General features: G+C 36.2%; 53 protein-coding genes, 2 pseudogenes and 1 riboswitch. Of the genes and pseudogenes, 11 read left to right on the top strand and 44 right to left on the bottom strand.

All coding sequences use genetic code 11. From position 1 onward, the window contains the following. Positions 1-338: 338 nt before the first annotated feature. The 5 genes and pseudogenes from Q1A47_RS05295 to Q1A47_RS05275 form a co-directional block, all read right to left on the bottom strand. Positions 339-737, bottom strand: a pseudogene (locus Q1A47_RS05295) (hypothetical protein). Between the two features lie 549 nt (positions 738-1,286). Next, positions 1,287-2,648: a PTS ascorbate transporter subunit IIC gene (locus Q1A47_RS05290; protein ID WP_026681730.1), complete on the bottom strand. Its 1,362-nt coding sequence runs from the start codon at positions 2,646-2,648 to the stop codon at positions 1,287-1,289. Between the two features lie 36 nt (positions 2,649-2,684). Next, the gene (locus Q1A47_RS05285) at positions 2,685-2,951 is read right to left on the bottom strand and encodes a PTS sugar transporter subunit IIB (protein ID WP_026681729.1); all 267 of its coding nucleotides are present in this window, start codon (positions 2,949-2,951) and stop codon (positions 2,685-2,687) included. Positions 2,952-2,962: 11 nt separating this feature from the next. After that, positions 2,963-5,074, bottom strand: a complete 2,112-nt coding sequence (locus tag Q1A47_RS05280) for a BglG family transcription antiterminator (protein WP_166530334.1) — start codon at positions 5,072-5,074, stop codon at positions 2,963-2,965. 623 nt (positions 5,075-5,697) lie between these two features. After that, positions 5,698-6,330: a DUF1232 domain-containing protein gene (locus tag Q1A47_RS05275; protein ID WP_026681727.1), complete on the bottom strand. Its 633-nt coding sequence runs from the start codon at positions 6,328-6,330 to the stop codon at positions 5,698-5,700. Between the two features lie 343 nt (positions 6,331-6,673). Between Q1A47_RS05275 and Q1A47_RS05270 the strand changes: the two genes are divergently transcribed. Then, positions 6,674-7,633 (top strand): LCP family protein, encoded by a 960-nt coding sequence (locus Q1A47_RS05270; RefSeq protein ID WP_166530343.1) that lies wholly within the window; start codon positions 6,674-6,676, stop codon positions 7,631-7,633. 319 nt (positions 7,634-7,952) lie between these two features. On the opposite strand, the gene Q1A47_RS05265 is transcribed toward Q1A47_RS05270, so the two are convergent. The 24 genes from Q1A47_RS05265 to hpaB form a co-directional block, all read right to left on the bottom strand. Then, positions 7,953-8,144, bottom strand: a complete 192-nt coding sequence (locus tag Q1A47_RS05265) for a hypothetical protein (protein ID WP_026681725.1) — start codon at positions 8,142-8,144, stop codon at positions 7,953-7,955. Positions 8,145-8,172: 28 nt separating this feature from the next. Then, positions 8,173-8,976: a carbon-nitrogen family hydrolase gene (locus Q1A47_RS05260; RefSeq protein ID WP_308035987.1), complete on the bottom strand. Its 804-nt coding sequence runs from the start codon at positions 8,974-8,976 to the stop codon at positions 8,173-8,175. 137 nt (positions 8,977-9,113) lie between these two features. After that, on the bottom strand, positions 9,114-9,269 hold the full coding sequence (locus tag Q1A47_RS05255) for a hypothetical protein (protein WP_161629274.1): 156 nt from the start codon (positions 9,267-9,269) through the stop codon (positions 9,114-9,116). A 308-nt stretch (positions 9,270-9,577) separates the two neighbouring features. Continuing rightward, positions 9,578-10,522: a ring-cleaving dioxygenase gene (locus Q1A47_RS05250; RefSeq protein WP_034679204.1), complete on the bottom strand. Its 945-nt coding sequence runs from the start codon at positions 10,520-10,522 to the stop codon at positions 9,578-9,580. A 611-nt stretch (positions 10,523-11,133) separates the two neighbouring features. Then, positions 11,134-12,825: a peptide ABC transporter substrate-binding protein gene (locus Q1A47_RS05245; protein ID WP_026681721.1), complete on the bottom strand. Its 1,692-nt coding sequence runs from the start codon at positions 12,823-12,825 to the stop codon at positions 11,134-11,136. A 686-nt stretch (positions 12,826-13,511) separates the two neighbouring features. Next, positions 13,512-14,690, bottom strand: a complete 1,179-nt coding sequence (locus tag Q1A47_RS05240) for a hydroxymethylglutaryl-CoA synthase (protein WP_026681720.1) — start codon at positions 14,688-14,690, stop codon at positions 13,512-13,514. Between the two features lie 132 nt (positions 14,691-14,822). Next, positions 14,823-15,938 (bottom strand): putative lipid II flippase FtsW, encoded by a 1,116-nt coding sequence (gene ftsW / locus Q1A47_RS05235; protein WP_026681719.1) that lies wholly within the window; start codon positions 15,936-15,938, stop codon positions 14,823-14,825. Further along, on the bottom strand, positions 15,939-17,111 hold the full coding sequence (gene rodA / locus Q1A47_RS05230; protein WP_026681718.1) for a rod shape-determining protein RodA: 1,173 nt from the start codon (positions 17,109-17,111) through the stop codon (positions 15,939-15,941). A gap of 8 nt (positions 17,112-17,119) precedes the next feature. Then, positions 17,120-17,314, bottom strand: coding sequence for a hypothetical protein (locus Q1A47_RS05225; protein WP_026681717.1), 195 nt, complete (start codon positions 17,312-17,314; stop codon positions 17,120-17,122). A gap of 275 nt (positions 17,315-17,589) precedes the next feature. Continuing rightward, the gene (gene queE, locus Q1A47_RS05220; protein ID WP_026681716.1) at positions 17,590-18,312 is read right to left on the bottom strand and encodes a 7-carboxy-7-deazaguanine synthase QueE; all 723 of its coding nucleotides are present in this window, start codon (positions 18,310-18,312) and stop codon (positions 17,590-17,592) included. After that, positions 18,293-18,742, bottom strand: coding sequence for a 6-carboxytetrahydropterin synthase QueD (gene queD, locus Q1A47_RS05215; RefSeq protein WP_026681715.1), 450 nt, complete (start codon positions 18,740-18,742; stop codon positions 18,293-18,295). The genes queE and queD overlap by 20 nt, the downstream gene beginning before the upstream one ends. Continuing rightward, entirely contained in the window at positions 18,739-19,404 is a 666-nt protein-coding gene (gene queC / locus Q1A47_RS05210; protein ID WP_026681714.1) for a 7-cyano-7-deazaguanine synthase QueC, read from the bottom strand. The genes queD and queC overlap by 4 nt, the downstream gene beginning before the upstream one ends. Before the next feature lie 86 nt (positions 19,405-19,490). Further along, a riboswitch (PreQ1 riboswitch) is annotated at positions 19,491-19,537 on the bottom strand. A 264-nt stretch (positions 19,538-19,801) separates the two neighbouring features. Beyond that, the gene (locus Q1A47_RS05205; protein WP_166530335.1) at positions 19,802-21,106 is read right to left on the bottom strand and encodes a TRAP transporter large permease; all 1,305 of its coding nucleotides are present in this window, start codon (positions 21,104-21,106) and stop codon (positions 19,802-19,804) included. Then, entirely contained in the window at positions 21,096-21,584 is a 489-nt protein-coding gene (locus Q1A47_RS05200; RefSeq protein WP_026681712.1) for a TRAP transporter small permease, read from the bottom strand. The genes Q1A47_RS05205 and Q1A47_RS05200 overlap by 11 nt, the downstream gene beginning before the upstream one ends. A 15-nt stretch (positions 21,585-21,599) precedes the next feature. Then, a complete protein-coding gene (locus Q1A47_RS05195; RefSeq protein ID WP_246484698.1) occupies positions 21,600-22,634 on the bottom strand; it encodes a TRAP transporter substrate-binding protein in 1,035 nt (344 codons plus the stop codon). 484 nt (positions 22,635-23,118) lie between these two features. Further along, complete coding sequence (locus Q1A47_RS05190) at positions 23,119-23,796, bottom strand: GntR family transcriptional regulator (protein WP_026681710.1); 678 nt, start codon at positions 23,794-23,796, stop codon at positions 23,119-23,121. 169 nt (positions 23,797-23,965) lie between these two features. Beyond that, a complete protein-coding gene (locus tag Q1A47_RS05185; RefSeq protein ID WP_026681709.1) occupies positions 23,966-24,346 on the bottom strand; it encodes a 5-carboxymethyl-2-hydroxymuconate Delta-isomerase in 381 nt (126 codons plus the stop codon). Between the two features lie 22 nt (positions 24,347-24,368). Next, positions 24,369-25,130 (bottom strand): fumarylacetoacetate hydrolase family protein, encoded by a 762-nt coding sequence (locus tag Q1A47_RS05180; RefSeq protein WP_026681708.1) that lies wholly within the window; start codon positions 25,128-25,130, stop codon positions 24,369-24,371. After that, on the bottom strand, positions 25,127-25,915 hold the full coding sequence (locus Q1A47_RS05175) for a fumarylacetoacetate hydrolase family protein (RefSeq protein ID WP_026681707.1): 789 nt from the start codon (positions 25,913-25,915) through the stop codon (positions 25,127-25,129). The genes Q1A47_RS05180 and Q1A47_RS05175 overlap by 4 nt, the downstream gene beginning before the upstream one ends. Positions 25,916-26,072: 157 nt before the next feature. After that, positions 26,073-26,993 (bottom strand): 2,4-dihydroxyhept-2-ene-1,7-dioic acid aldolase, encoded by a 921-nt coding sequence (gene hpaI / locus Q1A47_RS05170; protein WP_121604938.1) that lies wholly within the window; start codon positions 26,991-26,993, stop codon positions 26,073-26,075. 40 nt (positions 26,994-27,033) lie between these two features. Further along, positions 27,034-28,014, bottom strand: coding sequence for a 3,4-dihydroxyphenylacetate 2,3-dioxygenase (gene hpaD / locus Q1A47_RS05165; protein WP_026681705.1), 981 nt, complete (start codon positions 28,012-28,014; stop codon positions 27,034-27,036). A 38-nt stretch (positions 28,015-28,052) separates the two neighbouring features. Next, positions 28,053-29,555: a 5-carboxymethyl-2-hydroxymuconate semialdehyde dehydrogenase gene (gene hpaE, locus Q1A47_RS05160; RefSeq protein ID WP_211911267.1), complete on the bottom strand. Its 1,503-nt coding sequence runs from the start codon at positions 29,553-29,555 to the stop codon at positions 28,053-28,055. Between the two features lie 60 nt (positions 29,556-29,615). Beyond that, positions 29,616-30,089 carry a flavin reductase family protein gene (locus Q1A47_RS05155; protein WP_026681703.1) on the bottom strand — a complete coding sequence of 158 codons (474 nt, stop codon included), beginning with the start codon at positions 30,087-30,089 and terminating at the stop codon, positions 29,616-29,618. A gap of 347 nt (positions 30,090-30,436) precedes the next feature. Beyond that, positions 30,437-31,903 (bottom strand): 4-hydroxyphenylacetate 3-monooxygenase, oxygenase component, encoded by a 1,467-nt coding sequence (hpaB, locus tag Q1A47_RS05150; RefSeq protein WP_166530336.1) that lies wholly within the window; start codon positions 31,901-31,903, stop codon positions 30,437-30,439. A gap of 244 nt (positions 31,904-32,147) precedes the next feature. Between hpaB and Q1A47_RS05145 the strand changes: the two genes are divergently transcribed. Further along, entirely contained in the window at positions 32,148-33,053 is a 906-nt protein-coding gene (locus Q1A47_RS05145) for a LysR family transcriptional regulator (protein ID WP_026681701.1), read from the top strand. 41 nt (positions 33,054-33,094) lie between these two features. On the opposite strand, the gene cdaS is transcribed toward Q1A47_RS05145, so the two are convergent. From cdaS to Q1A47_RS05130, 3 genes are all read right to left on the bottom strand, one after another. Beyond that, entirely contained in the window at positions 33,095-33,718 is a 624-nt protein-coding gene (cdaS, locus tag Q1A47_RS05140; RefSeq protein WP_026681700.1) for a sporulation-specific diadenylate cyclase CdaS, read from the bottom strand. Positions 33,719-33,822: 104 nt separating this feature from the next. After that, positions 33,823-34,287 (bottom strand): NUDIX domain-containing protein, encoded by a 465-nt coding sequence (locus Q1A47_RS05135; RefSeq protein WP_121604935.1) that lies wholly within the window; start codon positions 34,285-34,287, stop codon positions 33,823-33,825. A 261-nt stretch (positions 34,288-34,548) separates the two neighbouring features. Beyond that, complete coding sequence (locus tag Q1A47_RS05130; protein WP_026681698.1) at positions 34,549-35,142, bottom strand: 1-acyl-sn-glycerol-3-phosphate acyltransferase; 594 nt, start codon at positions 35,140-35,142, stop codon at positions 34,549-34,551. 296 nt (positions 35,143-35,438) lie between these two features. Here Q1A47_RS05130 and Q1A47_RS05125 point away from each other — a divergent pair, with 296 nt between their 5' ends. From Q1A47_RS05125 to Q1A47_RS05115, 3 genes are all read left to right on the top strand, one after another. Further along, a complete protein-coding gene (locus tag Q1A47_RS05125) occupies positions 35,439-36,332 on the top strand; it encodes a TetR/AcrR family transcriptional regulator (protein ID WP_026681697.1) in 894 nt (297 codons plus the stop codon). A 241-nt stretch (positions 36,333-36,573) separates the two neighbouring features. After that, positions 36,574-37,200, top strand: a complete 627-nt coding sequence (locus tag Q1A47_RS05120; RefSeq protein WP_026681696.1) for a metal-dependent hydrolase — start codon at positions 36,574-36,576, stop codon at positions 37,198-37,200. Between the two features lie 422 nt (positions 37,201-37,622). Next, entirely contained in the window at positions 37,623-39,023 is a 1,401-nt protein-coding gene (locus Q1A47_RS05115; protein WP_026681695.1) for a right-handed parallel beta-helix repeat-containing protein, read from the top strand. A gap of 115 nt (positions 39,024-39,138) precedes the next feature. On the opposite strand, the gene Q1A47_RS05110 is transcribed toward Q1A47_RS05115, so the two are convergent. Both Q1A47_RS05110 and Q1A47_RS05105 read right to left on the bottom strand, forming a co-directional pair. Further along, the gene (locus tag Q1A47_RS05110) at positions 39,139-39,684 is read right to left on the bottom strand and encodes an NADPH-dependent FMN reductase (RefSeq protein WP_026681694.1); all 546 of its coding nucleotides are present in this window, start codon (positions 39,682-39,684) and stop codon (positions 39,139-39,141) included. 77 nt (positions 39,685-39,761) lie between these two features. Beyond that, a complete protein-coding gene (locus tag Q1A47_RS05105) occupies positions 39,762-40,382 on the bottom strand; it encodes a superoxide dismutase (protein ID WP_026681693.1) in 621 nt (206 codons plus the stop codon). Between the two features lie 289 nt (positions 40,383-40,671). Here Q1A47_RS05105 and Q1A47_RS05100 point away from each other — a divergent pair, with 289 nt between their 5' ends. Next, positions 40,672-41,292, top strand: coding sequence for a metalloregulator ArsR/SmtB family transcription factor (locus Q1A47_RS05100; RefSeq protein WP_026681692.1), 621 nt, complete (start codon positions 40,672-40,674; stop codon positions 41,290-41,292). A gap of 160 nt (positions 41,293-41,452) precedes the next feature. Here Q1A47_RS05100 and Q1A47_RS05095 read toward each other — a convergent pair whose 3' ends face one another. From Q1A47_RS05095 to Q1A47_RS05060, 8 genes are all read right to left on the bottom strand, one after another. After that, entirely contained in the window at positions 41,453-42,454 is a 1,002-nt protein-coding gene (locus Q1A47_RS05095; RefSeq protein WP_026681691.1) for a 2-hydroxyacid dehydrogenase, read from the bottom strand. 28 nt (positions 42,455-42,482) lie between these two features. Then, complete coding sequence (locus tag Q1A47_RS05090; RefSeq protein ID WP_026681690.1) at positions 42,483-43,241, bottom strand: 3-oxoacyl-ACP reductase family protein; 759 nt, start codon at positions 43,239-43,241, stop codon at positions 42,483-42,485. 5 nt (positions 43,242-43,246) lie between these two features. Beyond that, entirely contained in the window at positions 43,247-44,764 is a 1,518-nt protein-coding gene (locus Q1A47_RS05085) for an FGGY-family carbohydrate kinase (protein WP_205601731.1), read from the bottom strand. Positions 44,765-44,779: 15 nt separating this feature from the next. Next, a complete protein-coding gene (locus Q1A47_RS05080) occupies positions 44,780-46,042 on the bottom strand; it encodes a PTS galactitol transporter subunit IIC (protein ID WP_026681688.1) in 1,263 nt (420 codons plus the stop codon). A 114-nt stretch (positions 46,043-46,156) separates the two neighbouring features. Then, positions 46,157-46,702 (bottom strand): glycerol-3-phosphate responsive antiterminator, encoded by a 546-nt coding sequence (locus Q1A47_RS05075; RefSeq protein ID WP_026681687.1) that lies wholly within the window; start codon positions 46,700-46,702, stop codon positions 46,157-46,159. Positions 46,703-46,789: 87 nt separating this feature from the next. Beyond that, a complete protein-coding gene (locus Q1A47_RS05070) occupies positions 46,790-47,581 on the bottom strand; it encodes a class I fructose-bisphosphate aldolase (RefSeq protein ID WP_166530337.1) in 792 nt (263 codons plus the stop codon). A 261-nt stretch (positions 47,582-47,842) separates the two neighbouring features. Then, positions 47,843-48,409 (bottom strand): NADPH-dependent FMN reductase, encoded by a 567-nt coding sequence (locus Q1A47_RS05065; RefSeq protein WP_121604927.1) that lies wholly within the window; start codon positions 48,407-48,409, stop codon positions 47,843-47,845. Positions 48,410-48,418: 9 nt separating this feature from the next. Next, positions 48,419-49,477 (bottom strand): LLM class flavin-dependent oxidoreductase, encoded by a 1,059-nt coding sequence (locus Q1A47_RS05060; protein ID WP_026681684.1) that lies wholly within the window; start codon positions 49,475-49,477, stop codon positions 48,419-48,421. Between the two features lie 117 nt (positions 49,478-49,594). On the opposite strand from Q1A47_RS05060, the gene Q1A47_RS05055 reads away from it, so the two are divergent. Continuing rightward, positions 49,595-49,942: a helix-turn-helix domain-containing protein gene (locus tag Q1A47_RS05055; RefSeq protein ID WP_166530338.1), complete on the top strand. Its 348-nt coding sequence runs from the start codon at positions 49,595-49,597 to the stop codon at positions 49,940-49,942. Between the two features lie 498 nt (positions 49,943-50,440). Here Q1A47_RS05055 and Q1A47_RS05050 read toward each other — a convergent pair whose 3' ends face one another. Both Q1A47_RS05050 and rpsN read right to left on the bottom strand, forming a co-directional pair. Then, entirely contained in the window at positions 50,441-51,541 is a 1,101-nt protein-coding gene (locus Q1A47_RS05050; protein ID WP_166530339.1) for a metal ABC transporter solute-binding protein, Zn/Mn family, read from the bottom strand. Between the two features lie 97 nt (positions 51,542-51,638). Continuing rightward, positions 51,639-51,908: a 30S ribosomal protein S14 gene (gene rpsN, locus Q1A47_RS05045; RefSeq protein ID WP_026681681.1), complete on the bottom strand. Its 270-nt coding sequence runs from the start codon at positions 51,906-51,908 to the stop codon at positions 51,639-51,641. Between the two features lie 201 nt (positions 51,909-52,109). On the opposite strand from rpsN, the gene Q1A47_RS05040 reads away from it, so the two are divergent. From Q1A47_RS05040 to Q1A47_RS05025, 4 genes and pseudogenes are all read left to right on the top strand, one after another. Beyond that, the gene (locus Q1A47_RS05040; protein ID WP_026681680.1) at positions 52,110-52,952 is read left to right on the top strand and encodes an aldo/keto reductase; all 843 of its coding nucleotides are present in this window, start codon (positions 52,110-52,112) and stop codon (positions 52,950-52,952) included. A 915-nt stretch (positions 52,953-53,867) separates the two neighbouring features. Next, a complete protein-coding gene (nhaC, locus tag Q1A47_RS05035) occupies positions 53,868-55,325 on the top strand; it encodes a Na+/H+ antiporter NhaC (protein WP_166530340.1) in 1,458 nt (485 codons plus the stop codon). Positions 55,326-55,424: 99 nt separating this feature from the next. Then, a pseudogene (locus tag Q1A47_RS05030) lies at positions 55,425-55,906 on the top strand (enolase C-terminal domain-like protein); the annotation flags it as partial. Between the two features lie 72 nt (positions 55,907-55,978). Then, complete coding sequence (locus Q1A47_RS05025; RefSeq protein ID WP_166530341.1) at positions 55,979-56,674, top strand: GNAT family N-acetyltransferase; 696 nt, start codon at positions 55,979-55,981, stop codon at positions 56,672-56,674. Positions 56,675-56,848: the final 174 nt, after the last annotated feature.

Raw genomic sequence — 56,848 nt, 5'->3', positions numbered from 1 at the left:
CCAAGAGGGCTTTTTTTATGCATCCGGACTCTGCTTCGATATCCCCTCAAATTTCTCCCTTACAGGAATGCTCCTAAAACACTAACTCTTTTTTACTTACTTCTTCGGTACTCTCCTATACTAAGAACAATTAAAATAATAATTAAGCGTAAGTACGCTTCCGATAAAGATAACGCTTTCAAAATGTTTTGCACAAGAGTCTCTCTCTGGAGCATTCTCCTGCTGTATATGTAAATAGAGCCGCTCTCCCATACATAATGATTGGTAACCGCCTCCATTAATTCCATCCTACATTGACTGGCTATAATAATGAGTGGAATTACTGACAATGATGCCAATCATGATAAGAAATATATCACCATATTAGAAATAGCTACAATTGCCAATACATTATCTAAGCTCATGATTAAATCAGCAACAATTATAAGTACAATAGATTCCCACATGGAACTTCCTATTCTTATAATTTACTCCCCCTGTTTGTCCTCTAGTAGCTTATAGGCTACTATGAGTAAAAGAATGCCACCAATCAAATGAATGAAAGGTAATTTTAAGAGATATAGAACGATAAAAACAAACAGCATTCGGACAATTGCTCTTAAAATCTCCCATATCACGGCAACCTTTTTTAAATGATCGGAAAGACGTCTGCTTGCCAACGTTATTACAACAGCATTATCACCACTTAGAATCAAGTTCACTAACAATATTTTAATTATAGACTCAATTAATCCCATGATACTACTTTCTCTCTCGTTTTTATAAACGTGAGATTTTATTAATCTATGTGCTAGGAAATAGTATCAGACCTAAACAGTCAAAGCTATTATAATTTTTACAAAGGAACTGTTCAAAAACAAAGGCAGCACGAAGATTTTTGAATTCATATCATTAGCGAAGGCTTCAAATTTAAAAAGTATGCTTATCCTTTCCTTTTGTTAATAGTATGCTAATGTTAAATTATAACCCCTAAAGACAATCATCGTATCATATTTTTATTTACATATCCCCCGTAAATAAATTTATTATTTTCTTATGGTTTAGAAACTCCTCAGAACTATCGACATACTTTTCACTCTCAGCACTCAATAATACGTAGTTATCCAAAAACATATTTCGTTATTTATTACCCAGTTCTCAACACTTTCTATGCTATGGTTACTTAAATTCCTAAGTATTATTTCATACATAATAAGCAAGCCAATTACTTCATTATCAGCATGATCTAATCTATAGAAATAAAAACCTGGCATTCCAAAGATTCAAATACCAGGTAGTATAAATAATCATGCCACGTCTTTCTTCTCTACATTCTTTACCGTCTTCCAGCCGACGGCGTAAATTACGACTAAGCCTACAAAAATAACGATGATAAATAATAAATTAGATTGAATAAACTGAATCAAATTCCCTAGTATGATCCCAACTATGCCAAAATCAGCATCACCGAATGTCGTACCCTCAAATCCAAGTGTTCCTAATACAGGGAGTAATAATGCTGGAAGGAAGCTAATAATAAACCCGTTAGCCATTGCTCCAATAACAGCACCTCTACGTCCACCAGTAGCATTTCCAAACACCCCAGCGGCTGCCCCAGTAAAGAAATGTGGTACCAATCCTGGAACAATTACTTTCAAATCAAATAAAGGAAGAAGAAGCATACTCATTAATCCTGCAATAAAACTAAATAAAAAACCGATAATAACAGCGTTTCCAGCGAAAGGAAAGATAGCAGGACAATCTAAAGCCGGTTTGGCATTAGGAACAAATTTATCTGCCACTCCCTTAAAGGCCGGTACTATTTCTCCTAAAAGCATTCGAACACCAGCTAAAATAATATATACACCTGCAGCAAATGTTAACCCCTGTAAGAAAGCAAATACTAGAAAGTTTTGTCCGTTACTTAATTCCGATTCAATAAATGTAGGACCAGCACAAGCAGCTACGATAAAGAACAAAATCACCATCGTTAATGATACAGAAACGGAAGTATCACGAAGGAATCCAAGAGACTTAGGCACCTTTAATTCTTCTGTTGATTTCGAATTTTTCCCAATTAATTTACCAACTAACGCAGATACAACGTAACCCATTGATCCAAAATGACCTATCGCAAAATCATCTGAACCAGTAATTTTACGTGTGAATGGCTGCAGCATAGCTGGTGAAAGAACCATCAATGAACCTAATATAATTGATCCCACCACAATTAGGATTACACCTGTAAGTCCACCTGTTGTTAGGATTACACCAATCATACATGCCATAAACATCGTATGATGTCCAGTTAAAAAGATGTATTTATATGGTGTAAGTCGTGCTAATATAATATTTACTACCATACCAAACAACATAATCATTGCCGTTTCCGTTCCAAAACTTTGCTGAGCAACCGCCACTATTGCTTCATTATTTGGAATAACACCGTCTACGCTAAAAGCTTCATTAAACATACTAGAAAATTGCCCAAGTGCCAATACAATAACATTTGCTCCTGCATCTAAAATCACAAAGCCCATAATTGTTTTGAGTGTTCCAGAAACCACTTCGGCAACATTCTTTCTTTGAGCTATTAATCCGATTAAGGCAAATAACCCAACAAGGATTGCTGGTGTTCCTAGCACATCATTCATTATTAAATCAATCATTTATACGTCTCCCCCTTCTTTAAATGTATAGTAAAGTTAGATGTTTTGCTCAATCGCGTCTCGAAGTTCTCCTTTATCCATTAGATTTTTAAGCTTAATAACATTTTTCTTACCATCCTCTAAACTATTAACAATATCTTCTGACCCTAAGAACACATCGGCTTGTTCAGATTTTGCTGTAGCTAAATCTGTATGAGATACATCAGCCTCTTTACCAAGCTCCTTCAAGATTGCTTTCACGTTCATTTCAACAATCATGCTACTTCCTAACCCATTTCCACAAACAACTAGTATTTTTTTCATGTTATTTCCTCCTAAATAAGATTAATTTGGTTAATGATATTCTGTACATCTTGTATATTTTCTGATGCAATTAACTGCTGTACATTTTCTTCTACCGACAGAAGGTCTGTCAATTGAGAAAGCGCAGTTAAATGAGTTTCATTATCAATAGCTGCTAGCACAATGATTAACTGTGCACGGTGCTTTTCCTTTGCTGAAAAATATACTGGTTCCTTTAATCGCAAAAAGCTCATACCTAATCTCTCTACTCCAGTTTCTGGTCTTGCATGTGGCAGAGCTATGTTTGGTGCTAATACGATGTATGGGCCCATCTCCTTCACATTATCGATCATCTCCTTAACATAAGTTGGTTTAATTGCTCTTTGCAAAACTAAAGGCTCTGCTGCTACTTTAATAGCCTCTTGCCAATTAGACACATGATCTCTGAACTGTATCGTTTTCTCTGTTAACAACTCATTAAGCATTGGTTTTCGTATCTCCTTTACATGATGAGTTCGATCCTGCAGCATTTTTTTTAAAGTCTCTTGTAAGCCAATTGGATCTCTAATCGAAGCGAACCTCGCAATTATCTCCATAAATGCATTCGTTTCATCATGAGTTACGGTTTCTATGTTAAACATATCATTCACTTGCATTAAAATACGTTCCTTATCATGATTGGATAAAATCGGTGCTACATGAATAACTGGGATATCCTTCTCTTTAAGATAATTCGTTGAAAAAATAACATCTACCTGATGGTGTTGCTGATTAAATTCACGGATGGATTGAACAGCAACTACATCAAGTCCAACGATTAAGCTTTCCAGTTGGGTTTTTAGCATATTTGATGTCCCTATCCCATTTTCACATACAATAATAGCCCGATAATTTACATTCACCTGTTTTTTTTCTTTCTTTAACCATCCGCCAAAATGTAAAGAAATATATGCAATCTCATCCTCTGGTATCTGTTTGCCGACATAGTACTCCAAATGAACGATAACTTGCTTTGTAAAATGGTAAATTTCTTCATAATTTTTTCGAATGCTCTCTGTTAAATGATTGGAATATTTTACGTCATACTTCAAACGATAATATGTTGGTTTAATATGTGAAATAAGATTCCTCTCTAGACCATCTCGATCATCAAAAATGACACATGCATTATTTTGGAATTCTGATACCATACGATGAACCACACGTTGAAGACCACGTAATTCTCGTTCTGTATAATTTCGAAAATCATCATGATGGACCTTTAAGCCTAGTAAGCTCATTGTTAAAAAACATATTTCATCATCTGGGATTTCCAATTGATATTTAGTAGTTAATCTATTAGATATGAACTGAGCTGCGTGAAAGTATACAGATTGACGTAATACATTCTTTTCTTCTATATCAATTGCTACAATTTGTTCTGCCTTTACTCGCTTCACTACTACCAATAACTGTATTAACAGCATTTCTACCATTTCATCTGTTAACGTTAAACCAAGTTCGCATTCCGCTTCATGAATGATAGCTAGAATAGCTTCCCTAGCATGGTCGGCTTGATGGTACAGCTTAGAAAACGGATTGAGAATTTGATAGATTTTTTTCTGAAATATATCTGATTCTTTCTGTAATAATGTATAGGATAAAATATGAGCAACTAGTCTCCTTTTCTGCTCTTCCGAACCGTCAACTTGATAGCCGATTGGTCTTGTATAATGCAGACGAAGATAATGCTTGGACAAATAAGCTTTAACATGCTTTATATCCTTTATTACAGAACTACGACTCATGTTAGTCATATCCATAAAGCCTCTCATAGTAGAAGGCTCATTATCAGTCAATAGCCTGATTGTAAGGAGTAACTTTCTTTCTTGCTCTGAAAATTGATATGCATAGTCATCCGTCACAATAATCCCTTGATGAATTAATTCTTTTCTAGTCTTATCTACTAAATAAACTCCTTTTCCATAGCAATTTTGGATTGGTTCTAAGCATTGCTCTGTCAGCCAATTATTAAGTTGGTCTAAATCGTAGTAAATGGTACGCTGAGAAACTCCCAATAATTCAGATAATCTTCTTGTGTGAATTGGTTTACATTCTTTCATAACTATAGATAATAAGTACGCGCGCCTTTTATCTAATACCATTTTGAAATACCTTTCTAGAAAGTAATTTTGCAAAAATAAAAAGCTGATTTATTTTTGCATCGCTTTACACCGTAATTATAACCCTATTATTACGTTTGTGTAAGAGGTTTCACAGACCATAAAATGTAAGATTATGATTTTGCAATAATAAACAGTAGAGCAACATCACAGACAGCCTATATCCATGAAAAAGCGAAGATAGTTCAAGTAATATCAACTATCTTCGCTTTATATAATCTTTCATTTATATAGGTCTTTTCAATAATATAACGACTGCTGTTTAACCTAGTATCATAGAATACTCTAAATTACATACAAATCGTACTTTATATTTCTGCTACTCCAAGCACCGTGTTTTGTTCACTTTCTATTATCATTAATTCAGCTCTTTCAATTTCTTTGGTTTAAAGCGATTTGGCTGGATTCATTTAATTTTACTACTGTATACGCATCGTCATCGGCTGCTGTGAAGATACTTCAACAGACAATTTCAAGGAAGCTCTTTTCCCCAGGACTTCAAAATCAAACATATACCAAAATACTTGGTTTACACAATAGAAATAAATACCCTGAAATGATTTGAAAAAGTACCTACACGCTTCATTTTATATGCATCGCTCCTATTATTTTTGCGATAAAAGCTGGGTTGCAGTTTGAACAGCAATCGCATCATCAATAAAGCCGATTGGAAATAGGTAATCAGGCACTAAGTCCATCGTTAAGATAAAATAGATTAACACACCACCCATTACAGCTAGTTCCTTTGCGTTCCCCTTACGTAATGTAAATTTCGTAAATATATCCTGAAGCTGTTGGATGTATGGTCCAACACCTGCTACCTTTTTCACTTTTTCTTTAAATTCCTTACGTATGATTTCTTCCCCTTCATCCGTTCTAGAGTATTGTTGATAAGAAGATAACCGTTGCTCTAACAAATCAAGGGTAAATTCCTCTTGATGGATATCCGATTTTTCTATAACTTTTTGCATTTGTCGTATCGTTTCATTAGCATCATCAGTTACATTCTTTTCGATTTCATAACCAGCAGCTCGCATCAAATTTACAATCGGAACGTCCAATACTTGAGCAAATACTTGTAAATGATTTAAGTTAGCACGTCGCTTTCCATTAACAATTCGCGATATCGTCGCTACATCGATGGAAGTCAATTTACTGAATTTACGCATAGATAATGATTTTTTATGCAAGAGTTCCTTTACTAAAGAACCTAACGTATCATTTTCATTTAGAGACATTGTCACTACTCCTCATCTATAAAACTCTTTTTTACTTTATACCTTCATTATAATTTTGTCAAAAACGTTGTATTTAAGTCAACATATTATGATATGTTATTTATCAAAAATACAATCCATTTCTTAATAACACTTAATATAGTTCAATTACATTCTATCTCCAAGACATCTCCACCTATAAAAAACGTTGACAAAAAATCAACACATCTGTATATTGGAAAATAATTATATCATATTTAATTCCATATAAAGGGAGTAAGTTGTAAAAGAAGCTTTTAGTAATATCAACTTATACTATCAAGAGAGGAAAGCATAAGTACGTTTTACTAGTACAATACAGATGATGAAGGTGAGAAATTTGGGTAAAGTAGCCAATAACCAAGTTAAAAGAAAAAAATTACGGAAGAAACGAAATCGAAAACTGATTTTATCGATAACATTATTAACTACAATGATCATTATTTACTGTGTATATCAATATAATCAGGGGTTATCAATGAATAAAGGAGTAGCCAATACGACTGTTGAGCCATTTGAAGGAGAGGAAGTACAATTTGGAGAAATAAAAGTACTTTTAATAGGAACCGATGCTCGAGAAGAAGAAAAAGGTAGATCCGATACATTGATGATTGGTTATTACAACCAGCATACACATCAAATAAAAATTGTATCCTTAATGCGTGATACATACGTTGAAATTCCTGGTTATGGAATGCAAAAATTAAATGCAGCTTACTCTTTCGGGGGTCCAGAGTTATTAAGAAAAACCATTAAACATAATTTTGATATTAATATTAACTACTATGCAACCGTCGATTTTAATGGTTTTCCTAAAATTATAGATTTAGTTGCACCTGATGGGATAAAAGTAAATATTGAAAAAGAAATGTCTAAAGGTATCGGCATGACACTGCATCCTGGCGAACAAATTTTGCATGGTGATCAATTATTAGGCTATGTTCGCTTTCGAAAAGATAGTCAAAATGACTTCGGTCGAGTAGAGCGTCAGCAAGAAGTATTGTCAAAATTAAAAGATCAAGCATTGAGGATCAATCAATTAGTTAAACTTCCAAAAATATTAGGAGCTACCAACGCTTATATAGATACGAATGTAAATACACAAATTTTATATTCGATAGGTAAAGGTTTACTTACACATTCCAACGAAGGAGTAGAAACCTTACGCATCCCTACCGAAAATTCTTATACAAATTTACATGTAGATGCTGGAGCGGTGTTAAACATCGATCTTGAAAAAAATAAGCAAGCTTTAAAAGCGTTTTTAGAAAGCGATTATAAATAAGTCCGAGCTAATTTACGATAATATAGACTAGACACGGGACTGTGTAAGTGAGAGAGCTACACAGTTCCGTTTTTAAAACGGGCTCTATCATCGCTCATCAAGAAAACACTCATTTTTCCGGGCACGACTTCAGCATCCATATTTTCAGAAAACCCTTTCATTTTTTACTCGTATTTTCCACCCCTTAGTAAATTGAATAGGACGTAACGACAAAAATTATTGTTGCTTAATACAGGAATATTCAACACTCAACCTTACCTAGGCTTGCTTCTTAATCTGTTTTACTATTCATACATAATCTATTAAGACAAAAAATAAATCATATGTAATCACTTACAATTTCGTTGATTGCAGATTCATTATATAATAGATCTGCGATTACTAAGTAAACGAATGTTCCAACCACTATAAACAGCATGAGTACAATAAGTATTAGAACGATATTTCCAATCACCTGTATCACCTTAGAATTCATCCATTTTTTCAACGGATCTTTCATCTTTTGAAACATTTCCACCCTCCCCTTTTAATTTTCCGTGCTAAAACAACTTTTTATACAAGTGTGGTACTCTACTTTCAAAAACAGGTATATCTTTTCTAACTTGAGGAACTGTTGATGCATCAATTTGTGTGCAGAATGAGTCCTCGGAATACCTTGAACCCTCCACTACTATTTCTCCCCAAGGATCGATTACCATCGACTTACCACAAAATAGAATATTATTATATTCTCCTACTCTGTTTGCAGAAACAACGTACATCTGATTTTCAATAGCTCTCGCCAATTGGAGGATTCTCCAATGAGCAGCCCTAGCCTCTGGCCACTCTGCAACGACATGAAGAATTTCGACTCCCTCAAGCGCTAAAGAACGAATGACCTCCGGAAAACGCAAGTCATAACATATAATTACACCCATCTTTACTCCTTCAAGTTCAAACACTGTTGGGGGCTTTTGACCACCTGTTAAGTACTTATGCTCATCTAGCATAGGAACTAAGTGGACCTTATTGTATTGATACACAACAACTCCATTACGATCAATAATGAAGGACGTATTATAGAAGCAATCATTCACTTTATTTGCAACTGAGCCCCCAATGATGTTTACATTTAGCGATAGCGCTAAGTTTTGTAAGAAACCTTTTGTTGGCTCACCACCTATATCTGCTTGTTCATCTAATGATGGTAGTGTATAAGCAGTTGTCCACATTTCTGGTAACACAACAACATCTGGTTTATTTTTAGCTACTTCTCTTTTCATCCACTCTTTTACTTTAGCTCGATTTTTGGACGGGTTACCAGGGACAATATCCATCTGATAGATAGCATATTTCAATATCATTCTTATCCCTCCAACATCGTTTTTTACTTCTAGCCCTTTATGCTTTTCACCACTACGTATCATACATCACAATTATCATAATTATCAATATTCAAATTATTGAAAAGCGAAAGCAGTTTCTATAATACTACCTTCACTTAATTACATTCTATTGTGGCAGATATCGAAAAACGATTACCTAACTTAGTGATGGAACCAGCAAAGCGACTTACTACCCCTAATGCTACTACCCCTAATGCTGTATGGTTAATTCTTCCTTGCTTATAGTTGTCTCCATCTTCATGATAACACATAATCCTGCCGATAGATGACCACCCTATGTTCTAGTCTACTTGACATTTGTTCATTTACGATATGAACTACAAATGCTTTGGATTGTAAAATATTTCTAACATTATCCTTTTGTATTCTATCCTCTTTGCGCTGAAAAGACCGTGGAATGGTTGGAGGATGTTACGATACGATATTAAAAAAGCTGATGGTGCTCCATGAATAGTACTGTCTTCAGTCTCAAATGCCATCGATCGCGATACCACACTACCAATTAAATGTATTGGATTCAAAGAAAGCACTCCTACGCTACCCCCCTCCAAATTTATTATTATTGATCCAATCCCCTAATTTTAATAGGAAATAATGTTTTTTCTAATTTCCCACGATAAATCTCATATTGCTCTGGTAATTTTAACGCTGCCCCTAACGTCGCTAATGATTCATCATGGGAAAATCCAGGAGGGTCTGTAGCAATTTCAAATAATATATTACCATGTTCTTTAAAGTATATTGCGTTAAAATAATTTCGATCTTTAACTGCTGTTACACTATAACCACTCTCCCTAACATATGTTTGCCAATCTAATTGGTCGGCATCATTTTCAGCACGCCAAGCTATATGATGAACTGTTCCAACTCCCATTTGTCCACGCCCAGCAGATGTAGTTTTTAAATCAATCATATTTCCAATATCCCCAAAAGACCGAAAACGAATAAGGTCCTCTTCTTCTTCCATTCGCTCTAATCCCATTATTTCTTCTAGTACCTGCGCTGTTTTTTCAGGTTGCGAAGAAAATAACGTTGCTCCAGCAAAACCTTTAATTGCCGCTTCAGGAGTTATGTTACCAAAAGTCCAATTATTCCGGTCACCGTTTTCTCGCTCTACAAGCTCTAATTGTAGACCATGGGGGTCTTTAAAACGTAAATACGTTTCTCTAAAACGCTTTTCCATTGTGAACTGGATGCCAAAACCTCTAAATCGTTCCTGCCAAAAATCCATCGCCCCCAGTGGAATAGCATACGAGGTGACACCAACTTGACCATCACCAATTTTACCTGGAAAGGCATTGGTCCATGGAAAAAAAGTAATGATTGTTCCTGGCTTTCCCTCTTTATTTCCAAAGTAAAGATGATACGTACCCGGATCATCAAAGTTGATCGTTTTCTTCACAAGTCGCAACCCCAATATACTTGCATAAAAATCTACATTCTCCTGCGGATGGCCAACAATTGCTGAAATATGGTGAATTCCCGCTGTTCTTTTCACAACTATACACTTCCTTTGATGAATTATCTTTAATTAAAGTATTATTAATTAAAGATAATAATAGCGATTTATGCTTAGTTTGTCAACCTAACACTATATTATTCAAGTAATTGACTAGCTAAACATTTACAGGAATCAAATCCTATTATGTAATAGGCTCAATGAAGCAATAATTGGTCTGCTTAAAAGCACCGCAGCACAAGGTAAGGCAATTTAGAACTCCAAACTTAGTCACTTAACGGTTATACTGTATGGGCTGAGTGAAAATGCTATGGGTGGGAGGGGTATTCTTCTATATTTTAAATTCTTTATCACAAAAAAATGAAGAAACAGTAAAAAACGAACGATAATTATCATAAATTAATTATCGTTCGTTTTTTGATTAAAGTCATTCATTTAGCACCTGAAATAAGCGAGACTCCGGCGGGAACAGCACGAGTCCGAAGATCCACGTGGTAACGTGTTTTTCTTTACCAAGTTAGCTGAAGCCGTGCCCGCGGAAAGAGCGTATATTTTCACGGTGCGGCGATGATACTGATATTGATAACATGATTATTCGTATTTTGAGTAAAAAAGTTGTGTTTTGTCCCAGACTCTCCTAATACATGTACATTAAATTATTCAGCGGATCCTACATCAGCCCATTTGTATTCATATGTTGCTCCAAACGGATTCACAAAAACACCTTTTACTTTCGGAGAAACAAGCTGTGCTCTCGAAGCCTGATAAATCGGCGCAATAGCTGCGTCCTCAAAAAGGATTTTCTCAGCCTCTAAAAAGTTCTCATAACGAGCTACATTATCTGTAGCTAAGGAGGAAGTAGTTGCATTCACTAAGTTATCGTATTCTTCATTAGAATACCCCATCATATTATTGCCACTATCTGTTGTCCAAAGATTCATATACGTGAATGGATCAAGGAAATCTGGACCCCATCTAGAAACTTGAATTTCATAATTCATGCTTGTATCCAGATCAAGCCGCTGCTCTTTAGGTACTTGCTTTAACGTAACGTTAAGACCTGGTAAGTTTGTAGAAAGCTGATTAGCAATATACTCAACCATTAACTTTGTTGTTTCATCATCGTCTGTTAACAGTTCAAGTTCAACAGAATCTTTACCAATCTCTTCTAAACCTTTTTCCCATAATTTCTTCGCTTCTTCAATATCATACGTCACAAGGTCTCCATTAACTTTTCTGAAGTCTTCACCAGTTTCAGGCATTGGCGTGAAATCAGCTGGAACCAGACCATTAGCAACAATGGATCCATTATTTAAAATTTCGTCAACAAGCGCTTGTTTGTTGAATGCTTTACTGATTGCCTTTCGAATATTTACATTTGCAGTAACATCCGTTGTCGTTTGATTAAATTTAATGAAGTAAACGAATGTATCAGGAGTAATGACATAATCATCATTTGTACTATATTGATCAACTAAATCTGAAGTTAAATCAACACGATCAATCTTTCCTGATTCATATAAATCAACAGACGTTTGAGGATCTTTTACCACTTCAAAGTTAATATTATCCATTTTCACAGTATCGGCATCCCAATAATCTTCATTTTTTTCAAGCTCCCAAGAACTACTAGTACTTTTCCAATTCGTTATTTTATATGGTCCATTAGCTAGAAGTGTATCGGAACTAGTAGCAAAATTATCACCTTGCTCTTCAACAAACTTCTGGTTTAATGGCAAAAAGGTACCGAATGTTGTTAAAGATTCAAAGTATGCTGTAGGATTCTCTAGTTCTACTACTAGTGTATAATCTCCATCAGCTTTAACACCCAACTCTTCAATAGGCTTGTCTCCAGAACTAATTGCAGTTGCATTTTTTATGACACCATTCATCATATATGGACCATATTCTGATCCGGTTTCTGGATTAACAGCCCGCTGCCATGAATAAACAAAATCATGGGCAGTAACAGGGTCTCCATTTTCCCAAACTGCATCCTCTCGTAAAGTAAACGTCCAGGTAAGTCCATCGTCACTTACTTCATGGTCAGTTGCGATCCCTTCTACGGGTTGCGCATTCTCATCTAATCGATAAAGCCCCTCCGTCGTGGCTGCTAAATATATAAAAGATGATTCATCAGTTGCAAGTGAAGGGTCCATTGACGGGATTGCTTCGGGGTTAATAAAATTTAATACCTTTTCTCCTTCTTTTTCTTCATTCGTATCTGCTGTTGCCTCATCTGTTTCCTCTTCAGATGTCGATGCGTCCTCACTCTCACCGGAGCAGGCAACAATTACGCTGATTAATAGACCAAATACGAGGAATAATATCCAGCTTCTTAGCCTCATAATAAAGCCCCCTTTTATTTTTCTAGTGATGCAGAAGCTAGTAAAACTTACTAAGAATTATACCTTTAACTTAAGAAAGTTGTAAAGTATTTTTTAGAAAATTAATTTATTTATGATAATTAATAATAAACTATCAAAACACAAAATTACATTAATTCAGCTGGTAGAATTTCTAAACAACTTATAATAATGTTTGAGAATTTTCACCAAGAGTAACGAAAAAAAGACGTAACATGATGTGGAATTAGAAGAGCTCGTAGCATATGAAAATGACCACTTACTTCGTTCTCGACCAATTTTTTAATTGGGAAAGAAAAATAGAATTGCTACCAAAATAACTGAACAGGTTTCTCTATTGTCACTTGTGTAAAAGCGAAGTGGGAGTCGAACAAACAGAGACATACAGAACAAAAGTGCAAGCGCCCAAAAGAAACGTTGCGACTGGAGTCAGTCAACGGAGATGAAGGAATCACGGTGTGCTTGCGGGGCGATCATGACTTTTCGTAGGACGATTCGTGAAGTCACCTCGTTTCTGGGTGCTGGAGCTGGGCGCGACTCAGCACGCCCCTATTTATCCAGATGGGACAATTTCATCATTTCCTAGACTATAAAAAAGCTTGCAAAGAAACAAAAAAGTTTCTCTACAAGCTTCTGATTTCTTATAGTAATCCGATTTATCATTATATTCACTTGTGATTCGTTTTGTTTACGTAATGACGAATATGCTTGTTTATACCAGCTAAAGTGATATTGGCAGGGTCGGCAGTGATGTCTAATTCTAAACTAGAACCATCTGTCGGTAACGTATTGTTAAAAACTTCTTCGTATGCTTCAACAGATAGTTCTTTTCTTGATGATAGTAGATGATCATGTTGATCTATTAGTAAATGTTCACGAAAATTCGGCTGTATTATCCCTGTAAAGAATTCACCAACAGCTCCTGATCCATAACTAAACAATCCGATTCTCGAACCTGCTTCTAAGCCTTTATTCTGCTCAAGCAGTGAAAGGAAACTTAAATACAAAGAACCGGTATAAATATTACCAACATGCTTATTATACAGCTTACTGTATTCCAGGTTTTCTAAAAGACGTTCTTTATCTTCTGTTGTTCCTTCCTCATATATCGTACGTAATGCTTTTAAACCCATCTTTGTATATGGTAAATGGAAGCAAATGGCTGCAAAGTCAGCTAACGTCAATAATGATTTTTTCTTATAATCTTCCCATACTTCTTCGAAGAAAGAAATATATTTTTCATTAGAAAGCTTTCCATCTACCATAGCTGTATCCGAATATACTGGGCGCCAAAAGTCCATTACTTCAGATGTTAAATATGCGCTTTTGTCCTCTAACGCAAGAATCGCCGGATCAGCACTAACCACTATTGCAACTGCACCTGCACCCTGGGTAGCCTCACCACCAGTATTCAATCCATATCTAGCAATATCAGATGCCAACACTAACACCTTACTATCTGGATTTAAGGCGATATGACCTTTTGCTAACTGTATTCCAGCAGTAGCTCCGTAACAGGCTTGCTTTACCTCAATTGTTCGTGCATGTTGGTTTAATCCGAGTAATTCGTGAATATACACACCTGCTGCTTTTGAATTATCAATTCCAGATTCTGTACCGAATATAATAAAATCGATGTTTTCCTTATCTTTATCATCTAGTATATTCCAAGCTGCATTAGCAGCCATTGTCACTGAATCTTGTGTAATTGGAGCAACAGCCATCTTTTCCTGACCAATTCCAATCGTAAATTTTTCTGGCTCCACGTCTCTAGCCACAGCTAATTTATTCATATCTACATATAAATGTGGTGTGTAAAACCCAATTTTGTCTATACCTATCTTCAATGTTCTACTCCTTTACTAACTAATGTCATTTTTATAACCATCGTATTCGTTACATTAGTGATTCTCTTCACAATCGTTTCCTTTATTATTACCAACACCATAAATGATAATATAATCTAACTACAAAAACAATCATCGTGTATTAACGGTTTCGTATTTTAATGTAGATATATTAATTAATATTCCAACAGAAATTAGCATAAACAGCAAAGAAGAACCCCCATAACTAATAAAAGGAAGCGTAATCCCTGTAACTGGTAACATTCCAGAAACTGCTCCAAGATTTAATATAGCTTGAATAATTATTTGAAATGTCAAGCCCAGAGCTAATAATTTGGGAAACATATGTCTCTGTTGAAAAGCTATATGAATGCCTCTATAGAAAATCATTAAATAAGCCGCTAGCACTATAATTAAACCTACTATGCCGAGCTCTTCCACTATAATTGCCATAATAAAATCCGTGTGAGCTTCAGGTAGATAACCTAATTTTTGAACACTATTCCCTAGTCCATTACCAGTTATTCCTCCTGCTGCTATTGCGATATAGGAGTTTATGAGTTGATACCCATCAGTAGCAGCGGTTTCAAATGGCTGTTGAAAAGATGTTAAGCGTTGCAACCGATACGGTGATGTGTATGCAAAATAACTTACACCTAAGATCGCAATAGTACCTAGCGCGACTAAATGTATAAATCTAACTCTAGAACAGAATACAATAATTCCACAGGAAAATAGAATTAGAGAGGCTGTTCCAAGATCTGGCTGTAATAAGATAAGCATAAATACAGTTGCTAATAGCAGAAGAGGTGGAAGAACACCTTTGCCAAACTTGTGAATATACGATTGTTTTCTCGCATATATATAGGCAAAATATATAACCATTGAAACTTTGATAGCTTCTGTTGGTTGAAAGACAAATCTACCTATTGAAATCCATCTTTGTGCATAATTCCTTTCTATTCCAATACTAGGAATTAATACAAGAACTAAAAAAAATATAGATGATATAACTAGCAATGGAACCATTCTATTTATCCGATGCAGTGGTATAAGTACGGTGACTATCAAGAATAAGAAACCAATTAACACCCAAAGAAACTGTCTAACAAAAAAATGAGTACTATTATGATAAACTTCATACCCAATCGGATAACTAGCACTATATACCATTACTAAACCAAATGCCGATAACAAAAGAACAGTTATTAATAAGAGATAATCCATTTGCTGTATTTTTTCTTTCATTTAATCACCTTGTGTCAATACATTTTTTCCAAATACATAGCGACGATTAGATCTGATTCGGATACTAGCTATTATTCCTAATGCAATTAAATTAGTTAATAAAGCACTACCACCATAGCTGAGAAAAGGAAGTGCAATACCCGTTATTGGCATCAAACCAACTGTCATAGCAATATTTTGGAAAATTTGAAATGCCATTAACCCACTAATACCAATACAAAGATAAACACCAAACAAGCTACCTGAATGAAATGAAGTCCTCATAATTTGGTAAATTAGTAGAAAATACAATAATAGCAATATACTTGCACCTATAAATCCAAATTCCTCACCGATAACCGTAAAGATAAAATCAGTGTGCGCTTCTGGAATTTGCCCATTTTGGACTTGCACACCCTGGTTAAACCCGTTTCCTGTTAATTGCCCAGAACCAATACCTAGGATAGCCTGCTTTAATTGATAACCATAATCGGATGCAAATTCATTCGGATTCAACCAACCATAAATTCTAGATAATTGATGATCTTGAAAAAAACGAGAAAACAACTCAAAATTCAAATAGTATAAGGTTATTAGTAGAATAATTAAAGCAATTAAGCTAACGGTTAACAATAAAAGCATAGCTGTAGAAATATGGGAGACAAATAAAAACGTCAATGTAGAGGCTACGATCATTAAGCCCGAACCTAAATCTGGTTGCATTAATACGAAAAATAATGGTATTACCGTTGCGATGGAAACCTTTAATACAACTGGAATACTAGCAATGAATGATAGACGTTTACTACCAGCCTTCTTTAAAAGAACAGCAATATAAAGAATTAAAAATAGTTTCATAAACTCAGAGGGTTGTAACTGAAAGATCCCCAAATCTATCCATCGCTGAGAACCATTTTTTACTGTACCGAACAATTGGACATAGACTAACATCAAAACCCCAATAAGGTACATTGGAAAAGCCCATTTTTCTAGTAATTCATAGTCAAACCAAGCAACCATGATCAACATAAGAAATCCAACTATATACCAAAACAATTGTCGTTTTACAAAGTAAAACTCATCTGCCACTGCATACTGACCAGACCCACTATACACAGCCACCAGACTAAATAAAAATAAACAGATTAAGATAATAATTAAAAAACGTATACGGCTAAACGTAGTGTCCTTCATGAATTTAGTTACCTTTCATAGATAATAGAGTTTATGTATTCTCCTAAACACCAGTAAATGATTGATGCTCCCTGTCGCTTCCCATTCAAAATAGTTAACATAGTAACCTTATCCATTGTTGACACTTTACTAAATGGGCTAACTGATAGAAATTGATCATGAAAATAATGACCATGCCGAAAATTGCAATTGTCCGCTGCCATGAATTTATTCCTCCCAAGCGTATCTTCATTTAGCTTATCTTCATGATGACATAATGTCAACAAAAAATGACAATAAGTCATCAATATAGAATTTGAGATAAGAATTTAGCCAAAGAGAAAGCCGAACTAGATTCGAAACGTTTTACCCGCTCTCATTTGAATCTAGTTCGGCTTTTTGGTTGTAAAAATATTTTACATATTTATAATTTTTCCCTATCATTTTTCTTTAAAAGTGAAGACTTTAGGATAAGATATATCTCATCTCCATCGTGTTCTTATACACCGCGTTTATTCCCCCAGAGAAAGGTATGTAATTGAGGGAGCACCCGCACATCTTTTAAGATGTTGTTTGTCATTACACGTTCAATAAGCGCTTCGTATTTCTGAAGTAAGTGCTCCATCAATTTATCTGAACTTTCCATACCAATTTCATCATTTCCTACTTGAAGAAATAATTTAGCCTGAGGATACCTTTTATGAATCTGTTCAGCGTATGTTAAGTCACCCTCATCAAATATCACAATTTTTAAGCTATATTCTCCTTTTTGTCGATGTTGTAACGAATCAATTATAAAATCTAACGTTTGATAATTGGTTTTCATCCCTGAGCTAGGAGGCTTTGGTGATAACGTTAGATCATCAATTTTAGTAAACCACGATTGCCATCTACTTCCCTGTGTCTCAATAGCAACTTTTATTTGTTCGTGATGGAGTAAATCAATCAAGCGACTCAATTGGCTAAGTAACGCTGGGTTGCCACCTGAAATCGTTACATGGCCGAATTGATCTCCACCCTTTTGATATAAGGTTTGCATTATTTCCTCTGCTTCCATCATTTTAATGAGATGTTTCTCTGATCCGTCCCATGTAAATGTTGAATCACACCATGAACAGGAATAATCGCAACCAGCAGTTCGTATAAACATGGTCTTTCTTCCAATAACCATTCCTTCCCCTTGAATGGTCGGTCCAAATATTTCAATTACTGGTATTTTCATCTATATTCTCCTTTGGACGATAAACACAATAACTAGAAGGCGTTTCCCGTAAATACACTTGGATACAACGCGGAGAATGCGAAAAACCATCTAAATATTCCTGTACTAATTCATAAATCGTCCGAGCAACAATTTCTGTTGTTGGAAAGGTATTAGGACACACATTTGAAAAAGCAATATCTTCATTCATAACACCATGATCAAAGCGTTTATGAATCAAATCCTTTATTTCTTTAAAATCAACTAAAAATCCTGTGTGGTTAAGCGTTTCACCAACAATCGTAATATTTGTAAAATATGTATGTCCGTGCATGGACTGACATCTCCCAGTGTCTTGATGTGGAATATAATGTGCTGCTGCAAAATGAAAGTCTTTGTTAATTTCATAGGAATAGTTATGATGTGGAACAGGATAGATTTGTTGTATCATTTTGCTTGCTCCCTCTTCCGATTAGTTTCATATTTTTCTAACCCATTTTTTCTTAATTTACATGCCGGACATTCCCCACATCCACTGCCTTTGATTCCGTTATAGCAGGTCAACGTATTATTTTTCACAAATGAAAAAGCCGCTAGCTGGTCACTTAACTCCCACACCCCTGCTTTATCCAACCACATAAGCGGTGTATGCAAAACAAATTGTTCATCCATTGCTAAATTTATTGTTACATTCAGTGATTTAATAAAAATATCCCGACAATCTGGGTAACCACTAAAATCCGTTTCACAGACACCAGTTACTAAATGTTTGGCATCTATTTGCTTAGCTAAAATTGCTGCGAACGATAAAAACATAAGGTTTCTTCCAGGGACAAAGGTAGATGGTAGCTCTCCCTCATTTTCTGTTATCTCGATATCTTTTCGAGTTAACGCATTTGGTGCTAACTGATTTAACAAACTCATATCCAACAGATGATGTGTAACTTCCAAGTGTTCACAAATATTTCTCGCAACTTGTAATTCTTCGATATGGCGCTGACCATATTGAAATGTTACTGCTTCTACATGTTCAAACTTTCTCAGCGCCCAAAACAAACAAGTAGTACTGTCCTGGCCTCCACTGAATACAACTATCGCTTTTTGGTCGTTCATCGACGCTTCTCCTCCTCGACAAAGAAGAGTGTTCGTTAACTAGCATTTCCCATCAAAAAAACAACACTAAGAAGGGTGTTGTTTTGGTCTCCTTAGTTTTTTATAGAGGGATGGAATTGCGAACCTCTCCTGTATTTTTACAGATTTCTTAATTAAGTTGCAGCTCTAGTTTACCATTCATAAACTAATTATGAAAGATACTTCTTTCTTTCACTATAAATGTAGCTTGAATAGGTTCATTACTATTTGTATAAGTCACAGAAGTTCGGCTATAAAGCAATGCCCACTTCTGAAGAATTTAGAGCTTTTAATTTTCCGTAAGCAATGATCGGTTATTTTCAACGAAGGGATATATGTATAGCAATACTTTTGCATTTTAGAAGATCTTTAATATATTTTATTTCATTAAGCTAGGTAATATCGTTACTATTTGCGGAAATACGATTAACAATACGATGCAAATGATCATCCCAATGATCATTTGCACAGCTCCTCGGAAAATTGTCTGTACTGGAATATTAGTCGCGACTCCTTTAATAACAAAGATACTAATTCCTAACGGGGGTGTTAATGATCCTATATTGATTGCCATCACCATAATAATTCCAAACCAGACACCATCAAATCCAAGTTCCATAATAATCGGATAAATAATTGGAAGCGTTAAAACGATTAAGGATAAGCCTTCGATAAAACATCCTAATATAAATAATACAATTAATATTAAGATCAGAATTACATATGCGTTAAGTTCTAACCCACTCACAAAGGAAGTAAGCTTCACAGGTAGTCTGCTAATTGTGAGAAACTGACTAAATAATGTAGCTCCGATAAGTATTAAAAAGATATAGGCAGTTAACCGTAACGATTCATTAAATGATTGCTTTAGTTTATTCCAGTCAAGTCTTCTAGATAAAAAAGCGAAAATAATTGCACCCATTGCTCCTACACCCGCAGCTTCGGTTGGTGTAAAAACACCTAAGTAGATTCCACCAATACTAATTAAGAATAAGCCTAAAAATGGCCAAACATTTTTTAATGTAAGTAATTTCTCACGAATTGTTGCTTGTTCAGATCTCGCAGGTGCTAATGTTGAATTACGCCGAACAAGAATTGCAATAATAATCATAAAGATAATGACCTGAATGACACCAGGAATAATACCTGCTATTAATAATGCCCCAATTGCTTCCCTTGTTTGAATTCCATATAAAATTAAGATCACACTTGGCGGAATTAATATTCCAAGTGTACCACCTGCTGCTACACAAGCTGTCGATAGACTCGGTTGATATTTAAATTTTTCCATTTCAGGAAGTGAAATTTTAGAAACGGTTGCAGTTGTCGCATTAAGTGAACCAGAAATGGAAGAAAAAATGGCTGCAGTACCAATGGTGGCCATTGCTAATCCTCCCCGAAGATGACCAACCCAACTGTCTACAGCTTTGTATAAATCCTTTCCCAATCCCGTGTATGAAAGAATCATGCCCATCAAAATAAATAATGGAATAACACTTAACGAATAGGAACTCGCCGTGTCAAATGGAGTCCTACCGAGCTGAGCAAATGCCACATCCCAACCTCTTATTAATGTTGTACCTGTCAAGCCTACAAATAAAAGAGAAATACCTACGGGAACCTTTAGTAATAACAAGACAATCAATGCAATAATACTAATAAAACCGATTATTTCAGGACTCATTTGAATGAACCACCTTTTGCAAATAATGAATAGCATGCAGAAATGCGGTTAGCGCGAATAACATTGTCCCTATAACTGCTAACATGGCGATCGGAAAAAGTGGAATACGTAAATCACCTGTTACCGTATGAGCGTAAAAGAGACGAATTGCATATTCACAGGTACTCCATGCTACAAGTAGCATTAAACCCGTGATTAACAAATTAATGACAGATTCAAATATCCACTGTATACGAGTTGAGAATCGCTCAATTACAAAGTCAATTGTAATATGTCCCTCTCTGACATGTGTGTAAGCTAGGCTTAAGAAGATGACAAGTGATAGACCTAGCTCCGTAAAGTCGACCGTACCCGTGATAGGAGCTTTAAGAATCCATCTACTGAGTACATCTAATGTAATCAAGATCGCCATCAATAATAGAATGACTTGAGCAATATAATGAATGACTCTACTTAATTGCTTCATTATGCTGTCCATCTAATCACCTTCTTTCTACTTCTTTAGCTCCGCTTTTAATTGAAATGCTCGATCATAAATATGTTGACCGGGATAGCCCCTATTTTCCATGTCATTTATCCATGCTTGAACAATTGGGTCCAATGCCTTTCTCCATGGAATTAATTGCTCCTCTGTTAAATCAATTACCTCTGCTCCATTTTCTTTTGCTAATTTCCTTCCTGTCTGACCGTCTACATCAAAAACACTTCCACTTTCTATAGACGCTTCTATTCCTGTAGCTTCATTTATGACCTGTTTTTCCGAATCTGTAAAACGATAATATGCTTCCTTATTCATTACCGAAAAGAAAGGAGTTGCAGAGAAGTTGCCAATTGTGATATAAGCCGCTATTTCATGTAGACGATAATTATAAAGCGCTTCCAAAGGAACCATCGCTCCATCGATAACACCTCGCTCTAGTGACTCATAAACATCTCCCATTGGCATAGATACAGGTACAGCTCCTAATGCTTCCAAAATATCATTAGCTAACGGAGATGGAGATCGAACACGTAAACCTTTTACATCTTCAGGTGATTCAATACGGTGATTTTTCGTAATTAACTGAGCAGGTTCTGCGGTAAATAAAAATAATGGTATCGTATCAGCATGCTCCTCCTGAATACTTGGAAATTCTTCATAGAGATTTGCTATTATTTCCGAACCATGGACAGCTGTTTCCGCCAAAAAAGGTAGTTCCATAACAGACATCAATGGAAACCTCCCAGGAGAATATCCATGAACGCTTAATGCAATATCTGCTTCTCCCGTAACAGCCATATCATATTGTGATCCTGCCACTCCCAATGCATTGGAGGGATATAATTCATAGGTTATGTCTCCATCTGTCTTTTTTTCTATTTCATTACCTATACCTTGTAACACCTGAGTCTGAACCGGATGACTCCCGGGTAAAAAATGAGAAATAATTAAATTATGTTGTGATCCAGTGGAAGCTATTCCTTCAGAACAAGCTGTTAGTAAAAGCAATACAATAATCCCAATAAAATATCCAAGCTTATCAAACATCATTTTCCCTCCAAGGAATAAATTCAGCCATCATCCTTTTGATAACGCTTCCATTTGGTATACAAAATTATATATAAGATCATATATAATGTCAATTGTGAATTATCAGAATTTTTTCTCTTTCGATTAGAAACGTAACGACTGGCGAGGCAACGGAGATAAGGAATCACGGTGTGCTTACGAACCGATGATGACTTATTGTAGAGCAATTCATGAAGTCACCTCGTTTCTGAGCGCTGAACCTGGACCCGGCTTGACACGCCCATATTTATCGACATGGGCTAATTTTTTAATTTCCTAGACTATGTAAAAGGAGCTGTCTGTATTCGTCAGCTCCCTACTTACATAACAGGAATATGAGCCTTTTTTACAAGCACGGTTTTCATCTTGTGAACAAGTACATACTCCACCTTATCTGTTCCCATAAGCATTGCCATCGTGTATAATTACCAGCAAAAAAATCGATCCAATAACACCTTGCATATTATATAAAGGCATCTCCATGGATTTGGTTACGTTGATGTTTAAATGCTTCCTTTGTATTTAATTTATGCATACGAGCTACCTTTTCAACCGTTTCAAAATCAGCTTTTCTACGAAGTAAATCTATGAGTTGTTGATGCTCTTGAATAGAAGCAAAAGCACGTTTAGGATGAAATGCAGAACCTGTTCTCCGTATTGAGTCTAACTTTCTCCAAGATTTGCGAATTTCCTCAACCAAAAATCTATTTTCACAATGGGTATAGATTAAATCATGAAACTGCCGATTTAATCTTCCGAAAGCCTGAAAATCAAATGCTTCAATAGCCTCTTTCATTTGTTGATTTTTCGTTGATAACTCCGTTATTTTCTCTTCTGAGAAGCCCTGTTGGTTACTCAATGCAGTCGCATATCCTTCCATAACTGCTAATACGGAAATCGTATCTAAATACTCGTTTTTATCAATTGGCGTAACTACCGGTCCAATATTGTTCTGATAATCAATTAATCCCTCTGCTTCTAATTGCCGTACAGCTTCTCGTATTGGAATTGCACTTGTAGATAGTTCTTTTACTAATTGATTAATGACAATGCGTTGACCAGGTGCATAGTACCCTTCAATAATTCTTGATTTCATATAATCATAAGCTTTTTGTTTTTTAGTAATTGTTTTATTTTCCATAGTGGATTAATCATATACTATATTATATATGATGTCAAAATGGTTACATACCTCCTCTTCAACAGGTTACCCTTTAGGATAACATCAATTGGTGGCAGGCCTTTCCCAGCTATTTGGCATAAATATTTGATCGCTTTGTGCTAGTAACTATTTTGAACTTTCTCCAATACTATTTTTTATAGCGCTGATGAATATTATTTAATTTATACGTAGGAGAGATAAATTCATAGATTTCCATAGATAATGCAAGATAACGATCTTTATAGATCGTAGAAAAATGCTGTTCGATGGCACGAAACAAATCATCACCTAATCGCTTTTTTTCTTCTTCCGTTCGTCCTTTTCCTATTTTTAACGTAGCATGTACAAAAGCGTCATCTTGAGTACCATCAGCGACAAGATAATCACTCAATTCAATAGCTCTGGAACGAAGTCCACCAATCGGAATGATATCTTGATGGTTAAGTAGTGTGGTATTTATTGTTTTCAATAATTTTGGGATACTCGCCGCTTTTAAATTATCTGTGTATTCAATGATTACATGTGGCACAAGCTCTTCTCCTTTCGCCATATTAATTAGATAGAAAGGCTTCCTCCCCAACTATTGTATTGACAAGACGACCGATTTCTTCTATCTCGGTTACTACTTCATCTCCTACTGCTGTATCTATGGAGCCCTTTGGGGTGCCGGTTAAAATAATGTCTCCTGGGAACAGGGTCATAAATCCACTTAAGTATTCAATTAACTCTGGAATTCCTAAAAGCATATCAGCAGTTGATCCTTCTTGTGTTTTTTCTCCATTGACGTATGTACGCAATGCTAAATTCATAGGATCCTTCACATCGGCTTTATCTACATACCATGGTCCTATTGGTGTACAACCGTCACGATTTTTCACTCTTAAGTTTGGCCGGTAATAATTCTCTAAGTAATCACGTAACGCGTAATCATTTGCAATTGTGTATCCTTTAACATAATCATATGCAACTTCTTTTCTTATCTGTTTCGCTTCCTTGCCAATGACGACCGCTAATTCACATTCATAATGCATAAATGCAACATCACTTGGACGCATGGTGCTGGCTTTGTGACCAATTAGTGTATTTGGACCTTTAAAGAATACAAGTGGGTCTTTTTGAGTTGGAGAAAACGATAATTCCTTCGCATGATCGGCATAATTCAAACCTAATGTAAAAATTGTATTTGGCTTAACTGGAGGCAGCCACACTGCCTGATCTTCGCTTACCATTCTTCCATCATTTAGTTGGATACCATCCTCTGCAACAACTGCTTCATGGACAAGTCCCTGATAAGCAATTCGTGCATGCTTCATGCTCTCCCTCCTACTAGTGCTTCTTCGGTAGTTATCGTATTTTCTAATATACCTATCTTGTTAATTTCAATCTGTACAACATCATTTATTCTGGCAACAGGTGGGTCTTCTGGTATGCCAACTAATAGCACATCACCTTTTGCTAATGTCATAAACGCGGTCACATCAGCAATTAGTTTCTCAACGGAACGAATAAGATTTTTCGTATTATTTTCTTGTTTCAACACACCATTAATCCTTACTCGAATCTGTAAATCATTAGGGCTATCTACAGAGTCACGTGTTACAACCCAGGGTCCAATTGGACAAAAACCATCGCGAGCCTTTTCTTTAATAGCTGGTCGATAAACACTATCATGTGGAATAGTAACATCATTTACAATCGTATATCCTTCTACGTACGATAATGCTTCGACTTCATTAACCTTGGTTGCTGATTTACCTATTACAACACCTAAGGCTGCACCCATCTCTAGTTCTGAAATGTCCTCAGGTAGGACAATCATCGATCCTGCAGAAGCAAATGTATTGACAGGTTTAATATATAAAATCGGTGCTTTGGGAGGGGCTAGATATGGTGTTTCATACATAGCCTTTTCTAGTTGTTTGTATTCGCCCTGATAGTTTAATAACGTACCGTAAACTGTTCCAGACACAGGGATATCATACGAAACCTCCTCTTGCTTATACGATGTTCCAGCAATTTCGATTTTCCCATTTTCAACATCGACCTTGGCTTCCCTATAATGCTGTATACCTGACATCTTTAAGCGAACGGTTTTCATGATTCATCATCCTTTTTTCTGAGCTATATACCAAGCTTAAGCAATACCCAATCCTGTTACAAAAGATTATTGCTTAAGCTCGAAGTACTATGAAAAAATATACCCATAAGCCTCATTGCCCATTGACTAGCTTACTTTTGCTCTTATGTTGTTCTCCTTAAGTGGGCTGTAAAAGTTTCCCGTATTCAACCAAGGTTTCACGAATTTCGTTTTGAAGCGATTTTGAAGGTAAATCCATCGGCAGTCGTAATACGGGTTCGATTTTCCCCATCATCCCTAAAGCTGTCTTTACTGGTGCAGGGTTTGTATCTTTAAATAGGACATCATTTAATTTCATTAATTCAAAATGCAAGTCTTGTGCACGCTTCACATCCCCCATTGTCCATGCATCATGCATCTCCGCTACCTTTGCTGGTTCTACATTAGCTGTTGCACTGATTGATCCTGCACCACCAATAGTCAACATCGGATAACAAAGTAATTCAATACCTGAATATAATAGGAAGTCTCTACCACAACGAAGCATTACTCTGTTCACATGTTCAAAATCCTTATTTGATTCTTTAACACCCACAATATTTGGACAATCCTCATTTAATTTAGCTAATGTTTCTACTTCCATATTTAATGCAGTGCGACCCGGAATATTATATACAATAATTGGTATATCCACCGAATCTGCTACCGTCTTGAAATGCTTATATAATGCTTGCTGATTCGGTTTATTATAATATGGAACAATAACCATGGCTGCATCTGCACCAATTTCTTGTGCCTTTCTTGTTAAATACATGGTTTCATCGTGGTTCGTTGAGCCAGTACCTGGTGCAAATGGTACTCGACCATTAATTGTTTTCTTCGCGTTATCCATTACTTTGACCCGTTCTTCAATGGTCAGTGAACTTGGTTCCCCTGATGTACCTGTAACAGAAATCGCATGTGTACCATTGTTCAACTGATATTCAATCAGTTCCGATTGTTTATCGTAATCAATTGAAAAATCAGCTTTGAACGGTGTAATAACTGGAGTGATTGACCCCCTTAAACGCTGCTTTATTTCCTCATATGTCTTGGTCATTTTGCTCATCCTTTCTTTTCATTAAACGATTTGAATTAACCTATAGTACAAATTGCGGTTTTCTTTTTTTCAATTTCGGTTCATGTAGCGGCAATTTTCTCTCAGTTTGTACATCCAAAACTCTAGACGCTTCTTCAAACCAGCTGTCCGGCGCTTCATGTCCCCAAAATGTTTGTCGCATTGGATCATCTAAATCCCACTTAATTGGTTTGAAGTCGGGGTCACTCGTTAAATAATCTCCATTATATAATTCAATTCGATGACCATCTGGATCTCTTAGGTACAAGAAGAAGGCATTGGATAATCCATGACGACCTGGCCCACGTTCAATATTTGGTCCATACCCCATAGCCGCAAGCACATCACAACCATCTATTAAACTCATTGGGTCTTTTAGCCAAAAACCAATGTGATGTAGCCGTGGTCCTTGCCCATTCATGAATGCAACATCATGAACGGATGGCTTACGATGTAGCCAAGCAGCCCATATTTTATCTTCTTCTCCAACGGTATATTCTGAACACATAAATCCAAGTTGGTTGATATAAAAGTCATATGCTTGCTCCACATTTGGTACCATACAGTTAAAATGATCAATCCGCTGTACTTTCGCACCTTTATACAGGTCATAGCGTTGTAATAGGCGGTCAACCGTCTCCATTTCTGCGTAAAATTCTAATGGTAAACCAGAAATATCTTGAACTCGTAATGCACGCCCAAGTGCTCGTTGTGTCCCTTTTTCTAACCACTTCGCATCATTGCCTTGGCTAAGAAAGAATTTCTCCAGTTCATCGAGATCTTTTTCAGAGGTAACTTTATAGCTTATTGCTTCCACAGCAGCCTCCGGTTTCTTTCTTAACCAGAGGCTGTGATGATTGTGTTCTTCCAGCCCGCGGAAAAAAATATTCTCATCATCCGCTTCTGACTCGATAAATCCGAGCGCTTCATAAAAAGCTTTAGACTTTTTTAAATCGGTTACGTGTAAAATGGCACGACCTGAACGAATAATATCAAAGTTCATGCTGGCATTCCCCTCCCCATATAAAATCATGACAGCTATTACTTTCCAAATTGCGGAATAGGATGATCCTTTAAAGCAACATGGATAATTTGTGTTTCCGTATAGAATTCAAAGGCATAATGTCCACCTTCACGACCAATTCCACTGTGCTTTGATCCTCCAAATGGTGTTCTTAAATCACGTACATTCTGTGAATTCACCCATAACATACCAGAATCAATCGCTTGAGCAACACGATGCCCCCGTTGTATATCCTGTGTCCAAACGTAACCAGCTAAGCCGTAGCGAACATCGTTAGCTAAGTCAATAACTTCTTGTTCATCTGTAAATGTCATTGCAGCAATAACTGGTCCAAATATTTCTTCCTGTATCACACGCATTTGATTAGTTGCATTCAGAATAAGGGTTGGCGCAACGTAATTACCTTTGCTGTCTGGAACATTTCCACTAATTACTTCGCATCCTTCTTTTTTAGCAATTTCAAGATAATTCCTGACATTAGCATAATGATTTTTATGAATAAGTGGACCAACCTGTGTATCTGCTTCTAACGGATCTCCTACTTTTATCTTGTTTATACGTTGTTTTAACTTATGAATAAACTCATCAGCTATATGTTCATGCACATACAAGCGCGAATTCGCCGTACAGCGCTCTCCATTAAACGAGAATATCCCCCATGTACATGCATCAAGTGCACGTTCAACATCAGCATCGTCAAAAACAATAATTGGTGATTTTCCACCTAACTCCATAGAAAAGCTCTTCAAAGCGTCCGCACCATTTTTTAAGATTTCTGAGCCAGTAGTCGTCTCTCCAGTAAATGAAATCAACTCAACATCGGGATGTGCTACAAGGGAAGCACCTGCTGTTTCTCCATAACCGTGAACTACATTAAATACGCCTTTAGGAAGTCCTGCCTTGTCTATGATTTCTGCCAATCGATTAGCAGTCAATGGAGACCACTCCGCCGGCTTTAAGATAACGGTATTCCCAGTAGCCAATGCTGGTGCTATTTTCCATGTTTCTAACATAAATGGTGCATTCCATGGTGTAATTAACCCAGCAATACCAATTGGTTTATGAATGGTATAATTTAAAAATTCATCATCCACTTGATATGCTTCTCCTACCATGCGCGTAGAAACCATTTCAGCATAAAAACGGAAATTATAGGCTGCTCTACTCACCATTTTCTTGGTTTGACTTATTGGTAAACCAGTATCAAATGATTCTAGAGGGGCTATCTCTTCAATATGCTCATCAATAAGATCTGCAATTTTGTAGACATATGCAAGCCGATCTTTTACTTTTAAGTCGCCCCATTCTCCGTTAAAGGCAGCTCTTGCTGCCTGTACAGCTTTCTTAATATCAGCTTGATCACCTGATGCAACCTTGTTTATGGTTTCATTTGTATATGGACTTATATTTTCAAATGTGTGCTGACTTTCGGCTTCAACGAATTCTCCATTGATATAGAGCTTGATATCTTTTGTTTGCTGTTTCATTTTCAAATGCTGATCAGCTACTTGATTAGCCATGTGATTTCCACTCCTTTGAATATAATATATTAAATCATATATAATAATTTCGATCGTTAACTATACATATTCAACGGGTTCATGTTTTCCGTATTTTCCACCGAAGAATGTTAACGGATTTCCATCTGTTACATTCATATCGATCACTTTACCAATAAACAATGTATGATCTCCAACTTTTACGCTACGATCTAAATCACATACTATGGAGGCTAGAGCGTTTTGGATTACCGGAACTTGTTGTATATAATCAAATTCTATTTCCTCGTCAGCATTTGCTTGACCAGCAAAGTGCATGGAAATATCCTGCTGCTTATCAGACAGAAAACTAACAGCAAATTTCTCAGACTGGTTTATTTTATTTAACATATTAGCTCGATTGTCAATGGAAACCGTTATCAATTGAGGATCTAGTGAAACAGACATAAACGCATTCGCTGTCATGCCATGATGATTATCTCCCGATTTTGTTGTAATTACCGTAACTCCAGTGGCAAATCTCCCCATTGCATTACGAAACTCTCTGTTTTCCATGCTAATTCTCCTCCTTTATTGTAAGATGGAAACTGACTCTACGGAAATCATGGAAATTACTTAGAACATCTATCTTGGTAGTCTTACTCATAACGCATTCGATTTTACTACCACCAACCATTGGCTATCACCGTTATATTGCAATATACCACTTGAGAACCTTATAGCTTCCTTCATGTGGCTGCCTGTTGGCTTAAGTAAATTACAATTTATAACTGTATTAGAGAAAGTAATTTTCATTTGATAATGAACACCGAGCCAATTTCTAGGCTCAATGTATTACCATCAATTTTATTTGGCTTTTATAATAAAATATCGCTACATTTCTGATATAACAAATAAAAATTTTATAATTTCACTTGCCCCATGTGCTGACTACTTAAAAAGTCCCGAACTTGGGCTTTATACACTTCTTTATCATATTTATCAAAATACGCCATGCCCATTTTAATTGGATCGCCAAAAAAGTAGTATTCATAATGCGTTTGGCGACTACCAAATGCACTCATTGTCAAATCCCAAGCTAAACGAAAAATCTGTACGCGCTCATAACCTTCAACGTTTTTTCCTTGCATAGCACGATGAAGAATTGGACCAATTTCTTCATTTTCGAAATCAGCATATGTTGGTATTCCCATCATGCCTGATGCCCCTAAAATCCTTAGTATTTCAGCCATTCTCGGATAAACACGAGGAAACCAATTTCTAGCAGCATCTAAAGCTTGGAAATTAGGTGTCATCATCCCCCACCTATCCAATTTAGCGCTATGCTCAGCTCGAAATAGATGAGATTTCATTGTTTCTAAGGTAAGCATGATTTCTGTGCCTTTATCTTTTACGTGCTGGAATCCATCAATGCCAATCGAATCCATTAGTGTAAGAACAACCCCAAGCAGGAATTCAGTTTTAGCGATATCCTTGACAATCACTTGATGTGTCATATGCACAACTGCATTCGTCTCAGAAAATGCCCGATTACATATGGATGAATTTTCTAAAACGAAGATTCGGTCCCACGGTACAAGTACATGATCAAATGCGACAATGGTATCCCCTTCTTCAAATTTAGAACTGAGTGGATGATCATATTGATTCTTTCCATAGTCAAACGATTCACGACTCAAATACTTTAGTCCTGGTGTGTTATTCGGAATTGCAAAAGCTAACGAATAAGGATCGTCTAATTTACCTGATTTTTTAACTGTAGATGGAAATACTAGAATTTCATCCGTAATACCACCTTGCGTTGCTAAAAGGCGAATCCCATCAACTACGACACCTTCATCATTTTTTTCTACTACATGAAGAGCGACATTTGCATCTTTCTGCTCAGCCTGAATCTTTGCACGATTCACCTGTGGGTGAATTAATGTATGGGTCAAACTAATGTCTTTTTCCCTTGCAAAAGTAGCAAAGTTCCTTGCGTTTTCAGCAAACATTGGGTCACCCTCGGCATAGAATTCACTTGCTGCTCCCATTGCCATAACATCAGCATTTAAATAATCAGGAGATCTTCCCATTAACCCTTTCGTAAAACTTTGCCATTCCATAATTGCCTCACGTCGCTCGATTAGTTCATCAATGGTGGTTGGTACCATAAATGTCTTCCCTACTTGGTCTCCTGTAGTAGGAGAAGTGTAAAGCATTTTTTTTGGTTTTTCATATTGAATATCATATAGTCTTGCCATGGACTGAACTGCATTTTTAAATACCGGATGCTCTGTTACATCTTCAACACGTTCTCCATGAATATACACATTATTATTCGCTTGCTTTAAACGATCGATATATTGTTTTCCTGATTTTGCTGGCATATACTTTCCTCCTATACTTTATTTTTGTAAGCGGTATCATTTCGGTCCAATGCACAAACTTTTTTCTGAATAATACCTTTAATTAGAATAATAGCACGATTATTTCTATATTAATAATATCTATTTCATTAGTAATCTATATATATAATATATATTTGTTTTAAAAGATATTGTTTTTGTACATCAAATCATATATAATCCAATGAAAGTAAGCGTTACCAACTAAAAAAGGATGAATAGCTCAATGGAAATAAGACATTTACGGTATTTTCAAGCTATAGCTAATGAAGGGCAAATTACCCGAGCAGCTAATAAATTACATATGGCCCAGCCACCACTAAGTCAAAGCTTGAAGTCATTAGAAGAAGAACTAGGAGTTAAATTATTGGAACGTAACGGGCGTAAAATGGAATTAACAGATGCAGGAACAGTACTCTATAATAAAATTAACGAATTGTTCGATACATTAGAAGAAACAATTACAGAGGTAAAAGAAACTGGGACGGGTACGAAGGGAAGTATTTCGCTCGGTTGTGTGAAAACTTGCTTCTCTCACATACCAAGGCAAATAAAGCTATTTCAGGAAAAATACCCTCACGTACACTTTTATTTAAAAGAAGGAGATTCCTATTCGCTTGCTGAACAACTAAGTAATCGAGATATTGACATTGCCATTATTCGTTTACCATTAGAGATGCAAGCCTTTAATTCCCTTTCCCTTCCGGATGAAAAATATATCGTAGTAATGCCAGAACAATGGTGCGAATCTTCCATGATAGCTACTACAATGAGACAACTAAGCACATTTCCATTGTTACTATTACACAGAATTAGCGGCATTGGACAATATGAATTAATCCTTGATCAATTTGAAAGTTTTAATCTACACCCTAAAATAGTCTGTGAATGTCCAGATGTAGACATGATTCTCCAACTTGTTAGTGAGGAGGTTGGAGCAACAATTGTTCCTGAGTCGACACTATCTGGACATCAATTACGTGGGCTAAAAACATTAACAATAGAAGATAATACAATCATTTCTCAGTCATCTCTTATTTGGTTAAAGGACCGTTACCTTTCTAAAAGTACAAGGCGATTTATTGAATTATTTCAATCCGAAAAGCTTGAGAAAGAAACTATCTTCGAATGACCGATTGGATGATACGCATAAGATTTGTCAGTTTCAACCATTTAAATCATTCCTCCAGGATGAATCGCATACATTTTACCATCTAATGCAAAGGAAGCTTTACCTGTTTCTTCTGATACAACAAGTACAACTGCGTCACTAATTTCAGATAATCCTAATGCAGCCCTATGTCGTGTTCCCATTTTTTTATCACCTGCTACCTGTTGAGAGAGAGGAAGAACATTTCCCGCAGAGATTATGGTATTCCCTTTAATTAGGACAGCGCCATCATGAAGTGGGCTTCCAGGGTAAAATATGGATTCCAATAAGGCATAACTAAGATTTGCACCAACTGGAATCCCAGAATGTAGGAATGTTTCCAACATATCATTTCGTTCAACAACCATGAGTGCCCCGTGTTTACGCTCGGAAAAATGTTGTATCGCTGTTGATAAGGCTTGATAGCGATCAGTGTATGAGGATAAGTATGAATTTAAATAATACGAAGCAGCTGTCTTTTGTAAATCATGAAACGTATGATGGATATGCTCAAACTCATTTAATATACAGCAGTCTTTTCTTTCAATTGTATCAAGCACATGATTAATATCAGATGTAATTTGTGTTAAATATTTGCTTAAATGGTTCTGCATTTCATCAGATAGCCCTAGATTAACATTATCCATTTTACACACCTCTATCTTTTTTATCGGTTCTACTTACTTTTTCCCTTTAAAAGAAAGGTATACGGACATCTATTGTTTTATATTATTTATTGAAGTATATATCGTTAATTAACATCCCCAAGATAAACGGGAGGCTTTACTTCAGCCATATATTCAATTAAATAGGGACGAAGTGCTTTTGGATATAGCCGATAGTTCTCAATGCTTGAAATAGGTAGCCAAGCTACATCAATTTGACCATCATCAGGAAGAACGCCATTCATTACTTGGCTTCTATCTCCCTCTAAACTAGCAATAAACATATATTCGATTTGATGCGTATCCCCATCATATGTGGCATGTTCATGATTTTTTCCGATATATTCACGTATGCACAATAATTCACCAATTTCTACAACTGCACTTATCTCTTCTAATACTTCTCTTTTTAAGGCCTGATGTAAATTTTCACCTTTATTTTGCCCACCTCCAGGCAACAAATAATAATAGCCATCTCTATCTTGCTTCATTATTGTTAAAATTTCACCCTCATGAATAATAATTGCTTTGGCAGAATTTCTAATCCCCATAACTTTCCCTCCTACGCTTTTTTACGCTTGTATTCTCATGTGCAAAGTTATTGATTAATTAACTTAGAGTAATGAATCGTTTATCATTACATATAAAATTAATCTAATTAAACCTAGATGAATAATTAGTCTTTTTATACTTTTCAAAACTGTCTGTAACGTAAGGCAGTGTATTATTCATGCGGAAAAATTACTCATCCTCTATGCTAATCTATTAATAAGGGAGCTCTATTTCTTAACATAGACTCCCTCTTGTTGAGATCACTTTGACTGGAGCTTCTGCTGGAGCAGACGTAATTCCTGATTTAGTTCAGCTAACATAACTTCCATTCCCTCTTTTTTAGTCAAATCTGTTGACAGATAAATTGGTTTGCCATATATAATTTTCGGTTTCACACGCGTCAACAGATCTTTAAAATTATTTGGCCCACTATAAGCCACCGGAATAATTGGAACATTCGCATGTCCTGCAATCGTAACTGCACCTCTTTTTAAAGGAACTTCCTCACTCGTTCTCGTACCACTTGGAAAAATCCCCACAACCTTTCCCTCAGATAGTAAACGTCTGGGAATTTTAATGGTACTCGGACCAGGATTTTCTCTATCAACTGGAAATGCGTGGAGCCCCTCCATCAACCATTTTAAAAATCGAGTTTGAAAGAGCTCTTTTTTTGCCATATAATGGATTTTTGTTGGCAGAACAGATACTCCGAGCCATAATATATCAACCCAACCTGTATGCGTACAAGCTATAACATAGCCACCTGATGTCGGTACATTTTGCTTTTCGTATACACTCAATCTTCCAAACAAACGTAATATTATTTTTAAAGCATGTGCTGCGAAATAATACATATCCTGAAACCCCTTCACTTTATAAATAGATTGATTTATTCTTACGACTTCATTCTAACATAAAGTATTAATACCTGATACTAATATTGTATAAAGCTCAACAATTTTTTTAAGCTTCTCTCAATAATATTCGTTCTCATTGCTAAGAAGATAGTAATCGGTTACGATAATCTTATGCTGCATAAGGTATAGCTAATATTATCCTTCCATTATTTGCAGTTGAACGACGCTGGTTCTTACAGGAATGGAGCAAAATTATCTTTTTCTTCCTGTGAGAGCGGAATAAAGGTGATAAGATGAATGAAAGAAAGCGACAAGTTTTAGTTACTGCACAACAACTTTTCATCGAGAAAGGGTTCTCTGCTACTTCCATACAAGATATTTTAGAGGAATCAAACATTTCAAAGGGAACATTTTATAACTATTTTTCCTCGAAGAATGAATGTCTAATAGCAATATTAGAATATGTTAATGAGGAGACATTTGTTAGGCGAAGAGAAATTCTTATTGGACAAAACCTTTCTGATAAAAAAGTTCTTGCAGAACAAATAGCAATTCGTATGCACATTAATCGCGAACAGAATCTATTTCTTCTGTTTGAAGCTATTTTCCATTCCGGTGACGATGAACTAAGAGATTTTGTCAAAAAAAATCATTTAGCCGAATTATTTTGGCTAAGAGATAGACTAATTGATGTATATGGCAAAGCATCTGCTCCCTATGCACTTGATTGTGCAGTCCTTCTACTTGGCATGATGCAACATATTATTCATATTTGGACTGCCTCATCAAAGAATTTAAGTGATATTACTGAGCTTGTAGCCTATGTGATTAGAAGAATAGATGCGATTGTACCACAATTGATACATTCAAAAGACCTGCTTTTAGATGACGATGTACGAAGCACATTAGCGAGAAACATAGGTGATAAGAAAGGATCCAAAGACCAACTTTTAACTCAATTAAATGGCTTCCACCAAAAACTTGATACGAATACTACATCAAGCGGTCTGGAGTACTTGCTATTTCTACTTGAAGAATTAAAAAAAGATGATCCTAGATATTTCCTGATCGAGACAATTTCGCACTCATTTAAAGAAGTATTTAAAACAACGCCCCATGAAGTAGAGGCCAGAGAAATAGCCTTCAAGCTATGGAATTTTGTAGATTCTACAAACACAAAAGAATAAGATGATCTGTAACTAGGAGCAAGCTCGATAGATTGAGATTGCTCCTTTTTGTTTTCTAAATATAGATTATCCAATTCAGACTGCCTTTTCACGTTTGACTTTCACATGTTCTCTATACTTTCTCATAAAATAAAACAATTGAAATAATTAATTCTACTACTAAACAGAACATATATTTTGTTGTACAATGTAATAGTCTTTTTTTCTATAATCTCGTATAGGATGGAGGGAGTACTACTAAATGAATGGTACAGCACATGCAACAATTGGAGCAGCAACAGGATTTATTATAGCAAACAACCTTCAATCTACTCCTTCTCAAACACTTTTACTAATCGGGATCGGTACCGTATCAGGTTTACTTCCTGATCTTGATATCGATGGTAAATTAAGAGGAAAGATAACCTTATCTCATAAGATGTTTCGAGCGGTTGCACAATTAATTGGTGTTTTGCTTATTTGCTATAGTTTCTATGAAGGAGCAAATAATGAAAGGTACATTGGGATGGGAATCGGTTTAGCACTGTTGGCATTATCTTCATCGATCAAGCAAAAGCATATGCTAACCATTACCGGGATTGGTATACTAGCGGGTGGACTATCCTTACAGGAAATGTGGTTACTATTGCTAGGAATCTATATTCTTATTGCTTCCTTTGTAGCACACCGTACATATACGCATTCTATCTTGGGGGTTATTTTCTTTGGGTTTATTGCTGCTAACCTAGAATCCTCACTTGCTGTTGACGGCGTTTACTATACCTGCCTCATTGGGTATATTAGCCACTTAGTTGGAGATAGCAAGTTCCTCCCGTTTAACAAACGAGGCATTAAGCTTTTTCTACCAATTTGGTCCAAGGACATGTAAGTAAGTTAGGAGTTAGTGATAGCATTTTCTCCAAATGCCACTAACCTCTTGCTCTTCATCCCATGAAGTTCAGATTCAGTCGTAACTAGGTACGGTTGCTTCAAACCAACCTATGTATCTTCTACCAGTTCTCTATTAATATAGTGTTCCCACATGCTTCCATATGCTTTGTTTTCCCTCATGTCCCTTCTTGTTGATGGAAAATTAGATCAACAAATAATTGCTACTATACTTTTTTCAACTCAGTCAGTTTTCAGTTGTTTCCAAATAGAATTGCACTAAAGCTCCCATAAATTAGATTTAATGCCGCATGGCCATCTCTTCAGCCTTCTTTTTTGCTTTAAATTACGAAGAAATAGTATTTGTCTTCATCATCGTGTACGATGATGAAGACATAATTATTTTTATTACGGAGTGATTACATGAAAAAGGTATTATATATTCTATTGATGGGGGCTGCTGTTACAATTTTTCTCATATCGAATAGTGCTAATGCAGGGCAGGAAAAGGTCATATATGTATCTATAAATGGAAATGATCAAAATGATGGTACAAAATTAAAGCCATTTCGCACGCTAAATAAAGCCGCTACAAAAGCTAGTGCAGGAACTACTGTCTTCATACGAAAAGGAACTTACAACGAAAAGCTTGTCGTTAAACATAGTGGTACAAAAACAAAACCAATTACTTTTAAAGCCTACAAAAACGAGAAGGTAGTTGTTAGTGGAAAGGACCTAAAGGATGCTGAAGAGAATACTTCGTTAGTTACAATAAATAATAAAAACTATGTTACAGTTAGTGGTTTAATCATACAGGATTTAACTAGTAATGTAACAAATGAAACAGTAATGGGAATTTATGTTACAGGTTCTAGCAGTCATATTACTTTAGAAAATAACCATGTGCAGCGTATTGAAACTCATGCAAATGATGGAAATGGGCATGGAATTGCGGTATATGGAACCTCTCCAATGGTAGACATAAACATTTTAAATAATACAGTGGAAGATTTAAAGCTGGGCTCAAGTGAATCGATTGTACTCAATGGTAATATAAATGGCTTTAAAATAGAACATAATCTTGTTCGCCGAAATGATAATATAGGCATTGATATTATCGGTTATGAAGGGATATCTAATGATAAGAAAAATGACTATGCACGAAATGGCTTCATAAAGAATAATCAAGTTTATGATATTTCCTCTTACGGAAATCCAAGTTATGGAGAAGATTATAGTGCAGGTGGTATTTACGTAGACGGCGGAAAAAATATAACTATTGAAAAGAATACCATCTATCATTGCGATATCGGTATTGAAGCAACCTCTGAACATGCTGGGAAATATGCGGAGCATATTACAATTAGAAATAATATTATTTATGAAAACTATTACACAGGCATATCAATTGGCGGATATGATAAAGAACGAGGTGGTACGAAAAATTCCATTATCTCCAAAAATATTATTTATCGAAACGATACGAAAGGGTTAGACGGGGGACAGCTTTTATTACAGCATAATATTAAAAAAAATGTGATTAAAAAAAACATTTTAACTGCTGGACCATCTCGTCTATTTATTGCTAACCATTTTACAACAAATTATGCCAACAAGTTAATAATGAATGTATTTCATAAGGAAGTAGGAAGAACAGGTATTTGGGTATGGAAAGAAGAAGCATACACTTCTTTTCCTGAATTTAAAATTACTTCAAAAAGCGATTTAAAATCCAGTTACCTAGACCCAAAATATGAAAATGAAAACCAATATAATTTTAATTTAAAGAAGGATTCACCTGCAAAAAATATTGTAGAGAACTAAGTGCTATAAGTTCCTGTAAAAGAGGCTACATAGTAAGGGCTGTCACCAAAAAGCCAGTTTAAATTTCGGGAACAGCCCTGTTCGTCTATCAGCTATCAGCAGATTTACTGCATCATTATTGTGTTTCCAGTTCAATCCGTTGTTGTATCGCCATCATCTCTTTCGTGAGCAATGTGATCCTATTTAAAATGGAAGGATCTACGATTTCATTATCATCATTATATGAGTCATTATGAATAAAAACACTACAAGACGGTACGATCCCTTTTAAATAAGAAAGTATCGGTTTAAGCTGGTATTCAGACACAAGAAAATGCTTTTCAGATCCGCCCGTTGTTATAATTCCTGTCACTTTAGATTTGAAAGCGTCCACAGGAAAATGATCGAGCAGGTTTTTTAACACACCTGAGATCGAAGCTTGATATATTGGGGAGCCAAATACAATGATATCTGCTGCTAAGACTGTATTTACAACATACCAAGTATCTTCGTTATAATAAGCTAAAGGGGTTCCACGAACAAATTCAACTTCATAGTCTTTTAAATCGATTAACTCTGTCTCGACATCTTTTTGCTGGCGTTTTGCAGCAAGTAAAACCTCGTGCACAGCTTGTGAGGTTTTCTCTCCAACTATTGATCCGGAAATTCCAACAATTTTCACTGGTTTCCCCCCTTTTTTATATTCTGTATATGTATGGAATAATGCGCCAGAATAGCACATCATTCCATTTATTTGCATTATTTCACAGCTAACTCATATTTTTCAGCAACTACGTCCCAATTAATAATATTAAAGAAATTCTCAATGTATTCTGGACGTCGGTTTTGATACTTAAGGTAATAAGCATGCTCCCACACATCAATACCTAAAATCGGTGTTTTTCCTTCTGAGATTGGGTTGTCTTGATTTGGTGTACTTATTACTTCTAGCTTACCAGTTTGATTAACAACTAACCATGCCCATCCAGATCCAAAGCGAGTTGTCGCTGCATCAGCGAATTTTTGTTCAAAACTGCTAATACTTCCAAATGCTTCTTTTATCGCTTCTGCCAGTTTTCCAGCAGGTTCAGCTGCTTCTTTACCTGGTGCGATAATTTCCCAGAAAAGCGTATGGTTTAAGTGTCCTCCACCATTATTACGTACCGCTGTGCGGATATCTTCTGGTACTGCTTCCAAATTACTAATAATTGCTTCTAATGATTTGTCTGCTAATTCAGCCTTACCTTCTAGTGCAGCATTTAATTTGTTTACATATGTTTGATGGTGCTTCCCATGATGAATCTCCATAGTAGTTTGATCGATGTACGGCTCCAATGCATTTGTTGCATACGGTAGTTCAGGTAATTCAAATTTTGCCATAAAAAATTCCTCCACCCTTTTTATTTTGTACTTATTATACTTATTGGTATAATAAATATGTAAAAAGGATATCGCATCAATTTGTTAAAAGCAATTTATATGCTCAAAAAACCCTAATAATTTTGTTGGTCACATAGTTTCTTTTTGCTTTTAACTATTGCTACTTTTTTATACAATAAAGGAAATCTATATTCTGCCATATCAATGACCAGGTTTAGTATGAGCCTAGACTTGTTGCTTCTTATACAGACAGTGACCGTAATTTCCTAAAAAGAGGTGTTAATTAATTATGGAAAGGATTACTACGAAAGATAAGATACTTCATCTATTAAAAAAAGAGGTTAAATTGACTGTTGGTGAACTGAAAAGGCATTTGAATATCACAGATATGGCAGTTCGAAAGCATCTTTCTATTATGGAAAAAGACGGGCTTATCTTTTCAGAAGAAGTAAAACAATCGATGGGAAGACCGATGCAACAGTATTCGTTATCGGAAAAAGGCGAATTATTGTTTCCAAAAAGCTATGAAGGGTTAAGTGTAGAATTTTTAAACGATATTAGAGATTTGCATGGAGATGATTCCATTCAGCGATTATTTCAAAGACGAGAAAATCGTTTAACGAACGAATATAATATTCGGATGTACCAAAAATCCCCATCTGAAAGAATAAAAGAAATGGAAATGATTCAAAATGAAAAAGGTTATATGGCGGATATCACAAAGATTGACGCAAACACCTATGAGCTTACTGAATATAATTGTCCTATTATGGCAGTTGCTAAAGAATACAAAATTGCATGCCGATGTGAAACCTCCCTGTTTCAAAAGGTATTACAAACGGATAATGTTACACGAACAAGCTGCAAAACAGAAGGAAATGATCACTGTCGGTTTTTAATAGCATTTTAATACCGATTGTAATCATTTCCCTTTTCATTCAATAGAAATATAAAGTGAAACTTCAATCAGTGGGGGGTGGTTTATCAACCCACTGATTGTTAGGTGAACCGCTTGAAGCGGCGATCTTATTGCTAGTTATATGCGGGATAAAAATGTTAAAAGACTACTTTTACACTTGTCGTTTATACCATGCTAATAAATATTCTGCGAGTTTTTTTGGTGTATTGCGAAAAGCATCATTCGTACTTCCAGCCATATGAGCAGTAATTGTCACATTATCTAATTGTAAAAATGGACTACTATCTCCTAATGGTTCATGATCAAATGTATCAATCGCTGCTCCCGCAATTTCTTTATGCTGTAATGCTTTAATAAGGTCTGTTTCCTTCATAAGTGCTGATCTAGCAGAGTTAATGACTACAGCCGTATTCTTCATTTGTTGGAAATGCTCATAGCGAATCATATGCTTCGTTTCATTCGTCAATCGACCATGCATAGAAATGATATCTGATTCGGTAAGCACCGTATTTAAATCAACCTGTTCAAACGTTGTTTGCCCATGAAAATACGGGTCGTAGAAAATAATTCGAGCATCAAATCCACTTAAGAAGCGACCAACTAATTGGCCAATGTTTCCAAATCCGATTAAGCCAATTGTCCTCTCTTCAAGTTCAGGTATAAAGGAACTATTCGGAAAGTCTTTACGCCATTCACCTTGTTTTAGAAAAGCATGAGATCTTGCAATATTACGAATTTCTGATAAGATGAGTCCAACCGTAAACTCAGCTACACTTCGCGCGTTGCGTCCTGGTGTATTCACCACTTTAATATGCTTTTCTCTGGCTATATCATTATTTACGTTTTCTGTTCCCCCACGAAGTACACCTATTACTTTTAAATTGGTTGCAGAAGAAATTACCTTCTTATTTATAGGAGCAAATTGTGTAATGATCATATCAAACGTATCCATATCTTCTAGTAAGTCGTTCGGTACGTCAACAACCTCACTCCCGCCTTGTTCAATCGCTAGATTATCCTTTTGCAACTGCTCTAAATTTTCATGTTTCCATTCACGTATCGTAACTTCGATACCAGCTTCCTTTAATTTGGTTAGGCCTTGTTCCATCATTTCTTTTGTAATAAATAAGTCAGCAATGGCTAAACATTTCAATTTCCATAACCCCTTTTTTGTTTTATGTTTATCGCATCAACATGCCACCTGTAGCATCAATGGTTGCACCAGTAAGGTAGTTTGCCTTCTCTGAGACTAAGAAAGTTGCTATATCAGCAATTTCTCTTGGTGATGCAACTCGCCCCAGCGGAATACGATTCATGTAGTATTCTTTATTTTTTTGTAATGAGTCTTTAATCATATCTGTTTCCACTATCCCTAAAGCAAGGTTATTTACATTTATTTCGCTTTTTGCTAATTCACGTGCAAGCGAAATCGTAAAACCAACCATTCCAGCTTTACTTGCTGCATAGTGAGCATGACCAGTCGTCGATCCATGAAATGCTGCTTGCGAGGTAATATTAAGAATCTTTCCTGATTTCTTTTTGTCTAAGCAATGATTAGAAAAAGTTTTACATGTTTGAAATACACTGGTTAAATTAATATCAAGAGTTTCCTTCCAATCCTCCAATCGCATATCTTTCACGTAACTTGTCGGCCATACACCTGCATTATTAATCAAAACGTCTACATCACCGAAATACGCAATACTTTTAAGCACTACTTCTTTTGCTGCATGAGCATCCGCAAGATTCACTTGAAAAGCTACGGCTTTGCAGCCCAAAGCTCTAATTTCACTTACTACATCTTGGGCTTTTTCTTGACTTCCTTGATAGGTAATAGCTATATTAGCACCTTCTCTTGCTAAAGCTAGTGCTGTTTCCCTACCAACGCCTCTTGAACCTCCAGTAATAATGGCTACTTTTTCTTTTATCCCTAAATCCATCGCTACTACACCCCTACCTTCCAAATTTGCTCCATCTTCTCTAGCGTTTCTTTATAAAGCTTATATTTTGTTGCATACACTTCGGCTCTGTTCGGATTTGGCTTAATGATATGTTCTACATGTACCATATTTCTAGCAGCTTCATCGATTGATCGGTAATATCCAGTCATTACCCCTGCACACATTGCTGTTCCAAGCGTTCCATGTTCTTTGACTTCAACAATTTCCAGTGGGATTTGTAGACAATCAGCAAACATTTGTAACCAAATAGCTGATTTAGTTACACCGCCAGCAATTCGCGATGATTCAAGTTGGTCATTATATTTCGTCAATCGTTCAATATGATATAAATGACTAAAAACAATACCTTCATACACCGCTCTTAAGAAATGCTTCAATTGATGCCAGCTATTCATTCCGATAAAACAAGAATTGGCATTCGGTACTGTATTGGAACCGAATAAAAATGGAAAAAACAAAAGATTACTCTCCTCAGGCTCAGTTGAAGCTACTAGTTCGTTACAAAGGTCATATATAGAACTTCCTTGTTTTTCAGCTTCTTGTTTTTCTACAGACATAAATTTTTCAATAAACCATTCCAAATTACTTGCTGAAGTTGGGCTTGCTTCTGTTGTAAGCCAATAATCAGACAAACAATAAATAGAAGTCATAAATAAATCCTTGTCTACAATTGGTTTCCTAGTAATATATTCATTTATACTCCAAGTCCCCGCTACAATGCATAATTTATCTTCTTCAACCAAGCCTGATGCTACAGCCGACGCCGCGATATCAAATATTCCTCCTGCAATTGGCGTCCCCTCCTTCAGCCCTGTTGCTAATGCAGCTTCTTTCGTAACATATCCGCAAATATCGGTTGATTGCTTAAGAGGAGGTAGCTTTGGCAACATTTTACTTAAACCAAAAAATTCAAGTAAATGCAGATCATAGCACTGATCTTTTACATTGATTAGATTCGTACCTGAGATATCAGTCAATTCCAAATAGGCTTCTCCAGTTAATTTAAACCTAATGAGATCTTTAACCATGAATACATAATCCGTTTTTTCTATTACCTCGGGTTTATTATCTTGCAACCACGCTAACAACGCTACCGGTTGGCCTGCCCACACAGATTGCATTGTTTTCGGCAATATTTCTGATTCAAACCTCGGATTAGCGTACCATTTCTCAATATAGCTTTTCGCACGGTTATCGGTAGAGATAATACCATTGTAAGTAGGGTCACCACTTTTGGTTGTTAAATATAAACCGTTACCATGTCCAGTAATGGAAACTCCAGCTATTTGTTCTGAATCAATGTTTGATTTCTTTAGTACCTCTTTAATAACCGTTACGTTGGCATTCCATAACTCATTAATGTCACGCTCTGTATGAAATGGCTTTGGCATAATCATCGTTGTCTTTTGAGAAGCAATTGCCACTTCTTTTCCAGATAGCGAATAGAGTGCTGCCTTTGTAACTGTTCCCCCATTATCAATACCTAGTAAATACTTATTCAAAAAAATCATTCCTCCCTATCCAAAAAATGATGCAATTTTAATTAATAACCAACCTAGCGGCGTTGAAGCTCCACCAACAAGATTTGCAAGCTCTGTTGTATCGCTTATGTTGTCAGGTAAAGTAACGTTTGCTAGATTAGCAGCTTCCGTAAAAGCAGTAGCGATATCTGTTCCGATATATAACACCATCGTCATAATTACCAGCCCTGTAATGTATAACCGAACCATATTTTGTTTTAAATAAGGTGCACACATCGCAAACAAAAATGAAAGCGATGCCAAGTCAGTGAATGGTAATAATCGGTTGCCAGGTAGGATAATTGCAAGTAAAAGCGTAGATGGTATCATCAACAAACCGGTTGCAAGTACAGCAGGATGACCAATTAACAACGCTGTGTCCATAGCAATGTAAAACTCTCTATCTGGAAACTTTCGTTTTAAAAACGATTCTGCTGCTTCACGAATTATTGATAATCCCTCTACAAGTACGTCAACCATCTTAGGTAAAAGTACCATTACCGCTGCTACTGTTACAGCTAACGTTAAAACAGAGCTTATATTAAATCCCGCTAAAATCCCTAACAGTGCTCCAATGATCGCCCCCAATGTAAGGGGTTCTCCCAATATCCCGAATTTTTTAGTAATCGATTCAGGATCTGCCTCCACTTTACGTAATCCGGGTATACGCTCGATTATCCAATTTATAGCTATTCCAAATGGCACAAAAACTGCTGTAGTCCCGTGTGGGAATGATATCCCTTTTAAATTATAGTCTGATTGGATCCGTGGAGCAGTTACATCGCCAATGATCAAAACCACTATAAAATGAAGCAGTGATGCAACAACAGCTATCGATATACTCCCAGTTATACTATAAACGAGTGCACCTGTTATCATGAATATCCAGAAGTTAAATATATCAATATTGACTGTTTTTGTTATATTAAACACTAATAGAATTATATTTACTAGAATGATGCTAATTACTGCAAAAGGAACAATCGGTGTTCCCCAGCCAATTGCAGCTGCTACTGGCCACCCCGGATCGATCACCGTCAGTTGCAAATCAAATCGCTTTACCATTGCTTCTGCTGCAGGTCCCATACTCTCAAGAAGAAGTGTAATGATTAGATTTATACCCATAAAACCAATTCCTACAAGCATGGCAGCTTTAAAAGCACGACCTAACCTAATCCTAAAACATAGTGCTAAAATTAAGAAAATAATTGGCATCATAACTGACGGACCTAGATCAATAACCCAGTTTATTATTTCCATCCTTCTATTCCCCCTTTTTTTGTGCATGAAAAAACCCCCAAAGAAGACAGCCCTTTGTCTGTCAGCTTTGAGGGAATTATCACCTAATCACAAATACCCCTTCGCTATTTTGTTTTACCAAAGCTCTCTATTACTTGTCGTCACAGCAACAAATCCCCCATGAAGAATTTTATTTATTTTATCTTTTGTATCTAGAAAACCACCCGCAAGCAGGCTTGCTTCTGGGACGATGGATTGAATCCGTTCGACAAAATGAATAGCAAACGGTCCTGGTAAAATTTCAACACCATCAAAATGCGTATTTTTTAACGATTTCAATGACTGATCCAACGAACGAGAATCAAACAAGAAGATACGATAGATTGTCAGCATTCCCATTTTACTTGCAGCGTTTAATACACGTTGATTCGGAGAAATAACCCCATCGACTTTAAACATCTCTTTTAACCATTTAACACCCTTCGTATCTTTCGTTAACCCTTCAACCAAATCTAAATGTACGATGACTTTTTTACCAGCTTGGTGACAACGATTCGTTAGCTCTTTTAAATTGCCAATATGCACTTCAGAGAGAAATATATATGTTGACTTACTTGAAAGCGCACTTTGCAAATCCTTTAGTTGTCTTATAGAAGGGATTACAGTCTTTTGCGAAAACATCGCCCTCACCCCTTTTTTAAAGCGCTTGCAACTATTACTCTAGAAAACTTCAAAAAAAGTGTCAAGCTCTACGTATTTTACTAGCTATTATGTCTGATAAACTTCATACGCTTCTTCAGCTGTACCATTTTTATGAATAATTGTATTCAAACCAGCTACCACTTTTGATGGGTGTTCATTTTGCGTAATATTACGTCCTACAGCCACGCCTTTCGCTCCAGCATCCATACAATGCTTAACAAACTTAAAATAGGCTAACATGTCATTTGTCTTAGGTCCACCTAAGGCAAGCACAGGTCGTTGAGCGGCTTTCACAATCTCTACGTCACTAGCTTCACCAGAAAATCTAGTCTTAATAATATCAGCACCGAGCTCCGTCCCCATTCTTCCTGCAGAGGCGATGACTTCCGGTTGATTGGAGGCTTCACTACTTACCGCATAACCAAATGGTAATGTTTCGCACATAAATGGCATATTCCACTTATCTGCTTCACGTGCCAAATTAGCAGCTATTTGATGTGAACTTGCTTCATTCGTAGTTCCTGGAAACGTCATTGAAATCACACCATCAGCACCGAGTTTTAATGCATCTTCAACTGTAATTAATCCAGTTGTATTTGGAACACTTGCATCAAACAGTTCTGTCGATATATCCGCACGTACTACCATGCCGACATTGGTAAAAGTATCAGCATATGTTTTAGCCATGCCATATGTCACAAGTACTGCATCTAGCCCATTTTCAATCATGCTTGGCAATTGAGCGATTGCCTTATCAATACCGGTCGTTTTCGTTGAAAAATAATACCCATCAAGAGCCAACGTTATTGACTTTCCATCTTTTGCAAATAGATTTGCCATTCGTCTAGTTTTTTGCATGCTATCTCCCCAATTTCTATAATATAGACAACAAAAAATCCCCACAACCAACTGACAGTTAACTGCCAATTATTGCAGGGATTCACCTAAGCACATACCCAATTGTTAATGCTATTTTGTTGTCGACTTTCATTAATTTTATCATATAGGATGGAGAACTATCTGTCAAGACCATTTGAATGCGCTTTCCTTAGGCGTTAGCAACATATAGCCTTAAAAAGGCAAGATGCTTTTGTAAGGGAAAGCTTTTACCTTAATGAATTAAAAGAAGTATTCTGCTTCTTTCTTTTCGCGAATAGCTGTATATGTTTCGGTTAATACAATTGTATCTTCCACTAAACGGTCAACTCGGAATCGCACATCATCATTAATTATTTCTTTTTGATAAAAGTCCTGTTCCTCAATAAATACATAAGACGGAACTATCTGTGCTTTCATATACGTTAAAATTGGTTTCAGTTGTTGTTCAAGGACCAAATAATGTTTTGGCGAACCAGCAGTTACTAGCATACTTACAACTTTATCAAGAAATGCGTTTACTGGAAGTAAATCAAATATATTCTTTAACGTAGCTGGAATCGATGCTTGAAATATAGGTGTTCCGATAATAATTGCATCTGCCTCCATAATTAATTGGGTAACATATTTTGTATCCCCTTCATAATCTAAATAATGACGGCCGTCACTGAACTGAACGTCATATTCTGCTAAATCCATGAAAGTAACGCCTACATGTGGATACGTATTCTTAATTGTTTTCATCGTATACTTTATAGCCGTGCTCGTTTTCGTACCAATCTTTGACCCAGACATCGCAACAATTTTCATTTTTTCCTCCTATTTTTCTGCTGTATATTTTTTAATGGCTGGTAGAATTTCAGCACCAATGATCTCGATATTTTTCTTTAAACGATCAAATGGAACACCACCAAAATCAATTTGGGCAATATAACGTTGATGCCCAAATAATTCATGCTGGTATAAGATTTTTTCAATAATCTGTTGTGGACTACCTATATTCATAACATTATGCGGATCTGCTCCTTGTGCAAAATGCTGTTTAGGAAATCCTTGTCCATTCGTTAGCTTCATTCCTTCATTTATATGAGGATACATTTCACGTAAAGCTTGCTGGGAAGTTTCTGCTGCATAAAAGAAGCCAGCAGTCGCGACTGGTAGCTTAGATGAATCGTGCCCACTTTTATTAGCAGCTTCACGATATGCATCAATCGAACGTTTAAAGCTTGTAGCTGGACCACCTAAATGAGCAAGAAACATTGGAACTCCAGCGTAACCAGCCTTGATGGCGCTAGCCGAAGAACCACCAACAGCTCGCCAAATTGGCATAGAATCATTTTTCGGACGTGGGAGAACTTCAGCGCTATTTAACGGCGCACGAAATTCACCTTGCCAATTAACTATCTTCTCTCGATTGATTTTTAATAACAATTCGAACTTTTCCTCAAACAATGCTTCATAATCGTGTACATCATAGCCCAATAAATCAAATAATCCAATCCTTGATGCACGCCCAGCTACAATCTCAGCTCTTCCCTTTGAAATGAGATCAATGGTTGCAAAATTCTCATATACTCGTACTGGATCAGATGTGCTTATAATCGTCGAAGAACTTGCAAGCTTTATCTTTTCTGTTGCTTGGGCAATTGCTGCTAATACTACGGCGTGTGCCTGCGTTGCAAAATACTCCTGATGGCTCTCCCCAACACTAAAGAAATCGATACCTGCTTGTTCAGCTAACTTAGCAAATTCAATTATTTCATGTATACGTTCTTGTGCAGAGATACGTTCTGCTGTTTTAGGATTTGGCAGGTGGTCCCCTAGTGTATAGATGCCAAACTCCATTCCTTTACGTCGATCAATGCGATAAGTTTCCATTGTTCATCCACCTTTCCAATTACCTCTTATAGTGTTATTGTAGTTTATAACCATCACAAATATAAGTACGCACTTTAAGGTGACCTAGTATACAAAATGATACTTAGGAGGAATAGAATGGATAAAATACCAGAAGAATGTCGTGTAGAAGATGCTTTAGGTATACTTGTTGGTAAATGGAAACCAATAATCCTTTTATATTTATTACAAGAAGGAACGAAACGCTTTAATGAGCTAAGAAAAAGGATGCCCGAGATTACCCAAAAGATGTTAACGAAGCAATTGAGGGAATTGGAAGAAGAAGATATTATTCAGCGGGTGGTTTACCCACAGGTTCCCCCTAAGATGGAATATTCCATTACGGAGTACGGAAAAACCTTAGAACCAATTTTGGAAGCCATGCATGAATGGGGAACTAAACATACATTGCATAAATTAAAAAAAGAGGAACATAGAATGAAATAACCACTATTAACGGAAGCTTGAAGACAAGCGTATTTTAATTAAAGAATAGTACGCATAACTAATATGATAAAGTGAAACTTCAATCAGTGGAGATATTGTATATTCTCCCACTGATTGTTCGTACCACAAGGGTATGACCTAAAGGCCCTAGAACCAATCGGACATTTACTGGCAGTCAATCCCCTCTTATTCATATTGGTTCCACTTTATTGAAATGGGATCTTACTGCCAGTTAGATGTGGGATAAAGTTTCTCCGGAAATATACTTCGTTTTCCTTAGGTGGCTAGAGAGCCTCCTCGTGCTGGCACACTGTAAGGTCTCACCGGTATCTTTCCTCTTTAGGATTAAGGAAAGCTTCGGCAGCGATACAGAAAAAGCGCTCTTCTTTTTCAAGAAGTCTCGTATATCTCCGGAGATAGAGTAGTGCCTTAGGTCCATAGAATAGACCCGCCTGTAATAATCGCAATATTTACTTATCTATTGAAAAGGCATAAAGTCTATTCTTTTAATGCTGTTATTAGGACATCTAGGTTTTGATACATAAGTGAAAAATAATCCTGCTCATTTTGTATATCTTCTTCAGTAAGAACAGATAAATTATGCAGGTCAAGCGACTTTACATTTGTTTCATTTTGAATAACTTTCGCTACTTTTGGCTCTACATTCTGTTCAAACAATAAATAGTTAATCTCATGGTCATCGACAATATTTATAACATCCACTAGCTGCTGTTGAGATGGTTCATTGGATGGAGATAATCCAGAAATAGCAATTTGCTTAATCCCATAAGCCTCTTCCCAATATCCATATGCTGCATGGGTAACTAAGATTTCATTTCTACTTTGTGCTTGAATTTTTTCATGATAGCTTTTGTTTAGTTCTTCTAATTTGGATTTCAAATCCGTAAAATTATTTTCAAATTCCGCTTCTGCTTCAGGCTGTAATTCTACTAATAAATCTTTAATATTTTCAGCAATCGTGATAGCTCGATTTGGATCTAACCAGACATGCGGGTCTTTGTCACCATGATTATGGTGATGTTCCTCAGGTTCCTCGTCATGATTATGGGACTCTTGATGTTCATGTGTATGCTCTTCTGTTTCATGGTCTTCCTGTCCATGATCGTGATGGTGCGTTTCTTCTTCCTCTTCCATCTCATTATGATGATGTCCATGGTCATGGTCATTTTCTTCGACATGACTGTGATGATGCTTATGCTCTAATAAAGGTATTCCTTTAGATGCTTCTAGTACAGTAACACCTTCGTCTTTTAATGCTTCCTTGATACTTTCCGCATAAGCTTCCATTTGGGCTCCGTTGTATATAAATCCATCCGCCTTAGCAATCTCAACCATTGTCTTGGATGTAGGCTCATATGTATGAGCATCTGCACCTAAAGGTAGAATCGATTCCACTTCCACATGCTCTCCACCTATTTGCTCTGTAAAATAGGTCAAAGGATATAACGTTGTATAAATTTGTAACACCTTATGATTTTCACCAGCTTCCGACACAGATAGTTCCTTCGCTACATTGCAGCCAGTCAAAAATAAAATAATAAAAGCAATATAGATACTAAACTTATAATATTTTTTCAAGTCGCTTCTCCTCCTTCATAAAAAACGTAATCATTACGATTTATATGCAAGAGGTAACCAATCAATGTAGGATATAGTTATTATTAATTTTTCCATCCTACCAGCTTGATTTCTTGACTCCTGGTAGTTGCCCCTTATGGGCATAATCTCTAAATGCGATTCGTGACATACCAAATTTCCTTAGGTACCCCTTTGGTCTACCGGTTACTTGACATCGATTTGTTAATCTTGTTGGTGAAGAATCTCTCGGTAGCTTTCGTAATGCTTCATAATCACCTTTTGCTTTTAATTCTCTACGAATCTCAGCATACTTTTTTACCATTGCCTGACGTTTTTTCTCTTTGACTACTTTTGCTTTTTTAGCCACCATATCCCTCCTTTCTAAATTTCATGCTTCAATATAAGAAGTCGCGCATTAAATCGTAATGATTACGATTAAATATTATACTTATAATCGTTGGTTTTGTAAATAGTAACGATTACGTTTTATGAAAGATTAGTTCAAATAGTTGGTTTTCTACCTATAAATGTGTAACCTTGAGATAAGAATAAGAAGGGGTGAATCGAAATGAACCTATCTATACCAGAAGTCACTTTAAATGATGGGATGGCTGTACCTTTTGTCGGTTTTGGTACATATAAACTAAATGGGAATCAAGGTGTAACAGCAATTAGCAATGCGATACATGCAGGTTATCGATTAATCGATACGGCGTATAATTATGAGAATGAAGGAACAGTCGGAGAAGCAGTGCGTCGAAGTTCTGTCCATAGAGAGGATTTAATAATTACATCGAAATTACCAGGTCGTTACCAAGCCTATGACAAGGCTATAACTACTATTCAAGAATCCCTATATCGAGCGAATTTATCTTATTACGATTTATATCTTATACATTGGCCAAATCCAAAGCAGAATACGTATATCGAAGCATGGCAAGCATTAATAGATGCCAAGAAATGGGGACTCATTCGTTCAATTGGGGTATGTAATTTTCTACCTGAGCATTTGGAACGTTTAGAAGAAGAAACTGGTGTGCTGCCAAGCCTCAACCAAATTGAACTACATCCATTTTTCAATCAGGAAGAACAGAGAAAATGGCATGAAAAGCATAACATTCGTACACAATCATGGAGTCCATTGGCGCGAGCAAATGAGGTATTACAAAATGAAATAATTAATGACATAGCGAAAAACCATCAAAAATCTAATTCGCAGATTATCTTACGCTGGCATTATCAGCTTGGTTCTATTGCAATTCCGAAGTCTGCTGCATACGAGCGACAGCTTGAGAATATATCCATTTTTGATTTTTCTTTAGAAGAGTCGGAAATGGAGGCAATCGCAACCCTAACTCGACCGGATGGTAGAAATAAAGACCAAGACCCTGCAACCTATGAAGAATTTTAAGGAGAAACATTGATTAGTCAGAAATAAAACAAGTACTGTCTGACCCTAAAAGAGACAAATACGTCTCTGAGATCAGACAGTATAACCTTTCAAACATTCCGACGTTACCATTGTCTAGCTTTCGAACTCTTTAATTCTGCTATATTCATCCATCATCCATGCCATAATTTGTGAATTTTAGATACATCCGGGTATTACTGATCTGAAGAATGCAAACTGTCTTTCAAAAAAGTTTATGTAACTACTAATCAGCACCAAGTCAACATGCGGTTAGCAACTTATATCGTTGGTATTCGAAAAATGGCAGAGGCTTCTCTTTTAGAGGCTGGGTGTAATTATTAGGAAAATTTCTGAACGACTTCGCTTACAGTATAAACAAAATAGCCGGGATATTTTCAAACGCAGAGTAGAAAGATACATACATTAATTGAGGCTGAGACAAAAGAATGAAGAAACAATTAAAACTGAACGTTGATTAGTTGACATTAATCCGTGCACGCGGAAAGCGGGTATATTTTCACGGGGCGGCGATGATACTTCTATTTATAACATGATTATTCGTATTTTGAGTAAAAAGTTGTGTTTTGTCCCAGCTTCTTTTATTAAAAATAGCATACAGCATATCCCCTAATTGGATTAGTAAAAATAAGGATGTAGATAAAGCTATCATTGACAAATTAGGATACAAAAAACTATGTTTCTCAAAATAAGTAGACATAACATATTCATTTGTAAGTAAGCTTAAGCCTACCGTCCTCACGGAGAAGAATTGTTTTTATACGAACACACTTTGTATACACCCACTATATTATTAACAAAAATAGATTGACAATTTTATAATTTCTAATTAAAATAATTTTTATTCTTTTAAAAAATGTTATTATTGTTACGACTTTACTAGATGGGGGATACAATATGAGCATCGATATAAAAAAACGAAAAATCAATATTTGGTGGTCACTCGTTCCATTAATAGTTATGATTATTGCAATGCTTTTAACCATTGTTGTTTTTGAAGGTGAACCTCACATACCACTCATTATCGGTACAGGGGTTGCTGCTTTGATAGCTTGGAAACAAGGTTATAATTGGAAAGAAATCGAAGAAATGATGTTTCAAGGAATTAAACTCGCTCTCCCGGCAGTACTTATCATCATGCTTGTCGGACTGACTATTGGTGCTTGGATTGGTGGTGGCGTGGTAGCTACAATGATTTATTTTGGCTTAAAAATTATTTCACCATCCATATTTTTGGTAACGATTACAATCATATGTGGTATTGTTGCATTGACAGTTGGAAGCTCATGGGCAACAATGGGAACAATCGGTGTTGCCGGCATGGGTATCGGTATGAGTATGGGAATTCCCGTACCGATGGTAGCAGGTGCGGTTATCTCTGGATCCTATTTTGGCGATAAAATGTCGCCACTATCTGATACAACAAACCTTGCATCTGGTTTAACAAACACAGATTTATTTGTGCACATTAAGCATATGTTTTATACAACTTTCCCTGGACTACTGATTTCTCTGTTTGTTTTCGCTTACTTGGGAAAAGATTTCGGCAGGAATACCATTGAGAATGCTAATATTCAACAAACCATTGCAGATATGCAAGCGAATTTTGTTATCTCACCATATCTTTTGTTGATTCCATTACTTGTGATTATTTTGGTAGCATTAAAGGTACCAGCGATTCCTTCAATCGCTGTAGGAATTATTATGGGATTCCTATCTGAAATTATCATTCAAGGAGATACCATAGCCAGCGCACTAAATGTGTTACAAAATGGCTATTCCATTAACACGTCAAATGAGATGGTTTCTGAACTATTTAATCGCGGTGGATTAATGTCAATGATGTATACTGTATCCATGACAATTGTTGCCATGACGTTTGGTGGTATACTGGAATACTCTGGTATGCTGCAAGCCATGATGGATCAGCTTTTGAAAATTGTAAAATCGACTGGTTCTCTTATTGCATCAACGATCGGTGCTTGCTTTTTGACTAATGCTACTTGTTCAGAACAATATATCTCCATCGTTGTACCCTCGCGAATGTTTGCCAAAGTATATTATGATAGTGGACTACATTCGAAAAATCTATCCCGATCATTAGAGGATGGCGGTACGTTAACATCTGTCTTTATACCGTGGAATACGTGTGGTGTGTTTATATATGGCACATTAGGTGTACATGCTTTTGCCTATGCACCATACACTATTTTGAATTTTACAGTTCCATTAATCGGACTACTCTATGCCTTTACCGGATTTACGATTGCAAAAATGGATAGAAATCAAGCTAATGATATCAATACCTTAGAAAATGAAGAAACTAGAGAAAAGAAAAGTAAACATTATATATAGGTAGAGATAATTATGAAAATAACTGCTATAGAAGTATTGCCAAGTAAAATATAGGCTTGGAACGTATCAAGCTGTCCATAAACATGTCGGCAAAAAACTGCTATTCATGCTGATGTCAACCAAGGCTGGCATTCTTCTGCAGCTACCTTACAAGCTTTAGATAAATTACAACATGTTTCTTTAAACTAGCTTGAGCAGCCAGTTATAGCTGATGATATGGATTCTCTAGCAGAAATAAAATTGAAAACTACTACTCCAATAAGGATTGATGAAGGATTACATGGTTTTAAAAAAATGCGTGAAGTAATAGCCAAGCGCTCACCAGATAAAGTGAATATTAAACTGATGAAATGTGGTGATATGACATGTACCTGCTATAAAGTTAGCCGCGATGGCAGAGACGGCTCGGATAGACTGTCAGATTGGTTATATGGTAGAATATTCCATCGGGTCTGCTGCCGGCTTTTATATAGCTTTTTAGAAAAAGACAATTACAAGCGTAGAATTAACAGGTCCATTAAAGTTTTCAAAAGACGTTGGCAATTTACAATATAATGTTTCCATTTATTCAATTGAACCAAACACATCGGCCTAGGAATTGATTTGATGAATCCACACTACTTACATTGACAGCATACAAAGAAGGTGTCCATATGAATCATAAGATTATTGCTGAAGGAAAGCTTCCAAAGTCTAAGCAATCCTTTTATGTTAGATTCTTAACAGTTGATGATATACCACAAATTTTAGAGCTCCAACAAATAGTTGAGCAAGCAATGGAAGTACCAACGGCTTTACAGTCGCTGAGCTATGAAGAATATCGCCATATTTTAACTGGAAATGGCTCAATGATTGGTATCTTCATTACGAACAAAATGATTGCTTTTCGAGCAATGCTCATTCCAAATATTGACGAACATGAACATTTAGGCATAGATGCTGGACTTTCGAAAGAAGAACGGTTAAAAATGATCTATTCAGAAATATCTAATGTACATCCTGACTTTCGTGGGAATCGACTACAAACGTATATGGGGGAATTACTATTTACAGAAGTAGACAAAGAGCGTTTTCAATATGTAGCAACCACAGTTGCACCATTCAATATTCCAAGTATTAAAGATAAGATTGCCTTAGGAATGGAAATAATCGCACTCAAAAAGAAATATAACGGAAAACTTCGTTACATACTACTCCGTGATTTCACAAGAGAATTTAATACTACTATAAAGAAAAAAATCGTTCGAATGATGGATTATGAAACACAGAAAAAACTACTGGAAGAAGGTTATCGAGGAGTTTCTATCCAAATAGATAATGACACGTATGTTCATTATAAAAAAAACTGAGCAAAATTCGCTCAGTCCTTATCACTACATGCTCAGATTTTACGCTTCCTCTAGTAGCTATTATGGAATAGCTACTGCTTGACCACAACTCCGGCTACCCACTTCCCTTTCCGTGGGGTTTGTCCTTCAGCTAACTTTTTTAGCAAAACCCGCTCAAAAAAGTGGATCTTCAGG

The organism is uncultured Virgibacillus sp. (assembly GCF_947495635.1).
Classification (GTDB): Bacteria; Bacillota; Bacilli; order Bacillales; family Amphibacillaceae; genus Virgibacillus; species Virgibacillus salarius.
This window is presented reverse-complemented; position numbering and strand designations above follow the sequence as displayed.

Coding starts and splice junctions, on each gene's coding strand:
- Q1A47_RS05290 (WP_026681730.1), bottom strand. CDS start 2,648: ATGATTGATTTAATAATGAATGATGTGCTAGGAACACCAGCAATCCTT.
- Q1A47_RS05285 (WP_026681729.1), bottom strand. CDS start 2,951: ATGAAAAAAATACTAGTTGTTTGTGGAAATGGGTTAGGAAGTAGCATG.
- Q1A47_RS05280 (WP_166530334.1), bottom strand. CDS start 5,074: ATGGTATTAGATAAAAGGCGCGCGTACTTATTATCTATAGTTATGAAA.
- Q1A47_RS05275 (WP_026681727.1), bottom strand. CDS start 6,330: ATGTCTCTAAATGAAAATGATACGTTAGGTTCTTTAGTAAAGGAACTC.
- Q1A47_RS05270 (WP_166530343.1), top strand. CDS start 6,674: ATGAAGGTGAGAAATTTGGGTAAAGTAGCCAATAACCAAGTTAAAAGA.
- Q1A47_RS05265 (WP_026681725.1), bottom strand. CDS start 8,144: ATGTTTCAAAAGATGAAAGATCCGTTGAAAAAATGGATGAATTCTAAG.
- Q1A47_RS05260 (WP_308035987.1), bottom strand. CDS start 8,976: ATGATATTGAAATATGCTATCTATCAGATGGATATTGTCCCTGGTAAC.
- Q1A47_RS05255 (WP_161629274.1), bottom strand. CDS start 9,269: ATGTGTTATCATGAAGATGGAGACAACTATAAGCAAGGAAGAATTAAC.
- Q1A47_RS05245 (WP_026681721.1), bottom strand. CDS start 12,825: ATGAGGCTAAGAAGCTGGATATTATTCCTCGTATTTGGTCTATTAATC.
- ftsW (WP_026681719.1), bottom strand. CDS start 15,938: ATGAAAGAAAAAATACAGCAAATGGATTATCTCTTATTAATAACTGTT.
- rodA (WP_026681718.1), bottom strand. CDS start 17,111: ATGAAGGACACTACGTTTAGCCGTATACGTTTTTTAATTATTATCTTA.
- Q1A47_RS05225 (WP_026681717.1), bottom strand. CDS start 17,314: ATGGCAGCGGACAATTGCAATTTTCGGCATGGTCATTATTTTCATGAT.
- queE (WP_026681716.1), bottom strand. CDS start 18,312: ATGAAAATACCAGTAATTGAAATATTTGGACCGACCATTCAAGGGGAA.
- queD (WP_026681715.1), bottom strand. CDS start 18,742: ATGATACAACAAATCTATCCTGTTCCACATCATAACTATTCCTATGAA.
- queC (WP_026681714.1), bottom strand. CDS start 19,404: ATGAACGACCAAAAAGCGATAGTTGTATTCAGTGGAGGCCAGGACAGT.
- Q1A47_RS05205 (WP_166530335.1), bottom strand. CDS start 21,106: ATGAGTCCTGAAATAATCGGTTTTATTAGTATTATTGCATTGATTGTC.
- Q1A47_RS05200 (WP_026681712.1), bottom strand. CDS start 21,584: ATGGACAGCATAATGAAGCAATTAAGTAGAGTCATTCATTATATTGCT.
- Q1A47_RS05195 (WP_246484698.1), bottom strand. CDS start 22,634: ATGTTTGATAAGCTTGGATATTTTATTGGGATTATTGTATTGCTTTTA.
- Q1A47_RS05190 (WP_026681710.1), bottom strand. CDS start 23,796: ATGGAAAATAAAACAATTACTAAAAAACAAAAAGCTTATGATTATATG.
- Q1A47_RS05180 (WP_026681708.1), bottom strand. CDS start 25,130: ATGAAGCATGCACGAATTGCTTATCAGGGACTTGTCCATGAAGCAGTT.
- Q1A47_RS05175 (WP_026681707.1), bottom strand. CDS start 25,915: ATGAAAACCGTTCGCTTAAAGATGTCAGGTATACAGCATTATAGGGAA.
- hpaI (WP_121604938.1), bottom strand. CDS start 26,993: ATGACCAAGACATATGAGGAAATAAAGCAGCGTTTAAGGGGGTCAATC.
- hpaD (WP_026681705.1), bottom strand. CDS start 28,014: ATGAACTTTGATATTATTCGTTCAGGTCGTGCCATTTTACACGTAACC.
- hpaE (WP_211911267.1), bottom strand. CDS start 29,555: ATGGCTAATCAAGTAGCTGATCAGCATTTGAAAATGAAACAGCAAACA.
- Q1A47_RS05155 (WP_026681703.1), bottom strand. CDS start 30,089: ATGGAAAACAGAGAGTTTCGTAATGCAATGGGGAGATTTGCCACTGGA.
- hpaB (WP_166530336.1), bottom strand. CDS start 31,903: ATGCCAGCAAAATCAGGAAAACAATATATCGATCGTTTAAAGCAAGCG.
- Q1A47_RS05145 (WP_026681701.1), top strand. CDS start 32,148: ATGGAAATAAGACATTTACGGTATTTTCAAGCTATAGCTAATGAAGGG.
- cdaS (WP_026681700.1), bottom strand. CDS start 33,718: ATGGATAATGTTAATCTAGGGCTATCTGATGAAATGCAGAACCATTTA.
- Q1A47_RS05135 (WP_121604935.1), bottom strand. CDS start 34,287: ATGGGGATTAGAAATTCTGCCAAAGCAATTATTATTCATGAGGGTGAA.
- Q1A47_RS05130 (WP_026681698.1), bottom strand. CDS start 35,142: ATGTATTATTTCGCAGCACATGCTTTAAAAATAATATTACGTTTGTTT.
- Q1A47_RS05125 (WP_026681697.1), top strand. CDS start 35,439: ATGAATGAAAGAAAGCGACAAGTTTTAGTTACTGCACAACAACTTTTC.
- Q1A47_RS05120 (WP_026681696.1), top strand. CDS start 36,574: ATGAATGGTACAGCACATGCAACAATTGGAGCAGCAACAGGATTTATT.
- Q1A47_RS05115 (WP_026681695.1), top strand. CDS start 37,623: ATGAAAAAGGTATTATATATTCTATTGATGGGGGCTGCTGTTACAATT.
- Q1A47_RS05105 (WP_026681693.1), bottom strand. CDS start 40,382: ATGGCAAAATTTGAATTACCTGAACTACCGTATGCAACAAATGCATTG.
- Q1A47_RS05100 (WP_026681692.1), top strand. CDS start 40,672: ATGGAAAGGATTACTACGAAAGATAAGATACTTCATCTATTAAAAAAA.
- Q1A47_RS05090 (WP_026681690.1), bottom strand. CDS start 43,241: ATGGATTTAGGGATAAAAGAAAAAGTAGCCATTATTACTGGAGGTTCA.
- Q1A47_RS05080 (WP_026681688.1), bottom strand. CDS start 46,042: ATGGAAATAATAAACTGGGTTATTGATCTAGGTCCGTCAGTTATGATG.
- Q1A47_RS05075 (WP_026681687.1), bottom strand. CDS start 46,702: ATGTTTTCGCAAAAGACTGTAATCCCTTCTATAAGACAACTAAAGGAT.
- Q1A47_RS05070 (WP_166530337.1), bottom strand. CDS start 47,581: ATGCAAAAAACTAGACGAATGGCAAATCTATTTGCAAAAGATGGAAAG.
- Q1A47_RS05065 (WP_121604927.1), bottom strand. CDS start 48,409: ATGAAAATTGTTGCGATGTCTGGGTCAAAGATTGGTACGAAAACGAGC.
- Q1A47_RS05060 (WP_026681684.1), bottom strand. CDS start 49,477: ATGGAAACTTATCGCATTGATCGACGTAAAGGAATGGAGTTTGGCATC.
- Q1A47_RS05055 (WP_166530338.1), top strand. CDS start 49,595: ATGGATAAAATACCAGAAGAATGTCGTGTAGAAGATGCTTTAGGTATA.
- Q1A47_RS05040 (WP_026681680.1), top strand. CDS start 52,110: ATGAACCTATCTATACCAGAAGTCACTTTAAATGATGGGATGGCTGTA.
- nhaC (WP_166530340.1), top strand. CDS start 53,868: ATGAGCATCGATATAAAAAAACGAAAAATCAATATTTGGTGGTCACTC.
- Q1A47_RS05025 (WP_166530341.1), top strand. CDS start 55,979: ATGAATCATAAGATTATTGCTGAAGGAAAGCTTCCAAAGTCTAAGCAA.